At 38.2% G+C, this 45,889-nt stretch carries 39 protein-coding genes (1 of these 39 only partly in view); 12 read left to right on the plus strand and 27 right to left on the minus strand.

What is annotated here, in order from left to right; all coding sequences use genetic code 11:
- Window positions 1-890 carry the 5' portion of a metalloprotease PmbA gene (gene pmbA, locus AACV33_RS20570; RefSeq protein ID WP_012549304.1) on the minus strand. The gene continues 454 nt to the left of window position 1, outside the view, so 890 of the gene's 1,344 nt are visible here — the first part of the coding sequence; its start codon is at window positions 888-890; its stop codon lies beyond the left edge, outside the window.
- A 118-nt stretch (window positions 891-1,008) separates the two neighbouring features.
- On the opposite strand from pmbA, the gene yjgA reads away from it, so the two are divergent.
- Window positions 1,009-1,539, plus strand: a complete 531-nt coding sequence (yjgA, locus tag AACV33_RS20575; protein WP_023604070.1) for a ribosome biogenesis factor YjgA — start codon at window positions 1,009-1,011, stop codon at window positions 1,537-1,539.
- 97 nt (window positions 1,540-1,636) lie between these two features.
- Here yjgA and tldD read toward each other — a convergent pair whose 3' ends face one another.
- The 25 genes from tldD to csrD all read right to left on the minus strand — a co-directional run bounded on the left by tldD (window position 1,637) and on the right by csrD (window position 32,164).
- Window positions 1,637-3,082: a metalloprotease TldD gene (tldD, locus tag AACV33_RS20580; protein ID WP_182699592.1), complete on the minus strand. Its 1,446-nt coding sequence runs from the start codon at window positions 3,080-3,082 to the stop codon at window positions 1,637-1,639.
- A gap of 111 nt (window positions 3,083-3,193) precedes the next feature.
- Entirely contained in the window at window positions 3,194-4,012 is an 819-nt protein-coding gene (locus tag AACV33_RS20585) for a carbon-nitrogen hydrolase family protein (protein WP_023604069.1), read from the minus strand.
- Between the two features lie 36 nt (window positions 4,013-4,048).
- A complete protein-coding gene (locus AACV33_RS20590) occupies window positions 4,049-7,912 on the minus strand; it encodes a YhdP family protein (protein ID WP_182699593.1) in 3,864 nt (1,287 codons plus the stop codon).
- A gap of 11 nt (window positions 7,913-7,923) precedes the next feature.
- Window positions 7,924-9,393, minus strand: coding sequence for a ribonuclease G (gene rng, locus AACV33_RS20595; RefSeq protein WP_012549299.1), 1,470 nt, complete (start codon window positions 9,391-9,393; stop codon window positions 7,924-7,926).
- A gap of 19 nt (window positions 9,394-9,412) precedes the next feature.
- On the minus strand, window positions 9,413-9,988 hold the full coding sequence (locus tag AACV33_RS20600; RefSeq protein ID WP_012549298.1) for a Maf family protein: 576 nt from the start codon (window positions 9,986-9,988) through the stop codon (window positions 9,413-9,415).
- A 9-nt stretch (window positions 9,989-9,997) separates the two neighbouring features.
- Entirely contained in the window at window positions 9,998-10,489 is a 492-nt protein-coding gene (gene mreD, locus AACV33_RS20605; protein ID WP_017022377.1) for a rod shape-determining protein MreD, read from the minus strand.
- Window positions 10,479-11,336 (minus strand): rod shape-determining protein MreC, encoded by an 858-nt coding sequence (mreC, locus tag AACV33_RS20610; RefSeq protein WP_017022376.1) that lies wholly within the window; start codon window positions 11,334-11,336, stop codon window positions 10,479-10,481. The genes mreD and mreC overlap by 11 nt, the downstream gene beginning before the upstream one ends.
- Before the next feature lie 22 nt (window positions 11,337-11,358).
- On the minus strand, window positions 11,359-12,402 hold the full coding sequence (locus AACV33_RS20615) for a rod shape-determining protein (protein WP_017022375.1): 1,044 nt from the start codon (window positions 12,400-12,402) through the stop codon (window positions 11,359-11,361).
- 122 nt (window positions 12,403-12,524) lie between these two features.
- A complete protein-coding gene (locus tag AACV33_RS20620) occupies window positions 12,525-16,826 on the minus strand; it encodes a DUF6701 domain-containing protein (protein ID WP_182699594.1) in 4,302 nt (1,433 codons plus the stop codon).
- A complete protein-coding gene (locus AACV33_RS20625) occupies window positions 16,826-17,260 on the minus strand; it encodes a hypothetical protein (protein WP_023604066.1) in 435 nt (144 codons plus the stop codon). Before AACV33_RS20625 ends, AACV33_RS20620 begins: the two co-directional genes overlap by 1 nt.
- The gene (locus AACV33_RS20630; protein WP_182699595.1) at window positions 17,250-18,005 is read right to left on the minus strand and encodes a PilW family protein; all 756 of its coding nucleotides are present in this window, start codon (window positions 18,003-18,005) and stop codon (window positions 17,250-17,252) included. The genes AACV33_RS20625 and AACV33_RS20630 overlap by 11 nt, the downstream gene beginning before the upstream one ends.
- Window positions 18,005-18,598 carry a type IV pilus modification PilV family protein gene (locus AACV33_RS20635; protein WP_182699596.1) on the minus strand — a complete coding sequence of 198 codons (594 nt, stop codon included), beginning with the start codon at window positions 18,596-18,598 and terminating at the stop codon, window positions 18,005-18,007. The genes AACV33_RS20630 and AACV33_RS20635 overlap by 1 nt, the downstream gene beginning before the upstream one ends.
- Entirely contained in the window at window positions 18,595-19,209 is a 615-nt protein-coding gene (locus AACV33_RS20640; protein WP_017022371.1) for a type II secretion system protein, read from the minus strand. The genes AACV33_RS20635 and AACV33_RS20640 overlap by 4 nt, the downstream gene beginning before the upstream one ends.
- 127 nt (window positions 19,210-19,336) lie before the next feature.
- Entirely contained in the window at window positions 19,337-19,831 is a 495-nt protein-coding gene (locus AACV33_RS20645) for a prepilin-type N-terminal cleavage/methylation domain-containing protein (RefSeq protein ID WP_023604062.1), read from the minus strand.
- Window positions 19,832-19,983: 152 nt separating this feature from the next.
- Entirely contained in the window at window positions 19,984-20,547 is a 564-nt protein-coding gene (locus AACV33_RS20650) for a prepilin-type N-terminal cleavage/methylation domain-containing protein (RefSeq protein ID WP_096325322.1), read from the minus strand.
- A gap of 87 nt (window positions 20,548-20,634) precedes the next feature.
- On the minus strand, window positions 20,635-21,087 hold the full coding sequence (locus AACV33_RS20655; RefSeq protein ID WP_035470621.1) for a hypothetical protein: 453 nt from the start codon (window positions 21,085-21,087) through the stop codon (window positions 20,635-20,637).
- A complete protein-coding gene (locus AACV33_RS20660; RefSeq protein ID WP_017022367.1) occupies window positions 21,087-22,313 on the minus strand; it encodes a type II secretion system F family protein in 1,227 nt (408 codons plus the stop codon). The genes AACV33_RS20655 and AACV33_RS20660 overlap by 1 nt, the downstream gene beginning before the upstream one ends.
- 10 nt (window positions 22,314-22,323) lie before the next feature.
- A complete protein-coding gene (locus AACV33_RS20665; protein ID WP_017022366.1) occupies window positions 22,324-24,048 on the minus strand; it encodes a GspE/PulE family protein in 1,725 nt (574 codons plus the stop codon).
- Window positions 24,038-25,111 (minus strand): tetratricopeptide repeat protein, encoded by a 1,074-nt coding sequence (locus AACV33_RS20670; protein ID WP_182699597.1) that lies wholly within the window; start codon window positions 25,109-25,111, stop codon window positions 24,038-24,040. The genes AACV33_RS20665 and AACV33_RS20670 overlap by 11 nt, the downstream gene beginning before the upstream one ends.
- The gene (locus AACV33_RS20675; RefSeq protein WP_012549284.1) at window positions 25,108-25,956 is read right to left on the minus strand and encodes an ExeA family protein; all 849 of its coding nucleotides are present in this window, start codon (window positions 25,954-25,956) and stop codon (window positions 25,108-25,110) included. Before AACV33_RS20675 ends, AACV33_RS20670 begins: the two co-directional genes overlap by 4 nt.
- 10 nt (window positions 25,957-25,966) lie before the next feature.
- The gene (mshL, locus tag AACV33_RS20680; protein WP_182699598.1) at window positions 25,967-27,604 is read right to left on the minus strand and encodes a pilus (MSHA type) biogenesis protein MshL; all 1,638 of its coding nucleotides are present in this window, start codon (window positions 27,602-27,604) and stop codon (window positions 25,967-25,969) included.
- A 12-nt stretch (window positions 27,605-27,616) separates the two neighbouring features.
- Complete coding sequence (locus AACV33_RS20685; RefSeq protein ID WP_017022362.1) at window positions 27,617-27,958, minus strand: hypothetical protein; 342 nt, start codon at window positions 27,956-27,958, stop codon at window positions 27,617-27,619.
- Window position 27,959: 1 nt separating this feature from the next.
- Window positions 27,960-28,598 (minus strand): type 4a pilus biogenesis protein PilO, encoded by a 639-nt coding sequence (gene pilO, locus AACV33_RS20690; RefSeq protein ID WP_023604056.1) that lies wholly within the window; start codon window positions 28,596-28,598, stop codon window positions 27,960-27,962.
- Window positions 28,591-30,054, minus strand: a complete 1,464-nt coding sequence (locus AACV33_RS20695; RefSeq protein WP_182699599.1) for an MSHA biogenesis protein MshI — start codon at window positions 30,052-30,054, stop codon at window positions 28,591-28,593. The genes pilO and AACV33_RS20695 overlap by 8 nt, the downstream gene beginning before the upstream one ends.
- Before the next feature lie 124 nt (window positions 30,055-30,178).
- Window positions 30,179-32,164, minus strand: coding sequence for an RNase E specificity factor CsrD (gene csrD / locus AACV33_RS20700; protein WP_023604054.1), 1,986 nt, complete (start codon window positions 32,162-32,164; stop codon window positions 30,179-30,181).
- Between the two features lie 192 nt (window positions 32,165-32,356).
- Between csrD and AACV33_RS20705 the strand changes: the two genes are divergently transcribed.
- Window positions 32,357-33,046 (plus strand): hypothetical protein, encoded by a 690-nt coding sequence (locus tag AACV33_RS20705; RefSeq protein ID WP_065611616.1) that lies wholly within the window; start codon window positions 32,357-32,359, stop codon window positions 33,044-33,046.
- A 72-nt stretch (window positions 33,047-33,118) separates the two neighbouring features.
- On the opposite strand, the gene AACV33_RS20710 is transcribed toward AACV33_RS20705, so the two are convergent.
- Complete coding sequence (locus AACV33_RS20710; protein WP_182699600.1) at window positions 33,119-33,670, minus strand: single-stranded DNA-binding protein; 552 nt, start codon at window positions 33,668-33,670, stop codon at window positions 33,119-33,121.
- 321 nt (window positions 33,671-33,991) lie between these two features.
- Here AACV33_RS20710 and AACV33_RS20715 point away from each other — a divergent pair, with 321 nt between their 5' ends.
- Genes AACV33_RS20715 through AACV33_RS20760 form a run of 10 tightly spaced genes read left to right on the plus strand, consistent with a single transcriptional unit; the run spans window position 33,992 to window position 45,780 of the window.
- On the plus strand, window positions 33,992-35,404 hold the full coding sequence (locus tag AACV33_RS20715; protein WP_182699601.1) for an undecaprenyl-phosphate glucose phosphotransferase: 1,413 nt from the start codon (window positions 33,992-33,994) through the stop codon (window positions 35,402-35,404).
- Entirely contained in the window at window positions 35,388-36,698 is a 1,311-nt protein-coding gene (locus AACV33_RS20720; RefSeq protein WP_339379730.1) for an outer membrane beta-barrel protein, read from the plus strand. The genes AACV33_RS20715 and AACV33_RS20720 overlap by 17 nt, the downstream gene beginning before the upstream one ends.
- On the plus strand, window positions 36,699-37,280 hold the full coding sequence (locus AACV33_RS20725; protein WP_017022354.1) for a polysaccharide biosynthesis/export family protein: 582 nt from the start codon (window positions 36,699-36,701) through the stop codon (window positions 37,278-37,280).
- 3 nt (window positions 37,281-37,283) lie between these two features.
- Window positions 37,284-39,461, plus strand: a complete 2,178-nt coding sequence (locus tag AACV33_RS20730; RefSeq protein WP_182699603.1) for an exopolysaccharide transport family protein — start codon at window positions 37,284-37,286, stop codon at window positions 39,459-39,461.
- Between the two features lie 7 nt (window positions 39,462-39,468).
- A complete protein-coding gene (locus tag AACV33_RS20735; protein ID WP_182699604.1) occupies window positions 39,469-40,674 on the plus strand; it encodes a lipopolysaccharide biosynthesis protein in 1,206 nt (401 codons plus the stop codon).
- Window positions 40,675-40,676: 2 nt separating this feature from the next.
- Window positions 40,677-42,056 (plus strand): capsular biosynthesis protein, encoded by a 1,380-nt coding sequence (locus tag AACV33_RS20740; protein ID WP_182699607.1) that lies wholly within the window; start codon window positions 40,677-40,679, stop codon window positions 42,054-42,056.
- Window positions 42,049-43,047: a glycosyltransferase gene (locus tag AACV33_RS20745; RefSeq protein WP_182699605.1), complete on the plus strand. Its 999-nt coding sequence runs from the start codon at window positions 42,049-42,051 to the stop codon at window positions 43,045-43,047. The genes AACV33_RS20740 and AACV33_RS20745 overlap by 8 nt, the downstream gene beginning before the upstream one ends.
- A complete protein-coding gene (locus AACV33_RS20750; RefSeq protein WP_017022349.1) occupies window positions 43,044-44,249 on the plus strand; it encodes a glycosyltransferase family 4 protein in 1,206 nt (401 codons plus the stop codon). Before AACV33_RS20745 ends, AACV33_RS20750 begins: the two co-directional genes overlap by 4 nt.
- A 3-nt stretch (window positions 44,250-44,252) precedes the next feature.
- Window positions 44,253-45,383, plus strand: coding sequence for a glycosyltransferase family 4 protein (locus AACV33_RS20755; protein WP_023604046.1), 1,131 nt, complete (start codon window positions 44,253-44,255; stop codon window positions 45,381-45,383).
- Entirely contained in the window at window positions 45,373-45,780 is a 408-nt protein-coding gene (locus tag AACV33_RS20760) for a hypothetical protein (protein ID WP_026469772.1), read from the plus strand. The genes AACV33_RS20755 and AACV33_RS20760 overlap by 11 nt, the downstream gene beginning before the upstream one ends.
- The last annotated feature ends 109 nt before the right edge of the window (window positions 45,781-45,889 follow it).

Consider the following 45,889-nt stretch of genomic DNA (forward strand, 5'->3'; position numbering starts at 1 on the left):
CCTTTCAATATATGTGGGCGTTCACTCACGTTAAACCAATCTGGTAAGATTTTTTCATTTAACTTATCAAGCATAAACGTTGATTTACGATAAAGGTTTGCTCCGCTAATCGCCATCACAAGATGCCCAATTAAGCCTGTTGCAACATCAGCCGAAAACATGACCGGTACTTTCATCGTATTCAATTTTTGAGCATCTAAACGGCTGACAGTTCGTTCAGCAGCGTCTAAGCCTACTTTTTTCGCATCCCATAAATCATCACGATGACGAGCAACGGTGTAGCTGTAATCTCGCTCCATGTTGCCATTTTTATCAACACCAATGACACTGCAGCTAATACTGTGGCGACTTGATGGATAGCTCGCTAACATGCCATGACTATTACCATAAACCTTAATACCATAATGGCTATCGTAGCTCGCTCCATCACTTTGCTTAATGGATGAATGATAAGCTAAAGCGGCTTCTTCAGCTTCAATTGCCTTTTGTGCGGCATAGTCTGGCTCTGGATCATCAGGATGAAACAAATCTAAATCAGGAATATTTTGCGCCATTAATTCTTTTGGTGCCGGACCTGAAAATGGGTCTTCTGACGTATAATTTGCGATATCAAGCGCAGCTGCTACCGTCTCTTGAATGGCTTTGTCACTTAAATCAGATGTCGATGCGCTGCCTTTTCTATGGCCACGGTAAACCGTAATACCTAATGCGCCATCACGATTAAACTCAACGTTTTCAACCTCTCCCATCAAAGTTGACACACTGATTCCTGTCGTTTTTGTAATCGCAACTTCTGCAGCACTTGCATGCTTAGTTGCCATTTCTAAAGCCTTCGCTACTGCTGCTTCAAGTTCTATTTTTTGATTCATCATTTGGGCTTTTGCATCCATAACATCTGACTGAACATATACATTTTTACTAGAATAACACTCTATGTGATAAATTTGCGCCCAATTATCTATTTATCTTGCTAAAATAGAGAGAATCACCCATTAAAGAATGAAGATCATGGCACGTAAAAATCAAAAAGCTCCTTGGGAAGAAGAAGAAGAGATCATCTGGGTAAGTAGAACCGAGATGAAAAATGACATGGAAGCCATACAAAAATTAGGCGAAGAGCTTGTTGGTTTAAAACCTGCGGTTCTTGCTAAATTTCCATTATCAGAGCTCCTACAAATAGCGATCTTTGATGCACAACGTTTTAGAAACGAAGCAAAACGTCGCCAATTACAATACATTGGCAAACTAATGCGATTAGAAGATCCTGAAGCAATTCAAGCGGCTTTAGATAAAGTGCGTAACAAGCACTCGCAAACAACTATCGCTCTTCAGAAGTTAGAAATCCTACGTGATCGTATGATTGAAACGCCTGATGCAGTGATTGAAGATCTCATGGTGAAATACCCAGAAGCTGATCGCCAACGCTTCCGTCAACTTGCTCGCCAAGCAAAAAAAGAAAAAGAATCGAATAAGCCACCAAAAGCATACCGTGAAATTTTCCAAGTATTAAAAGATTTATATTTAGCAAAAGATCTATAATTCTTCTGATATAAAGAGACAAATAAAAAAGAGCCAAGCATTATTAATGCTTGGCTCTTTTTATATATTTGGATAAACGTAAATTAGCGCACAGAGATTACTCTGTACCACCTACCGTTAATGCATCTAATTTTAGGGTTGGCTGACCAACACCAACGGGAACACTTTGCCCTGCTTTACCACAAACACCAACACCACGATCTAATGATAAATCATTACCGACCATTGATATTTGTTGCATTGCTTCAATACCAGAACCGATTAAAGTTGCCCCTTTCACTGGACGTGTAATCTTACCATCTTCAATTAAGTACGCCTCTGATGCTGAGAATACAAACTTACCAGAGGTAATATCAACCTGACCACCACCGAAATTTGGTGCATAAATGCCTTTTTTAACCGTAGAGATGATCTCTTCTGGTGTATGTTCACCAGACAGCATATACGTGTTTGTCATACGTGGCATCGGCAGATGAGCATATGACTCACGACGGCCATTCCCTGTAGGTGCTACGCCCATTAAACGAGCATTTAACTTATCTTGCATGTAGCCTTTCAATACGCCATTTTCAATCAATGTATTATATTGACCTGGAACCCCTTCATCATCGACATTCAATGAACCTCGGCGATCAAGCATTGTGCCATCATCAACAATCGTACATACCGAAGACGTCACTTTATCACCCAACTTACCAGAAAAGACAGATGAGCCTTTACGGTTAAAATCACCTTCTAAGCCATGGCCAACCGCTTCATGCAATAAAACACCAGGCCAACCTGAACCTAAAACGACAGGCATCATACCAGCAGGAGCCGCTTCTGCATCAAGATTAACAAGTGCTTGACGAATTGCTTCATCTGCAAATTCAAGAGCGATAGATTTACCATCGACTTCAGTAAGGAAATAATCATAGCCATAACGACCACCACCACCAGCACTACCACGTTCACGCTTATCACCACGTTGAACAAGCACACTGATTGATAGGCGAACAAGAGGGCGGATATCAGCCGCGTAAGTACCATCAAGTGCAGCGACAAGCATTTGCTCATATACACCACTAATACTTACAGAGACTTCTTGAATCAACGGTTCTTTTGCTCGGATATAAACATCCACTTCTTGAAGCAATGCGATTTTCTGTTGCTTATCAAGACTATTAAGAGGATTCATTGGAGCATAAAACTGAGGTATAGATTGAGCCGTAAAGGCATTAACTTTACCGCTGCCACCTTGTTGCACAATGCCACGAGCGGCTTTTGCACTTTGTTTCAAGGCGTCTAAATTAATTTGGTCTGAGTACGCAAACCCTGTTTTCTCGCCTGCAACCGCACGAATACCGACACCACGGTCAATATTAAACGAACCATCTTTAATGATACTGTCTTCAAGAACTAAAGATTCATGCCAACATGACTGAAAATAAATATCAGCGTAATCAACATCTCTTTTAGCAATGCTACTTAACGTTTGAGACAGTTCTTGTTGACCGATCCCAGCTTGATTCAATAAAGATTGTTCTACTTCTTGCAAACTCATTCGGTGTACTCTTTTTTAGAATTTATCATCTAAAAGTAATTATGAATAAAAAAGAGCGTGTTTTATAGTTAAACCGCTCTTTTACTCAATAAAACTCTTAATCAATTAGCTTCATTGAATGTTACAAGCTAATCTTGCGTGTTGTGCTACTGGCATTTTTTTTCGTATTGCAGTCGTTTGATTTTTATCTATTTCAGCAGCAATAACTCCCGTCCCCTCTCGTTGAGTGACGACTTTATTGCCCCATGGATCAACTACCATAGAGTGCCCCCAAGTCTCTCGACCTGAACCATGACTTCCCCACTGTCCAGCGGCCAATAACCAACATTGGTTCTCAATGGCTCGCGAACGTAGCAGTATATCCCAATGCGCATAGCCTGTAACTTTTGTGAAAGCCGCAGGAACAATCAGTATTTCCGCACCTTGTTGACGTAATTCACTGTAAAGTTGTGGAAACCTTACGTCATAGCAAATAGACAAACCAATCTTTCCAATGGGCGTATCAACCACTTTAATCTCACTGCCCGCGGTAAAAGTATCGGATTCTCTGTAACTTTGATGCCCATCTTCTACATCGACATCAAACATATGCAATTTATGGTAATGCTCAACAAGATCCCCATCATGATTAAAAACAAGGCAAGTGCTTGATAACGATCCATCAGCATTTCGAATAGGAAATGATCCGATAATCAACCATAAGTGATAATGCTTTGCTAATTTGGCCAACTTCTCTTGCAGAGGTCCCTTCCCTAGCGGCTCTGCGTGCTTTTCATAATCTTCTTTTTGACCAAAGACAAGGGTATTTTCAGGCGTTAGCGCAAGCTTAGCCCCTTGTTGATGTAACCCTTTTAGATTGAGTTTCAGTTGCTTCATATTTGCTTCAGGATCCGCACCTGAATTCATTTGAATAATACCGACTTTACTCATCGTTAACGTCCTTATTTTTGGCTCTATTTACATTAATTATTGATTTGACTCAGGAAGCTTATATTCACCTTGGCTTCGAGATAATTCTTTAACCGTAGGGGCATCTAAAGGCCCTTCCACTTTATAGTTCACTTGAGTAATAACATCAATAACCGGTGAAATAGCGGTGGCGACCGCAAGTACAATAATAGCCGTTTGTGGCGCAACCGCAAATGCCGTGATAATAGGAATACCCGAGGTTAGATCCGGCGTAAAGTTAACTTCTGCATCAACTAAACGAGTATTCAAATCCGCTTTGCCTTTTATCTTCATTTCACCAGCAACCGCATCCATCACTAAATTATTACTAACAAAGACGCCTTTACGCATTTCTCCACTGCCAGTTATCGAGTTAAATGCCATCCCATCATCAAAAACATCTCTAAAATCGAGTTTCATTTTACGAATAATAGAATCCATACTAAATAAACCAAGAAAACGAGCAGCCCCCTTCACATCGGTAATAACACCTTCATCCAAGGTAGACGCAAGATCACCCGCTAAAGTATTTGTCTTAATTCGCCAAGGCGCACCATCCCAATTCAGGTTAGCCGACATTGTATAGGTCGCGTTTTGAATGCCAGTACTGATACCAAAGCGTGCTAATAATTCAGAGTTATCATCACCCGAGGCGTTTGCTGAAAAAGACGATTTACTGCTCTCTTTATTTAATTTCCAATCACCAGTCATTGAAAACTTATTCTTTCCACTGACAATTTTTAGCGTATCTAAATAAAAAGTATCGTTCTTTTTATGCAGCTTTGTTTCAACTTTACCCAGTTTATACCCTTGAACCCAAGTATCTTTAATTGTTAACTCTAAGTTGGGCATTAATTTAAAGAATTCACGATCAAAAGAAGAGATCAATGGATCTTTTGCTTTTGCGTAATTAAGCCCTCCTTCGCTATCAACATCATCTAAGCTGGGAATGAAAACATGTAGATTATCGAGTTGCACAGCCAGTGCTTCGTTATTCTTCCATGTTGCTTTACCATCAACTTCTTGGCTTTCAACCTGAAAATACCAACCTTGTGATTTTTTACGAATATCAGCATTTACATCATTCCAATCTATACTCACCAAACGCAACGATTTAATATCGGTATCAATCCGTGTTGGCATTGGAATAACAGGAAAACTACTCGCTTTACTTTTTGAACCAGAGCTTGGTTTTTCTTTACTTTGAATAGGCTCTTCAATCCAAGCATCCGCATCTAAGTTCTTCGTATTTAATGACGCAGAGTGACCGACAATTGGACTGACTTTAAAGTTTCCACGCCCAACAATAAGATGACTCGCATCAATCACTGGCGTTTCTTTATCAATGCTAATCTCAGCTTGGTACTTTGCATCAGGAAAGATTAAGCGTCCAGATAACCGTTCAGCATTACCCGAGACCTGTAATACCGCTTTATCCGTTGACCCTTTCTCTAATGCAAGAGGGTATGGAAGCGTTGATTGAATATCGTTAAGAGCCGCATCCATCCCGATTTGATAAGTAAACCCAACATCCGCCATCTGTAAATTGATAGAGGTATCCCAGACTGATGTACCTTTAACTTTATCGATTAACGGCGAATCAATGTATTCCCTTAAAGGATCAATATTCCATTTTCCTTTAACATCAATGTTCACCCCATAAAAATCGGATTGAGCTTCACCATTAAATGACAATGAGATCGGTTGACCGAGTAAAGAAGCTTTGATCCCCTTTGCTTTAACGACATCATTATCAAATTCAATACGACCTTTTGCATTCGTAAGTTCGATATTAGGCGATTGCAATTCAATATGATTATTCGCTAAATCGGCATAGCCCCACGCTCTAACATCTTCACTATTAAATGGGATATCTAACCGTAATAATGCATCCACTCTATTATCAATTTGAATGCTATTAAGTGCCGCCCCCACAGAATCAACCAGTGGCGTTGCAGTCATGTATTCACGAACCGCTTTACCAGAGCCATTAGCTCTTGCTCTAATCGTTAACTTACCGTCCTCTGCTAAGTTAGCAATCTGTCCCGTCACTCGGGTTGCATGCACATCCATTAGGTCTGCAGAATGTGAACTTAAGAACATCGATGCATTTTGAAACATCAAATCCAATTGCAAATTAGTTAATGGAGGCCAAGCAGTATCAAACGAAAACTTAGCGTCTTTAAGACCTACTTTAATTTGAAAAATACCGTCATATTTTGTATATGGAAAATCACCTAACTCCCCATACCATAGTAATTGTACCGTCTTAGCACTTCCTCCTTGAACAGCAGAGGAAAGGTAATCGGTAAGGTCTTGACCTAATGCGAGTGTTGGTAGATAACGCCAAGTTTGATCTGCATTAAACGCATCAGCTTCTGCATAAAAAGACAACACTGAAGGCTTATCTTTAGGGAAGTCTAATCGGAACTCACCTTTGGCTTGAAGGTCAGGAGTTGATACATCAATATAATCAGACCATAAACGCCAGCCTTCATCATTAACCTTCCAATAAGCGGTTACCTTTGCGTTTTCAATATTCAAAGGTGCTTGAAATACATCACCATAAGGCAGCGTATCGTCAACCAAAGAAAGCTCGGCTTTGCCTTTTGTTTCATCGCCCGCAACAAGAATATCTAATTTATGAAAACCAGGCAGTAATTCCCACTGATTCATTCCGGCAGCATGTATGGATGCCGAATAATTGAGTCCCGTTGTCGCATCGTACTCAACTCGAATATCATCGATATCCCCTTTAGGGTTAAGAGTACCAAGTAAATTCGTGATTTCATCTTGAGATGCTGGCAATAATGTTTTGAGTCCAAGCGCATTTTCAAGATCAATATGACCTAAATTAAGTATCCATTTAGACGGTTGCCAAACAAAATTCCCAGTAAGCTCTGGCCATTCATCGTCTTCATGTTTAATTTGAATACCTGATGAAATGACTTTCCAACCTTCTTTTTCTGGTTGAAGCTCAAACACTCCACTTTCGATACTCAATTTATGAATCGTTTTGTCTTCTTCCCAGTTAATATAAGAAGGAGCCGCTTCAACTAACGCATCAATGGGCTGTCCATTTTTAAACGATAGCCAAGCATTAACGGATACCTCACCTTCAGTAACCCCATATTCTTGCTGAATATTGTCTTTTATCCATGGCGTAATTTGGATATTTTGGGCTTCAACATAAAAATCACCATCTAAACTTTTGAAAGTCCCTTTCTCTTTAAAGTTTGCGATCACTTTCAATTGGTTAATTTCACTGCCTAAAACACTCACAACACCTTCAGCAAGGTGTTTTCTGCTTTCATTCCGCCATTGTAACGAATCAATTAAGATCGTTTTTTCATTGCCATTTAATGCAGTGAACGTAACGTGAGAATTTTTTATCGAGAAATGGTTCAACCGGACTAAAAAGAGATCTTCTAAACGTTTAGAAAGTGAGTCTTCTGTATTTTTATCGTCAACTTCTAATTTTTTTTCTTCTGATTTATCCTTACCTAATGAGGTCAAATCTGCGGTTAATTTATCGATTCGAAGATCAGCAAATTGAGGCTGTTGGGCCCAAAGAGAGGAAAGAATATTCAGTTGAATTTCAACAGAACCAACAGAGATGATTTCATCCCCAGTATTTGGATCGGTTGCTGTTAATTTAGTCAGATTTAAGGATGGATTAGTATTTCGCCAGCGCCCTTTTACTTCACCAATTGAGATTGAGAAACCAGTAGATTGAGAAAGTAACTGTTCAATTTCTGGTTGGTATTTATTTAAGGTAGGTAATAAAAGGCGTAGGCTTGTTATGACTAATGCTGCCAGTAAAAATACCAGCAGCAATAATCCCATCAAGCAACGTTCAGTACGAATTAACTTAGTGGTCACTTATCATTCTCTTACATCATAACAACATCAAATTGCTCTTGAATATAAAGTGGTTCAGCTTGGATTTTCACTTGCTTACCAATAAATAATTCAAGCTCTGCCAATGCATGAGATTCTTCACCTTGAAGTGCATCAGCAACAGCAACAGCAGCATATACGACAAATTTATCAGAATCGTACGCTCTATTTACTCGAGTAATTTCACGTAAAATCTCGTAACAAACGCTCTCAACCGTTTTAACTGCACCGCGGCCTTCACACGTAGGACATTGACCACATAAAACATGCTCAATACTTTCACGCGTACGTTTACGAGTCATCTCAACTAAACCCAATTGGGTAAAACCATTAATGTTCGTTTTAACTCGGTCTTTATCTAACGCAGCGCCTAATACTTGCAGCACTCGGCGACGATGTTCTTCACTCATCATATCGATAAAATCAATGATGATGATCCCACCAAGATTACGTAAACGAAGCTGTCGAGCAATGGCTTGAGTTGCTTCAATATTCGTGTTGAAAATCGTTTCTTCTAAATTACGACGCCCAACAAAGGCCCCCGTATTTATATCAACCGTTGTCATCGCTTCTGTTTGATCTATGATCAAATAGCCGCCAGATTTCAACTCGACCTTACGATCTAAAGCGCGTTGAATTTCGTTCTCTGTTTCATACATATCAAAAATCGGTTTATCACCAGAGTAATATTCCAATTTTTTCGTTAATTCAGGAACAAATTCAGTTGTAAATTCTTTTAATTTTTCAAAGGCTTGCTTTGAATCGACACGAATTAAATCTAACTCGGTACCGACAAAATCACGTAAGATACGTTGATCTAATCCAAGCTCACCATAAAGCATTGATTTTGTTTTGCTCTTTTTACGACGCTCAATGACCTTATGCCACAAACGTTTTAAAAAAGCAGCATCTTGGGAAATCTCCGCTTCTTTCGCGCCTTCTGCCGCAGTACGAATAATAAAACCGCCAAACTCATCGCAGTAATCAGAAACCGTATTCTTTAAACGATTACGTTCTTTTTCACTTTCAATTCGTTGAGAGACACCAACATGACTCGCTCCTGGCATAAAGACCAAGTAACGCGAAGGAAGAGTAATATCCGTAGTTAGACGAGCACCTTTTGTTCCAAGTGGATCTTTTACCACTTGAACCACTAAATCTTGACCTTGATGTACTAACTGAGAAATATCTCGTACCTGAAACTGACGCTTTTCATTCTCAGAAACGCATTCAGTATGAGGCACAATGTCTGAAGCATGCAAAAATGCCGCTTTATCCAAGCCAATATCAATAAACGCTGCTTGCATCCCCGGTAATACTCGGCTTACTCTGCCTTTGTATATATTACCCACAATACCGCGTCTTGCTTCTCTTTCTACATGTATCTCTTGAAGCACACCGGCTTCAATCATCGCAACTCGAGTTTCACTCGGGGTTACGTTTATTAACAACTCTGTACTCATTGGAGCACCTCACTAATTTTTACAAAAATTGGTGTAAGAGCTGATCGGTTTCCATCAATGGCAATCCCATGACAGCGTGATAGCTGCCATCAATACGTGAGACAAATCGCCCACCACTACCTTGAATGCCATACGAACCTGCTTTATCACAAGGCTCTCCACTCTCCCAATACGTTTTAATTTCTTGTTCTGAGAGTGTTTTAAACCACACCTGAGTAATTACTGTTTTGGTTCTTGTTTTTTCAGGAGTCATAAGGGTGACAGCAGTCATAACTTGATGTTGACGACCAGACAGTGCCAAGAGCATTCTCTTAGCATCTTCAAAATCTGTTGGTTTTTCTAAAATAACACCATCGATTACAACAATAGTATCAGAGCCCAATACTGGGACAATTGTATTTTTATTTTGTTCGACTACACGCAAACCCGCTTGAGCTTTATCTTTAGATAATCGTTCAACATATTCTAAAGGGGATTCATGAGACTGATGCTGTTCTTCAACGTCAACGGTAACTATCTCAAATTGATACCCTAACTGTTGCAGCAATTCCTTTCTACGTGGAGAACCCGATGCTAAAAATAATTGATTCGACATTTTACTTCCTTATCGAATAGACCAATGACGGCGAACTCTACGCATCAATAAAAATAACCAAGGCCACAAAATAAAGTTTAACACGCCCGCCCATAAAAAATGTGCGTTGAATGACACATCATGAACTAAAAATTCGCCTAAAAATTCTAAGAGTTTACCCAGTAACGTTAATGCAGAGAAGATTGCAGCTTGTTGCCAAAGAGCAAGGTTTCTCAACAACTTAAAATTCGCAGCAACCAGATAGACTAAAATCGCCATCGTCATTCCACGGATACCAAGCGTTGTGCCAAGTAATAGATCCCATAAGATCCCAAGTATCATGGCTGTACCAACATTAACCCGATGAGGCAATGCTAATACCCAATAGAAAGTCACTAATATGATCCAAGAAGGTCGTAATACTTCTAATGTTCCAGGCCAAGGTGCCGCCTGTAATATTAATGCGATCAAAAAAGAGAGCCAAATAATGACTCTTCCACGCATAAGATGACTACTCGTCATTAGTCACTTCCTTTATCTTACCTTCAATTTCTGTAGGCCATACGAGTAATAAATATCTTAATTTATCAAATTCAACCGCAGTTTCTAATTCTATCGATGCAAAAGGGCGTTTATTATCATTATCTATACTAGAAATGTAACCGACAGGATACCCTTCAGGATATCGCCCACCTAAACCAGAACTCACCAATAAATCACCAATTTCAATATCAGTATTTGTTGGTATATGCTCAAGTTGCATTAAATTTAAATTGCCTTTTCCTGATGCAATAACACGAATATCATTTCGAACTACTTGTACAGGAATCGCATTATTAGGATCGGTTAACAACAGCACGCGACTATTATGTGCACCTACGTAGTTAATTTGCCCAACAATACCTTTATCACTAATAACTGGCTGCCCTTCGTAGACACCGTCAACTTGGCCTTTATCTATCATTACTTGGTGGGTATAGGGTGCAGAATCCACAGCCATTACCTCTGTCACCAACTTTTTTTCATCACGAATAAAAGGGGAACCAAGTAAATCACGTAATCGACTATTTTCTTGCTTTAATTGCTCCAACAACAATAAATTGCTGTTTTGTATAAACATATCTTGTTTGAGTTTCTGATTTTCAAACATGAGTGCATTACGGCTATTGAAACGCTCATACATGCCATCAAACATAGTACGAGGCAGATTCGCCGCATAATGAATTGGAGAAACAAAACTATTTAATAGGTAACGTATGTCAGAAAAGGCATTTAAACGACTATCGGCTAACATAAGGCTAGCCGATACCATTACAGCAATAAACAGGCGAAGCTGTAGAGAGGGACCTCTACCAAAGATTGGAGTCATATCCACTCACCCGTTATTATTATTACTCTTCACTAAAGAGATCGCCACCGTGCATGTCGATCATTTCTAATGCTTTACCGCCGCCAAGAGCAACACATGTTAATGGGTTCTCTGCAACAACCACTGGGATCCCAGTTTCTTCAGTCAAAAGACGGTCTAAATCACGAAGTAGTGCACCACCACCCGTTAATACCATACCGTGTTCTGAAACATCAGATGCTAGTTCTGGTGGACACTGTTCTAGTGCAACCATTACTGCTGAAACGATACCAGAAAGAGGCTCTTGAAGCGCTTCTAAAATTTCGTTTGAATTTAGTGTAAAGCTGCGAGGAACACCTTCTGCAAGGTTACGACCACGAACTTCAATTTCAAGGACATCATCACCAGGGTATGCAGAACCGATCTCGTGCTTAATGCGCTCAGCAGTCGCTTCACCAATAAGGCTACCGTAGTTACGACGTACGTAGTTAATGATCGCTTCATCAAAACGGTCACCACCAATACGAACAGACGATGAGTAAACCACACCGTTCAGTGAGATAACGGCAACTTCTGTTGTACCACCACCTATATCAACCACCATAGAACCGGTCGCTTCAGATACCGGTAAGCCAGCGCCGATAGCAGCAGCCATAGGCTCATCAATTAGGAAGACTTCACGGGCACCAGCGCCTTGAGCTGATTCACGGATAGCACGGCGTTCAACTTGCGTAGAACCACAAGGAACACAAACAAGAACGCGTGGGCTTGGACGTAAGAAGCTGTTGTCGTGCACTTGTTTAATGAAGTGTTGCAACATTTTTTCGGTTACGTAAAAGTCAGCGATAACGCCATCTTTCATTGGACGAATAGCAGAAATATTACCAGGAGTACGACCTAGCATTCGTTTTGCTTCGTGACCAACAGCCGCTACGCTTTTCGCTGAACCATTACGGTCTTGACGAATAGCAACAACAGAAGGTTCATCAAGAACGATGCCTTGACCTTTTACATAAATAAGTGTGTTGGCAGTACCTAGATCGATTGAAAGATCGTTTGAAAACATGCCACGAAGTTTCTTAAACATAATCTTCGTATTTCCTGAAAGCGTGATAATAAGATAAATATAACTAAATGTACCAATGCCTAGCCTAATCAGCAAGGCATTGCTACAGAATCCTGAAGCAAATCAGGATTTTTATTCATTTTTTAGTTAGAAGTACCAATAATGTTACTTTCACCGCGAAATATGATGCGGTCATTCCCACGGTAAATACCAAACGTCACCACGGTTGATGGATCTTCATCACCTTTGCCTCGCCAGTTATATTGAAGCCAAGGTTGATAATTTGCAGGTGACCCTGAAGAACTATTCAAAGAAGCTTCACCATTCGTTAATTTTAGCCAAAAGCGCACCTGCTCACGCAAAGTCGCATTATTGGTATCAGCGATGGCTTTTAAATTGCGTCTATCAATGCCGGAATCAATACCACTGAAGTTAGAACCAGATAAGGCAGAGTTACTTGATGGACTCGGATCTGGCCAAATCGTTTGTTTGTAATAATTAGCGCCATTAAATGTTGTCGCATTATCACTATCGCTAATCACAAAGCCAGTACCATTCCAATACTCAACACGTAATGGAATCATCACACTCTGGCCTATCGCTGCTCCAACACTGTCTAATACCATTCGCCCATAGCGAACGTCTGGTTGTGATAATAACTCTTGATCTACTACTGTTTGGTTTTTATCAAAAGAAACGGGATCTACTCCACTTATTGCTAAGTTCAACCCAGTAGTTATCGAATTAACGCCCTCATTAAATGGACCATCAGCAGTTGTTGTTACATTACTCACTAACATTGATGCATTTTTTCTTGACCAAATGACACTATTTGAAAGATCTGGCGTTTCCCAAGTGGCATTACTCCAATGGGTATTATCTAAGTCAGAAGGTGCAATATTCAATCGCTCATGATAATCACCAGTGAGTTCGAAACTCGCTTTTAAGTTTGTATCAAACAAGCCATAGTTAGTCGCTGTTGAACCATGAGCAGAATAGGCCGTCACTTCAAAAGTTACATCCTCAAAAGGCTGGTCCATATAGGCATAAGTTCCCTCTGAAGAACCTTGCCTTTTAGGGTAATCCCATAAAGTATCTGTGATGGTGAAATAAGCAGGATAGAAACGACCGATAGAAAGCTCACCAAATTCAATCCCTCCTTGAATCCCATCATAAAAAATAGGACTTAAAGCTTCAGATTTAAATAAAAGACTTCCAACTTCTGAATAGGTCATATTATTAAATTCGTAATAGCTATCTCTACCGACATCGACATAAACATCATTATTAAGAGGAGCTAATGGAGCTAAAGTACCTTTAACTCCAGCAGTTGGAGTACTTAACTCGTATGATGGCGATATAGATGAAAAAGGAGCGGATGATTTAAAGAAATTTTGAGTCACTGGTAGCTGACATAAATCAGTTGCGGTACCAAATCTCACTGGTTTCACCTTTACAGAGAACCTTTCACCCGCAGCAACTAACGCAGGACCACCAGAGCTATCTCCATCGACAGATATATCACTACAAACAGCAAGCTTCCAAGGGCGAGATTCAACATTTACGACTGTTGATAATAAACCAGAATCAACAGGATAATCAGGATAATCAGGATAATCATCACAATCAAAACCAACAGGACAGGTAAAACTTGGATCACTCAAGGTAAAATAGACAGAACCTGCTTCCTGATAGGTTAGGCTTGTTGTGGCTACGCCTTGATTGAAAGTCAGGTCTATTTCGCTTGGGTTTATATTACCGGCTAATTCTAAATCCGTTAGGATACCTTCATTTGAGTTAGGTGCATCTAAGATATACGGTGATACATCTAATACTTTGTTACCACTATAATCTTGAACAACATCAGGAGAGCCATCATTACAAGCAAGAACTGACACATCAAAAGACTGCGGTTTATTCGCGATTACCTTTACCGTATTAACATTAAATTTAAATGGTACAAATTCAAAATGCTCCTTGGTTGTTTCATTTAAACCATCAGATGACGCAGTTACATCAAAAACATCCAAATCAGAGCTACCTAAGTACAGTATTTTTTTACCATTTACGAATGTTGAGCCTGTTATTGAACAATCAGCAGCAACTGATTTATTCTCAAATGTAGACCAACATGCAGCACCATTATCTTTAGCATTAATTACTGCAGAAAAAGGCTTATTGAACCCAGAAACTGGGCCGTTATCATCTTCAACGGTGAAAGTCACAGGAATACGTTCACAAGTTAAACTGTAATCAATTTGTGGAGTAACTTTTAATGTGTAGTTTTTAGGTGGATCAAAGCATTGATTAGATCCAATGATTTGAGTATTTGGATGAAGATTAATAATAGAGGCCGTAACTGCTCCTGTTAAAGTAGCATTATTACTAATCTCTACATTTTTCTCACTATACAATAACCCCTTAAAATTAGAGTTATTGGCTAAATCGACCCAATCATGAATAGTGTTAACATTATAAGAGTATGATAAGTCGTGAACCACAACCACTAATTGACCTTGGTCTATACCTCCAAAAAAGGAATTATGACTCAATGCAAACCCTTTGGTATGAATAATAACCTCGTTCCCACTAGGAATTTCAATTTTACCTAGAATATTTATACTATCAATCCAGTACGTACCGGTTTTAAAAATAGCTTTACCATTATTATTAATAGTTAAAGAGCCCATTAATTCGTTTGATTGATAGATTTCAGTTTCACCACTTTGAATAATAATCCTTTCAAACCCAGCGGTTGGCTTCCTAAAAGACTCCAATACTAACTGATTAATCATTAACCCTGGTTCAGAAAAGCATTCACTGCCGTCACAAGCTATTTTATTATTATCGTCATTAATATCCTGAGCTAAAAAACCAACAAAACGGTTTCCAGAAACCAACGGCGCCCCTAAAATTTCAGCTCTATTAGCGATCATTAAGCTCGCTTGACTATTGCCTTTCCACGTTTGAACTGGGCTTGGGAATAAATCACACACAGGGGATACTCTAGGCTCTTCGAACATAAAAAAACCTGCTTTTTCTGCAGCATGAGCCCTTTCTGAATCTTTATCCATATCCTCTTCAACGATAAAAGAAACCTTATCTTTCTGAAGATCACAACGGCGAAGCCATCCTCCATTCCCCCCATTTCGAGAGTTTTTCGTTGCGACTAAGATTGGAGGACTATCAAAATTACCTTCAGATATATCAGTATAAGCAGATGTACACCCTTTAATTACCGGGTTAACAATTTTATCAGTTTCTCCTTTAATCGTATTTTTAGTTTCCGCCTGCCCAAGCCAAAACTTTTTACCATTAACAAAACCCGCCCCTTCTCCTGCAACGAAAGCTACTTTTTCATTGTTACTTATTACATTATGATTTCTTACTTCAGATCTTTCCAAAGCTAAACGAAATTGATCCACCCCAACATCACCAGCATAACCAGTTACCCACGCCATTGAGTTATTTTCAGTTTGAGGTTCAACTAATACCCCCGGCAACTCAGTAAAATTTGATGACAATCCATATTGTGTAAAATTAATAACATCTCCAGTATTACCTTCGCTATCACCTTGAGAGATTGTCGTTGAGGTAAACAATGAATTCGCAACAATTTTTGAACCATTAGTCAGTTCTAATACACCCGGCTCAATAACAAAATAATCAATTTCAGTCATTGGAGCAGGCTTAAAAGTAACCCTTTTAGATTTTTTATTATTTGGAGCGATTACTTGCGTTATTTTCACATTTTCATGGGTAACATCGGTCACCTTAAGCGATGATGGCAACTCTGTAATCGAACTTGATTTTTCGCTATTTTCTAAATCAATAGTAGGCATAACAAAAACAAGAGGGAGTGGTTTATTCGGATCATATTCATTTTTAAATGTAAGCGTACAATTAACGTTACCATTATCATCAATTGGGCATTCAGAAGGGCTCAATCGTCCAAATTCAAACTGTGGATTATAATTAATATCAGGAATTGGATTAAAAGAAGAATTAGAGCAAGACAATGAGATTATATCCTCATCCTCCTCCGCAAATATTTTCATATTCAGTCCCAATTTAGCATGAAAATTCACCTCTTTTTTTTCAAATTCATACCAATTAATATTATCTCTACTTTTGTAATAAGTAACTATACTAGGAGCCTCTGTGTTACCGGAATATTCATAATCCAAAGCTAAATAGTAGGTTTCATCTTCTTTAATTAAGTGATCATAAATTATAGAACCTTGATGTTCCGCTGACCACAAACGCTCGACATGTCGATGACGAGCATTCTTTACATAAAGATCATCCCCATTATCATTAATGGTAAACTTAACCGAAAAATCATGTTCACTCGATACGTTACAAGAAATATAAGAATCAGCCCAAGCTGTATTTGCTATAAAAATTGAAACAATAAAAAACAAGTATTTCATACTAGTTTTCATCAATTTATCTCCTTCGCCCAAACTTCTTGAATTCGTGCTACTTGGTTTATTCCCGAGCCACAAACAGCCGTACTCGTGATTTTAAAATACGTAATCACTTTACCTAAATGGTTCACAGGCGTGGCAACACAAACCACTTCAGGTTCACTTGAACAACCACTGTTATTTAATGCCATATTAGGTCTATGTATCTCTTCATCACATAGACTAGAATCCGCACCTGAAACGCCAATAGGGAACAGTTGAACTAATCCCCACTCAGCTCCTGAATATGCTAAAAACCACGCTTGCGTTCCTAACACTTCTTTAGAAACCGCATCGTGATTACTCGTTTCGACCTTCAACAAATTTAACGAAAGAAAACCAACAACAACCATAATAATCACTGATAATATCAATATATTACCACTCTGCTTTGCGTAGTTATGGAACATTCATCACCTGCACATCATGTTGATATTGAGTTACTTCATCGAGACCATTAGTAAAAGCTAACACCATCCGAACGGTACTGTTTCGATGCATTGAGGCACTTTCAAACTCAAATTTACCGCTACTTACCTGATTGGCAAGTTGAACCTTTGAAACACGAGCACCAGATGCGTTAATACGTGAGCGATACACGCCATTATCCTGAATACAATATTCAATCACTTCAGGCTGATAAAAAAATGCCCGCTCAGACGTTGAATTAGAGATAAAAGCAGGATTATTATTTGATGAAAAATTGATGGTTGATACACCAGAAGACATCGCGACAGAGTTAACAGAAACATACCTTAAACTGCTCGCCTCAATAAGATCCTTTTGTGTACTCGGGTTTATAGTTAATCTTGTATTATCAAGATCCAAAAAATTCGTCGACATGATGACGGTGTCAATACTGTCTTCTCCCACAAGAGGAAGAGACAGATAAAACGCACTCGCCTCTATAGAAACAAAGCTAACGCATTCGCCCCCATTTGATGCATCTATACTATTGGGCACAGCATGGCGTAATTCTCGACTGAATTTTTCAATCACAAATTTAGCCTGCATTTGAGTATCCTGACGATCGATACTGGTGCTGTAGCTTTGAAATCCAAGTAATAAGGTATTGCTTGCCGCCATAGCGACAATAGCCACTACCACGACGGTAAGTATCAGTTCAATTAAAGTAAAACCACGTTGCCGGTTCATCAATAATTACCTCTATAGGCACTAAAGGTATATCTGGCATGCTGACTCGCATAAAGGGTGATATCTATTTTTTTATATGGTAGCGAGACAGAAGATCTACCATCTACATTTGCATAATTAACCTGTATTTCAACAGTGAAATTTTTATATTCGTTAGCACTATCCGTCGCTATAAGCTTATCAAAATCATAGTTAATTAACCCATTTGAGCTGCATAACTCAGCCTTTCCCCAGCAACCAATAAAATCATCGACATCATTAAAGACACTGGCATTCACAGAGACATTCTGCTCATCGCCATCACGACCTAACGTCACTGAGCATGGAATAAGAATATTGCTTTCATTTTTTTCACCACAACGATATAGCCCACCATTAGGATCACTATGTTGATCAAACTGACGACTTAATATATCCGTCATAATTGAATGCCCTAATGCCGCCGCTTGAGCTTCATATGTGGCCTTATGTGATTTCTCTGATGAAGAAAAAACACCAGACACTAAGATAGAAAGAGCAAAACCAAGAATCACAATGCCAACGACAGATTCAATTAACGTTAACCCTTGTTGATTGTATTTATAGCCTTTCATAATCCACAGCCTTCATCCAGAATTGAGCGATAAATAAAGCCTTCACCATTAATACATACAGAACGACTTTCATTAGACGAAGAGGTTGTTATCGTTATTCGGCAATCCTCTCCCGAGCACAAAGAAGAGGTCGCAGAAGAAAGTGGCATAATAGGTCGTCCTAATAAATCAAATGACAATTGAGATATCGAAATAGCACCATCACTATTAGTAAACTCATAACTTAATTTAATTAATTCGAGTTGTTGTTGATTTGTCTCTTTTGAATAATCAGACAACACCGCACTGTTCATATTTTGATTTTGACATGCTTGCGATACGCCAAATTTATCGGAAGCGAGATGTAGAATTCGACAGTCATCTACCCCATCTTTATTGGTCTCATTTATCGGGATATTGGTTTGCATTGAAGCGACTTGGATCTGACGTAAAATAGACATGACTTGTTCTTGTGCAGCGGCCGATGAAAAACGGCTCACTCCCATGTATTTACTCGATGCATAAACGGCAATAATCGCTAATAGTACGATCACGACTATTAATTCAATTAATGTAAATCCATTGATTTTTATTCGTTTTATTTGTTGTAATTTAATACGTGGAGCTTTCATTACCCGTTACCTTATTCCCACCCGTTACTAGGATAATTGAATTAAGAAAGATAGCGAGTAAATGTTAGTTTTAGATACAAAAAAGCCAGCGGAGATCGCTGGCTTTAGATTAACTAGAAATGACTAATTAACACTTATTATCAACAACTGTTGAAGTAGCAGAAGATGTTGCGCTTTCTGCTTTAGTGTAACTAACAAAACATCCAGCATTATCGCTTGCTGCTGGTGAAGTCCACTTCCAGCTACTATCAACCGTTTGACCTTTAAATGTATAAGAAATACTATTTGTAGTGCTTACATTTGCACCTGAAACTACGAGCCAATCATCAGACAAACCAACAACAACAGAACCAATTCCCGCAGTATCAGCAGTTGGGTAACCAAATGCGATTGTCGTGCCATCTTTCAATGCTGTTCCTGACTGCTCAACACCCTCAATTGCCGCTTTGCCATAAACGATACCTGAAGCCCCAGCCATTGCGCCTTTTAATCCTTGTAGAGATGACTTACGTGCATCACCTTGAAGGTTTAAAAATTTAGGTGCCGCCGTTACTGCAAGAATACCTAGAATAACGATAACAACTACTAACTCAATAAGGGTGAAACCACCTTGTCTTTTCATATTACTACTACTCTCTATTTATTATAAATTTGATGGAACTTAAAAGCTGCCACCATTATTGTGAAATCGAATATATATTGATATATTTAAAACTTATTTACTTACCAACGCACGATCAACAAATAACCCTGCATTGGTATTTAAATTAATTATTATTGTAAGGTAACAACAACTCGGCCACTCTCTGGCTCATAAGTAAAGAAGTGTCCTTCATTCTCTTGTTGAGTATATTTACATTGCTTACGGCTATTATCTGTAATAATTTCCGCTAAATATTTCGCTTTTTCATCCTTAGCATCATCGGTTACATAAGGGGCATTTTGTAATAACATTTCCATTAATAAAATACATTCTTTCGATGTTAATTCTGAAGGATAACCGCCGGTTGTTGCCCCATCTAAATCTTCTCTTGGTGCCATCGGGTAACCCGGACGAAAATCAGACTGATTTGCTTGAGAAGGATCCGTTAGCCAGAACTCGGTTCCGTCATAACTCACTGCATTATAATCATCAATTTTAGGTCTCGCTTCTGCTTCCCACTGCGCTCTTGCGGAGAGTACAGCAGTTGCATAACCACCTGCAACCCCTTCAACACTCGCTTTTTTCGCTTCGAGACTGACATCTAAAAATCGTGGTAACGCCACTGTCGCCAACAAACCGATAACAACAATAACGATCACTAGCTCAACCAGTGAGAAACCTTTTTGACGCTTCATAATCATGCTTCTCTCTATCTTATTTTCTTCGTGAATTGTAAGGGATTATACAAAAAAAAACACAGCGTTCGTCAAAAATCATTAACTTTATTTCGTTTCAGAAAAAATAACGTTAACTTTAAAGATGCCATTAATTAACATAACCGAAATCATTTTACCATCCGCTATACCATAGTTACAACGGTTGTAATTACTTTCTTTTATTTCATGAGTTATTGTTATGCTATCTGTGTAAATCGTTTTCTTCTCAGGTAATAACAGAGTTAACCAAGCTCGGCAATCAAGCTTCCCATCATTAAAAACAATCGGCCACCCTAATGCAGAGAATTGAACATTAATTCCTTCTTTCTGAATTGATGTTGGTTCTCCACTCACTACCCAATAATTTCTATATTCATTTGCCGATGACAATATATCTCGACTTGTCATAATCAAGGCTGCATTTTCAACTTCGGGTTCCATTTTATTCCATTGCCACATAATCGTAGCTAATAGAATAACGAATATTGTCCCCCATATAATTCGGGACGATGACACCATTATGAACCCTTCACTACATCCAACATATTCCACATTGGTAAGAAAATACCCAACGCTAAAATTAAGACCATTCCGGCCACAACAACCAAAAGTAAAGGCTCAATTCTAGCGGTTAATGTTCTTAAATCGTAATCGACTTCTCTGTCATAGAAATCGGAGACTTCCAGTAAGAGATCATCTATTTGTCCCGTTTCTTCACCAACCGCAATCATCTGTTGAACAAGCGGAGTGAAAATACCGCTTTGCGCCGCAGTTGCCGACATACTGGTGCCTGATTCAATGCCGTTTTTCATTTCTAATAAACGATTTTCTAAATACTTATTTCCTAGTGCTTCGGCAGAAAGCGCTAACGATTGATTCAATGGAACGCCCGACTTAAGCATCAATGCAAAGGTACGAGAAAAACGCGACATTTGTGCCCGAGTGACAATATCTCCCACAATTGGCACCTTTAAACGAAACTTATCCCACTTTTCTCTTCCGTCATCTCGACTAATCCAAGCTTGAAAAGCACAAAATGCCCCCGCCATTGCGGCGATTAGCACATGCCAATAATTAACAAAGAAACTGGATGTCGCCATTAATATTCGAGTAGGTAAAGGCAGTTCAACCCCAAAGCGAGCAAACATACTCGTAAACTGTGGAATCACTTTAACGTTCAATACAAACATCGCCAGCAAGATAAAACTCAGAACAAAAATAGGATAACGCATGGCAGATTTGATTCGCTTACGTGTTTCCATTTCTTGTTCGTAGTAGCTCGCTAACTGCATCAGAGCCTGATCTAAACGACCCGTATTCTCTCCTACATGAATCATAGAGACAAAAAGTGAACTAAAAACATGAGGATGTTGCTGCATAGACACAGACAAACTGCGGCCATTAGTTAAGTCACTGGTTACTTCGTCCAATGCTTTTTTTAATATCTTATTGCTGCTGTTTTGTGATAATCCATTCATCGCACGTAATAGCGGCACACCCGCCTTGGTTAAGCTGTACATTTGACGACAAAAAATCACTAATACATCTAAAGGAATATTAGGTTGAAACCATTTCTTCCAATCTAACGTATTTGATGAAGAGCCAAACTTACTCGCAACAATGGAGGTTGGGATAATCCCTTCATTCATCAATTGCTCAGCAGCCGCTTCTTGAGAAACCGATTCAACACGACCAGATACTTGTATGCCACGTGCATTTCGACCACTGTATTTAAACATCGCCATTATTAACGCCTTACATCAATATTGGCTGATGAGAGGCGGCATTGTCCCCTTCACCAAGGATCATAACTTCATCAAGACTGATGATGCCATTCATTGCTAACTCCATCGCAGAAGCGAGCAATGGCTTATATTCTTTATTTTCTCTGGCCTTATGTGAGAAACCAACGGCATCATTAGCGCGTAACGCATCCATCATTGGCTGATCTAATTCTAATAATTCAAATACACCAATACGGCCACGATAACCGGTTAAATTGCAATTCTGACAACCATGCCCACGTCTAAATGGCACTGAGGCTTGATTTGGGAATCGAGCTTCTAACCATAATTTACGAGGTTCATCTACTGCATCTTCACCTGAACATTCAGTACAGATCTTTTTAACTAATCGCTGTGCCAATACCGCACGAACAGCACTGGCAACTAAGTACCCTGGCGCTCCCATGTCCATCATTCGCAATGCACTGTCCACCGCATCATTCGTATGCAAGGTAGATAATACTAAGTGACCTGTTAATGCAGCTCGTAACCCGATCTCTACCGTCTCTTGATCACGCATTTCACCAATCAGAATGATATCAGGATCTTGACGTAGGAAGGTTCTTAAAATCTTCGCAAAGGTTAAATCGATTTTAGGATTAACCTGAACTTGGTTTATCCTAGGTAAGCGGTACTCGACTGGATCTTCCGCTGTAATTATTTTCTTACTTGGTTGATTTAACTCGTTTAATGCGCCATACAACGTCGTTGTTTTACCAGAACCAGTCGGTCCGGTAACCAAAATCATGCCGTGCGGACGACGAAGTTGTTTACGTAATCGAACCAAGAGATGATCAGGTAACCCTGAATATTCTAATTCACGAATACCTGTCGTTTGGTTCAATAAACGCATCACGACTGATTCACCATATTGAACTGGCATGGTTGATAAACGAATATCAACGGATTGACCACGCGTCTTGATATTAAAACGACCATCTTGAGGTAATCGCTTTTCAGAAATATCCAAATTCGCCATTAACTTCAAACGTAAAACCAGTGCAGAGGCAATATTAACTTCGTTTAATAATGTTTCGTGCAGCACACCATCAATACGTTGACGTAAACGAAGGACTTTATCATCCGGTTCAATATGAATATCCGACGCACCAACTTGAATCGCATCTTCAAATAAAGAATTGATCAGTTTTACAACGGTAACTTCGTCGTTGTCGTTATCTGAGATACCAAAATTAAAATCGTCATTTTCTTTATGTTCAGATTGAAGTTGCTCAGCAAAAGAGGCGATTTCCTTGGTTCGACGATAAAAGCGATCAAAGCTATCAACCAGTTGCCTTTCTGATGCGATAACCATTTCGATATTGTATTGCTGAAGCTGTGAAAAAAGTGCTTCTTGAGCAAATAAATCTGCGGGATCACTCATTGCAACACGGATAGTGTTACCCTGCTGACTTACCACTAACGCTCGTAATCGACGAGCATGAACTTCTGGTAATAAATGTACGGCCGCGGCATCAATATCGGCACGATTTAAATCAATTAATGGCACATCTAACTGCTGAGATAAAAACGTCAGCATTTGTTTCTCAGTTAAAAAACCAAGTTGGATTAATGTTCCGCCAAGTTTACGTCCCGTTTTTTTCTGCGCAGCCAGCGCTTGTTCTATCTGTGCTTCTGAGACAATGTTTTCTTCGACTAATAGATCACCAAGTCTTTTTCTTAACTTAAGACGCATTATTCACTTCCTTCATTGTCTCTAATAACTTAATTCGGTCTCGAACAAACACTTGAGATGAGCGGGATAAGCCCGGCTTGATCAATGCTGATTGATAAGTATCATAAGCTTTATCAACCTCTGCTTCTCTCTCATAAACAATGGCAAGACCTAACCACCAACGACCATTATCAGGGTCTTTATTGACAAGCATTTGATAGCTTTCTTTTGCTAAATCGATAAATTTTAATTGTTGAGCTAACCCACCACGCGTGGCTAAATAATCAATAGAGGCTTCTAAAGGAATGTATTCGACAACAGATAAAGCCGCTTCTGGTTGCTCTTCTCTTTGTAATAAACTTGCCAACGCTAAACGCAAAGTCACGCTGTCATTATCTAGCTTTATTCCCTGCTGCAAGACCGCCGCCGCTTCTTTCACTTGATGCTTACCATAGAGTAATGCAGCTAACTTCTTACGTGAATCGTCATCTCTTGGCTGATATTTAAGTACGGTATAGTACTCAAGAATGGCTTGTTTAAAATCCGATTCATCAAGTGCTTTTCTCGCTGCGGATCTACTTTTCTCTGCTAATTCAGAAGGTAACAACTCAACTTCTTCGACATAAAACGCATCACTTTCAGACTTAACGTTCTGCTTAGTAGAAATGACTGGTACCGTATTTTCATTCTTTACTGTTGGTTTTTCTGCTGTTGATGCCGCCTTAATAATTGCAGTCGGCACTGGAGTCGTTATTTTTGCTGCCTGCTTTTCCGTTTTATGACGGCTTTCAGATAAATAAATCGAACTGACGGATTCAGGTGTGCTGTTTTTTGTCGGAGAATTGGAGGCTAACTCAACGACCGCTGCATCATTAGCGATGGGAGTCGTAACCGGTGTTGGCTCGTTATTTAACGTAGCCCAACCGAGAACTGAAATTGAACTTAATAAACCAATAGCAAAAAAGAAAGGCGCTTTAAATCTTGATTCCATATTTGGCACTATCGCAGGCGAAATCGTCGATGTATTCTCAACATCTGATTTTGCTTTAGTGATATTCAATAGAGCTTTATTGGTGACACTCACGCTTTTCTCCAACCCCAAAACTTAGGGAAATAATAGGTAGGTTTCATTGTGTCTGTTGTATCTTTAATGGCACTAAAAACAGAACGAGAAGATACGATAATTAACTGCTCAGAAAACGAAATTAACAATGATTTATGGCATACCTGATTAATCAACCGCGGAACCCCTGTTGTCGCTCGCCAAATAGCTTTCATTTGAGTCAATGAAAAAGGATTCACTTCACACCCAGACTCTGTCATTCGGAAACGAATATAAGCCACCGTTTCACTCATAGTTAATGGTCTTAATGTGGCTGAAAACGTAATTCGTTGACGAAGTTGTCTTAAATGGTATTGCTGTAATCTTTCATCTAATTCGGGCTGACCAAACAACACTATCTGTAATAATTTTTTATAGTCGGTTTCTAAATTGCCAAACAATCGTAAGGTTTCTAATGCTTCATCACTTAATGCCTGAGCTTCATCAAGAAAAACAACGGCTGTTTTTCCTAGTGCTTGTAACTCTATAATTTTCTCATGAATACGATCCGTTAAAGCGATATCGTCTCCATGCTGTTCAATCCTTAACTCTTTTGCTAACGCTTGACGTAATTCATGTCCATTCATCACAGGATTAGGCAAATAAAGTAACTCAACATTACTCGGCAGCTGATTCATTAGCATTCTGCACACTAGTGTTTTTCCAGTGCCAATTTCGCCCGTTACTTTGATGACTCCCTCTCCCATTGATATCGCAGATAACACGGTTTGAATTGCTTCATAATGAGGCAACAATCCATGGAAAAGCGATGTGTTTGGCGTAAGCGTAAATGGAAGCTGCTTCAGCCCAAAATGGGATTCATACATAATCTATCGATTACTCGTCAGGAAACCATTCTTGCAAAAGATCACGTGAGCGTTCTAGCTCTTCTTGCCATGTATCAACCCCAACAACCGTTGGCTTAAGCAAGATAACTAACTCTGTTTTAGTCGTTAATTGACTGACATTTCGGAATAAATGCCCCAGAACAGGAATATCACCAAGGAACGGAACTTTTGATACTTGATCAACCGTTTGTGATTTCATCAATCCACCAATAACAACGACATCTCCGCTTTTTGCTCGGATAACAGAATCAGATTCACGGATAGAGCTTTTGGCCAGCGGTAGCTCAAGAACCCCTCCAACATCACCTAAATCGATGATCTTTGTTTCTGTTTCAACATCGATAACGGATGGGTGAACGTGAAGCATCACATTCCCTTTATCATCAATTTGGGGCGTAACATCCAATGAAATACCAGAGAAAAATGGCGTTAATGTCACTTCTGGTGATGCATTCGAATTATCACCATTGCCAGTTACACTAGAGACTTCAGTGACGAAGTATTCATCACGACCCACTTTGATCACGGCTTTCTGGTTGTTGGCAGCCGTCACTCTCGGGCTTGAAAGCACATTCAAATCCCCTTGAGTATCCATAAAACTTAATACAGCTGAAAAATTACCATCAGATACCGTAATATTGGTTTGTCCGCCCAATAATGATCCAATAGCATCCATACCAGGCAGAACTCCGGCGGCTGTTCCTGGGACTTGTCCAAAAACAATATCAGTGCCTCCAACCGCAGCCGTTAAGTTAGACCAATTAATACCTTGTTGGTAACCATCACTGAGTGTCACTTCTAATAATTTAGCTTCTAGGATTACTTGACGCTGTAAGCGCTTATGTGAAATACCTAAGAACTGTTTCACTTTACGCAATTCATCAGGAGAGGCCGTAATAGTGATCACACTTGCTTGAGGTGATACAACGACACTTCGCCCAGAACCATTACCTATCATGACTGAAACGGCTTTTTCTAGTTCTTTCCAAAAATCACTTTCACTCGTTGTTTCTATCTCAGTGCCACCGGTAGCAGAAGAAGATGACGAAGACGATGAGTTATTCGAATTAGAACTATCATTACTATTCGATGAGTTACTGTCTGAATTTGTAATCGACCCTGTAGTGATTGTCGTTAAAGAACGACCCTTACGTGTTAATTGTAAATAATCAACGGGGATAGTTTCGGTGCGGATCGTCGCAGGATAAACTTGCAATACCTTGCCTGATTTTATGATTTCATAACCATAAAGATCTTCAACAGAGCGAAGTACTTCATCCAACGTCACTTCATTTACGTTCATCGTAATTCGACCGCTGACATCAGGATGCAATATCACACTGTATTCTGTGCCTTTTACTAAGCTTGTAAAAAAGGCTTTTGCACTCACGCCATTCGCTTTGATTCTAAATCGTTTTACGGGCTCATCAATTGACACCGTTGATGAGTTTAAATCAGGCATTAAATCGGCTTGTATTGAAGCAGGTAGATCATCCAATAATTGACCGCCATTATCATTAATAGATTGATCTAAGGTTTGTTTGATCTCCGTTGGATCTCGATGGCCCATTGAACAGCCAGCTAAAGAAGCGACCATTAACCCAACGATGATTTTACATGCTTTCATTTACTACAAACCTTAATGTTTAATGTCTTGTGAAAATAGAGAAAGTTCCCACCGCTTACCAGCGCGGCCAATAAATACGTTATCGTCATTAATTGATAACAGCGTATAGCCAGAGATCTTTTCACCTTGCTTCATGGATTTATCATCTAACACAGCGTAACAATCGGCATTCCCACTGCCATTACAATTAATTGCCTGTAATGATGGGAAATATTGACGTTTTTTCACTATTTTTTTCTGCTGCGGCTCAGGCTTCAACCAACTTAATGGCTCTGTAGGATCGTGTCCCGCAATAATTTCTGATGCATTAATCGACGATGCTAATAATACAAATAATAAAAGGAAATATTTCACATTAACCTCCAATGAACCCTTTACTTGAACCAAGGGTGTATACCTCAATACTTAACTCAGCATTTGGGTATGTATTCACTTTATATTGAAAGTTTCTCCAATAATATTTCACGGGCAATGCTTCTAAATTTGAAAGGTATTCTTCAAAATCAAAATAACTCCCCGAAAGCACAAGCTTAATCGGGTGAATGTAATAGCCAGCGTTACTGTTCTCATCTAATAATCGCTCAGACGGTAATGTACTCATCGAACTCAATCTTAATTTTGAAGATTTTTGTAATACGGTTTCAAGTAACGGTGCCATTTGACTTGGCGAAACTAAAGCAGCAACCCGTTTAGATAAAATATCCGCTAAATCTTGGCTTTGTAACGTTAGCTCTTTATATTCTTTATTAATTTCAAGGTTTGGATCTTTTTGCAATCGAAATTGAGCTAATTCAATTTGTTGTTTTAATGATGAAATAGAATTCGTCACTCGAGACAGTTGTTGTTCCGCTTTTTGAGTTTTCGCCATTTGAGGTTCTATGACTAGCGTTAAAGAAATAAAAATAACCGCAACCCAACCCACAATAACAATGAGCATTTTTTCTCTTTGTGATAACGCTAAGAAAGCGTCTTTTGCTTTAATCCAATTATTCATTACTTTCCTTTGACACGGTTGTATTTAAAGTAAATGACACAACCCCTTTTTCATCTGTTTTTATGTCTAATTGAGCAAAAGTTCGACCGACTAAATGCAATTCACTTTCAAAGCTCTGTATCCAACTAGGTACAACATCTGGCGTTCGTGCAAAACCAGTAAAATTAACGTCATTACCAGAAATATAAATTTTTGTTAGGGAGATATTCCCTTTACCAATTTGAGTAAGGCTACTCATAAGACCGGAGTACCCCACTTGCATCCCTTCATCAAAATTATCGATCATTTTCAATGATGCTTTCTTGGCGTTAATATCGTCTTTTAATCGCTTTATTGCCGCCAATTTAGCGGCCGATGGTTTATGTCCAGCCAACTTTTTATTTACTTCAATCAGCTCTTGGTTGTAGATACTTTCTTGAGATGATGCCAGTGCGACTTTATTTTCAACGCCATAAAGTTGCCATTGATAGTAACCTGCAATAATACCTACAAGAACCATACCAACTCCCCAACTAATCAATACATTGGGTAATGTTAAATAATCTGTTTTCGGTTTTAAGGTATCATTATATAAATTAATATTTGGCTTATTAAATAACCCTAGCCAACTCAGCACTTCCCCTGCTCTAAAGACTCTTGGTTCATCCACAATCAGTGAGGCTACCTTAACCCCTAAACGATTTTGTAGCTCAGTGGATAACGTTGAATCATCTTCATCATCACAGCGAAAATAAAGATGATTAATATTGACACCTTGCGAGTGAGCACTTAAATAATCTAATGATCGTTGTAATTCTAAAGCTAAATTATCGAGTTGAAAGTGACTAGACTCATCGCCGGTTAAAGGCGCTTTAATTCCGCGCAAAGAACGATTTAAATGTAAGCGCCCTTCATTAAACGCCAATAATTTAAAGTCTGCTGATTTACTGTGGCAAAGTAGCATAAAACCATCTTGCTCTGGTTTTGCATTTGCCCACGTTAATTCATCAGGCGTAATATTAATTACTTGAATAGAGAAAGATTGTAAAAGGTCAACAATAGACTTTATCGTGGCAATCTGAGAAATATATACCTGCAATTTACCATTACTGGTTTCAATGCCATCAGCAACAATATCAGATACGCGATCCGTAATAAGATCTTTAACAAGAAAAGGAAGCGCACCAATTAGCTCTTCTTTAGGAATATTCGGTTTTTCAATTTGAAATGACTGATAAAGATGAGAGCCTACAATTATATTGGCTCCACAGTCTGAAACACCAGCTTGTTGGCAAGCACTAACTAACGCTTCTTTCCAAGCTTGCGGATGGTTAATTTCAGTATAATGACTTTCTTTAAGTTGGTTATCATCATCGCTTTTCGCGATATATATACCACCTTGTAATAGAACAATTGATGTAGTTGTTTTAATAGAACGAGAAAGTGTCAGTTTCTTGAATGCATCCATCATATTCATTAATTACGTTATCTCTATATTGCTTTCATTACACTGAACACCCGTCTTTTTTCCGCGACGGGTTAGTCATGAATGATACAACATTCTATTCTTAAGACATATGGGAATTATCTGAAAAATGAGATCAATAACGTTTTTCCCAACGATTCCTTCGTTTAGGGATCGCGATTTTCTTTTGTTGATGAAAAAGACTGGTTTCAACCTCAAAAATACGACCTTGACCGCCTTTAACACCCAACTCTTTTAATCGTTTTAATTCTTTGTCTTTCTCTATACCCACCGCAATAACCTGAGCCCCTGTCGTTTCACAAGCCCCTAATAAGCTTCGTACAAACAGTTGATTTTCATATCGTTGATGGATGTCTTTAATCAAACTTCGATGTAATTTCACGTAATCAACATGCAAATCTTTAATATAGTGAGTACTTACAATAGTGCGGCCTGCCTGCTCTACAACCAGCTTACAACCAAAACTTTTTAACATTTTTGCAATTGGTCGTACTGAATCTAAATGCGTCACAACTTGCCCTTCAGCTAATTCAAAACTTAATCGTTGTAATTCTTCTCTTGGGGTTTGTAATAATCGATCTCTTAACTGGCGAATAAATACACTATTTTGTAAACTTTTTATATGTAAATGGACAGAAAATGAATGTTGAGACATTTCAGTATCATTTAATAATGGAAATGTTTGTTTTAAGACCGCACTATCAAGCTTTATTTGATAACCCACTTGCTCTATCGCAGGTAAAAAGCGAGACGCTTTTATTTGAATTCCATTTTCATCTTTAATTCTTGAAAATAACTCCAAGTGAAGTGGGATTATATTATTCCCTTCAAATAAAAAGGTAGTTTGCTTATAAAGCACGAGTTGCTCTTGTTCAAAAATAGCATCAAACAATGTACGCCAACGGACGCTCCCCAAACTCTCGGTTAGCTGTTGCTGTTTTTTAAATAATGACCAACTATTGTTGTTTTGTAATAGTGCACTACGATGAGCCATATCTAACTCATTCATCAGTCGCCCACGTTGCTCACCACTGACATACATGCTCACACCAATATGACACCAATTATCAGCATCTAAACTTGTTGGAGGTATAATTTTCTCTACCATTTTTAAGCATTGAGAAGACAGTAATTTCGCTTCTTTTAATGACTGTTGGGGAATAAGAAGGGCAAATTCAGATGTGTAATAACGTGAAAGTACACTATCACTATAACGTTGAATCAAATTATTTAACTGCTTCCCTAATTCGACAATTAACTCATCACCCGCTCGCTTTCCTTGTTCTTCAATCAGATCTTCCCATCCATTAATTCTCAACAGAAGTAAAACACCCTGACTTTCAGATTCTTGCAATGTGGATTCTAATTTACTGTCAAACAAGACTCTATTTGCAGAGCCCGTCAATTGATCTAAAAAGGTATGAGTTCGAATAAATGTATCAAATCGACTGCGCTCTTTACGTGCATCTTTTAATTCAGCGATCACATTATCTAACGCCAAACTTGCGGTTGCGGGCCACTCTTCTTCACTACCCACTTCATAACTATCGACCTTTCCGGCCAAAAGCATTCTCCCCCTTTCTTCTAAGAGCTCCGAGCCATAAAGTTGCTTTCTTAACCACACCACTCCCCAAAGTAGAGAAACAACAATAATGGCAATGGCTGCAGTGATAGAAAACAAAGCACCTAACGAATAAGTAAACGCACTATAAGGAGGTAAAGATTTAAAGGTAATCGAATACCCTTTATTAAGCTCGAGGGGATACGTTTTTTGATAAAGTAAATTATCATCGGGAAGGATGGCTAACGATTGAAAAGCATAAATAGGACCTGATTCTGATGACAATTCCATGCTCATTACGCTACTGGCTTTCAATAATTTTGGTAACCATTTCGCCATTGATGTCGCTTCTTCTGGTTCAAGAAGCTCTTCATCAACCACATTAACGACACCAACCAAATAATGATCTAAGTATTCGGTTCCAATTTGTTTAAAGGATATTGCTCCGCCCACGAATAAAACAAAAATAGCAGCAGAAACCATTAAAGTAACAAAGGAAATAAGGCGGTTACTTAATCGTAAATTAGGGGTTTTTCTCATTGAACTCTTCTTCCCTGAAGGTATATACCAAAATATGATGCCCTTAGTTTCAATAGGTACATCTAAACATGTATTACATATAATACAAATATTTCACTTATATCTCTATACAATGCTCACTGTTAATAACAGATACTAAATGTATTAGCCGACGATACCAAGAGAACTCCCATAATAATATAAGGCGTACGCGTGAATATTGAGCTTAACTCAAAAAAAATATTAACCTTCTTTCTTTCTTTAATTGTCATATTGGTTATTGCAAATTGCTTTGCGGTTATCTCCAAGCAATACCTAAACTACTCTCATATGGAAACTATCATTCGTTTATTTGATCTAGACAGAGAGATGAATGTTCCAACCCTTTACTCGTCATGTGCCATGATCGTTGCAAGTATTCTTCTTGGATTAATCGCTTATATCCATAAACAGAAAAAAGAACGTCACTTAGCCTGGGCTGGTCTAAGTGGAATTTTCTTATTCCTTGCTCTTGATGAAATGACTGAACTGCATGAAATGTTAGTTGGTCCTGTTCGTAACTCACTACACACAACAGGTGTACTCTACTTTGCTTGGGTTATTCCTTATGCAATTTTACTTATTATTTTTGCTTTAACTTATTTTAAATTTTTATTTCGGCTACCAAAAACAACCCGTAACTTATTAGTTATTTCAGGTATTGTTTATGTTTCGGGCGCATTAGTGATGGAGTTAATTGGTGGTGCTATTTCTCAACAACATGGTACTGACTCTCTAATTTATTCAATAAGTTACAGTATAGAAGAAACATTGGAAATGTTAGGTATTGCTTTCTTAATATACACAGCCACAACCTATATTAGTGCTCAATTCCCTAATTTAACCATGACAATTAAGGAATAATTACGTCTTCCGCCTACAAAAAAAGCCTCAATGATTGAGGCTTTTTTTTATGAAACGATTAAAGATATATTCCTAGAACGGAATATCATCATCAAAGTCCATTGGTGGCTCATTATATTGAGGCTGAGCTGCCTGCGGTGCTTGTTGTTGAGGTGCTTGTTGCTGTTGTTGTGGAGCAAAGTTATTTTGCTGCGCAGGTTGTTGAGGTTGACCCCAATTGCCTTGCTGCTGCTGTTGTTGCTGTCCACCAGCTGGAGCGCCTTGACCTTGACCACGACCACCAAGCATCTGCATTACACCGTTAAAACCTTGAACTACAACTTCTGTAGTAAAACGATCTTGACCGCTCTGATCTTGCCATTTACGTGTTTGTAATTGACCTTCAACATAAACTTGAGAGCCTTTACGTAAATACTCACCAGCAACTTCCGCTAATTTACCAAACAGAGCAACACGGTGCCATTCTGTTTTTTCACGTTGTTCGCCAGTTGCTTTATCACGCCATGATTCCGACGTTGCAATTGTAATGTTTGCTACCGCACCGCCACTTGGCATGTAACGGATTTCAGGATCTTGCCCTAAGTTACCAACAAGGATAACTTTATTAATACCACGGCTGGCCATAGTTTGCTCCAGATAAATTAGAAAGGATGAAAACTGTTCACCCGGTTATATATACAGTAGTTCGCAGTTTAACACGTTCATCACTATTTCTGATACCCCTAAACAGAGAATCCGTTCGCTCAAAAATAAAAATAGGGACGAAGTTCGAACAAAATATAAACATGGTTAGAAAAGAAAAATAATAAATGTTAGAAATTCTAGTTACTTAATAAAATAAACGATATTATTGGGATGTCATTTTTTTGACGCGACGTTAACTTAACACCTGTAATTATCGACTATACTGCTCTAATTACGTAAATCAATGCGACAAGAGGCTATATGAAACAACAAAATATAAAAATGATCACAAATAGCTATCGTAATATTAACAAAGCATTTGATTTTATACTGATAAATCTCACATTAGTTTTTTTACTTTCGCTTCAGGGCTTTTCAGAAACAGCCGTAGACTTAGCTGTAGGTTTACTGTTTTCTGTGATTTTTTTATTAATCAGCGAATATCTCAATATTTACGATATAAACAGTAAATTTGAGCTACCAAAATATCTTTCAAGGCTATTTCTTGCACTTCTGCTTTCAGGAGTAACATTACATGTTTTAAAACTCCGATTAAAAGGCATGGAAGGGGCTAGTATTAGCCATTTTAATAATCAGTTATATATGATTTGGTACTTAACGGTTTTTGTCGGACTCTCAGTACCACGTATAAGCTGTAATCTTTGTTATCGATATTTAGTGTTACCAAATACAAAAATAAAACACATTGCAATAGTCGGGTTAACCCCTGCAGGACTAGCCATTGAAAAAGCGTTATTAAAAAAATACAAACAACAAAAAATACACATTAGCTTTTATGATGATCGTTCAAATGACCGCTTTAGCTATATGGCAAAAAGTAGTCATGATGGAAAAATATGCGATCTCATTGATAAAGTAAAAAGCAATGATATTAGTGATGTTTACATCGCTTTGCCAATGGTGGCAAGAGACCGAATAAAAGACACTATACATCAGTTATCAAACTCGACAGTAGATGCTTTTATTGTTCCTGACTTATACACTTATAAATTAAATGTCTCTCAAATTACACGTATCGGAAATGTACACACGTTTAGTATTTTTAGCTCACCTTTTGAGGGATTTGGAGCGGTAATAAAACGTATTGAAGATCTTATAATCGGCTTTTTAATCACTTTATTAATTTTACCTGTTTTATGTATTGTTGCTCTTGGTGTGAAGTTAAGCTCTCCCGGCCCTATATTATTTAAACAAGATCGCTATGGCTTAGGCGGTAGGAAAATAAAAGTATGGAAATTTCGCTCAATGAAAGTTATGGAAAACTCAGGAACCGTCACTCAAGCAACAAAAAATGACCCACGAGTAACTCGTTTTGGTAACTTTATTCGCAGAACATCATTGGATGAATTACCACAATTTATCAATGTATTACAAGGTAGTATGTCTATTGTTGGTCCAAGACCTCATGCTGTAGCACACAATGAAGAATATAGAGTATTGGTCGACAACTACATGGTACGCCACAAAATAAAACCGGGTATTACCGGCCTAGCACAAATTAGTGGCTATCGTGGTGAAACAGACACACTCGATAAAATGGAAAAACGTATTGAGTATGATATTAAATATTTACAAAACTGGTCACTTTCAATGGATATAAAAATCATTTTTCTAACCGTATTTAAAGGTTTTGTCAGTGATACCGCCTATTAAGCTTGCTTGCACTCAACGGGTTTTATTGCTCATGTTTTATATGATGAGCAGCTTTTGCTATGCCGCATTAACCCCAAAACCACATATAGGGCCAGCTGGAATAGAATTTCAAAGTAACGTAGATCTTGATTATGGATATGACGACAACGTTAATTTTCAATCGGAAAAAGCCCCTCATGTAACGTCAGATTTTTTTGATCTAAAGCCTTTTTTAAAATTAGAAGGTAAACGTAACGCGGACACTTACACAGTTGAGTATCTCGGTGATTATCGTCAATATCAAAACGACGCGACTTCGGATGATTATGATGACCACACAATAAGGTTCATTGGAGCCTGGGAAAAGGGCCTTAATAATGACCTCCTATTTACGATCGAAAATGTCTTAGCTCACGAAAATAGAGGAGAAGGACTTACTGATGGTTTATCTGCTGAACAGTTTAAACAATACGGTATAGATGATGTTTTGAAAACGAATATGCTGAACACTGAACTTCGCTACAGCATTGATAAGCAAGACAGCATTGGTAAACTCAGTTTTGCGGCCCAATATAAAGAATTTAGCTATGACGACAGAGAGTCCAGTGATGTCCATAAAAATAATTTCAACCAATATATTAAAGACCAAAATTGGAACCAGACTACATTTACCATAGAGTTATTTGACCAAGCGTCAAGCCGTACTCGATTTCGATATTCGATAATCAGCAACCTAAGAGACTATGAAGAAGATAACAAAAAAAATACAAATGAAACCTTTTTGGTCGCCGGAATAAAAAGCCAACAAACAGGAAAAACCACGATAGATGCCAATATTGCATGGTTGTATAAAACCTTTCCAAACCAACCTGATTCTCAAGGCTTTAGCGGATTAAACTGGGATGTTGATATAGCTTGGAGCCCTGTGAGATATTCAACCTTTCATTTGTTTACGGATCAACGGGTAGAAGATCCAACAGAAGTTGGAGGATATGTTTTAAATACCAAATATGGTACACGTTGGGAGCATTTTTGGTGGTCTAATAGATTTTCTAGTGAATTAGGGTTTAATTATGAAACCAGTGCCGATCAACATAAAAACGATGGTAAAACAACCACAACCACAGACGCTATGGCAAAATTAACATATAAATTTAGACCATCAATTATACTAGAGCTAAGCTATCAACAAATGATTAATACTTCAGACAAAGAGTTTGATGACTTCACTATCAATAACTCGGCAGAAACCATTATCCAGACATTAGGTTATGACAAATCCATTATAATGTTTACAACTAAGGTGCAAATTTAGATGAAATCCTTCTTTATATCTTTTTGCTTATTCATCTCTGTGCTCTCTCACGCTTATGCATCAGAGACTTCACCAGTAAAGAATACAGAAATACAAAAATCAGACACAACGGTTCAGAAAGATGACCTAGGTTATGTATTAGGGGCTGGTGATAGTATTCAGATATCGGTATTTAAAGAGCCCGATATGACCTTACGTTTGAAAATTCACCGCGGTGGATTTGTTAATTTCCCTTACCTTGGTGATGTGCAGTTATTGGGAAGAACTCCAGCACAAATAGAAAAAGACATAGAAACTAAATTGGCTGACGGGTACATCGTCCAGCCAATGGTAACCGTCAGTATTGAGTCCTTTAGAAAGTTCTTTATCAGTGGTGAAGTTGCAAACCCTAATGGGTACGAATTTCAACCAGGATTAACCGTTGAACAAGCGATTGCGATGGCTGGTGGTTTTACTGATCGGTCAGATAGAGATGGCATTAACGTCCGTCTAGCCGCGACAAATGAATTAATTGAAGATGTGGGTCCAACCTATCCAGTAGGTCCGGGCGATGTAGTTATTATTGAACAGAGTTTTTTCTAAATTATGGCACTATCAATTATAGAAAATGGAAAAAAGCTAGAAAGTACAATCGATTTTTCTAATTTCCTAAAAGAATTTAAAAAATATCGTCTACGAATTCTGCTGACAGTTATGGGGGTAACCTTAATTTCATTCCCGTTAATTTACTCGATGACACCTCAATATTCTGCAACTGCAACGATGATATTAAAGGCACAATCAGATAACTCGACACCGATAGATCAAGTCGAAGATTTTGACGCAACTCAAGCAGAGTATTACCCAACTCAAGCCGAAGTTTTACAATCAAAAAAAGTCATTGAGACTGTCGTTCGTCAACTAAATTTACAAAACAACCCACTATTTAAGCTAAAAAAAACCGATAAACTAATTTCAGAAAATGAACATATTTATCAAATAGTAAAAGCGATCAATAAAAAGCTTTCTATTTCACCTGTGCGCTTTAGCCAATTAATTAAAATCTCTTATGAATCGACATCTCCAGAGATGTCCGCAACCATCACTAACGCCGTTGTTGAGGCTTATATTCACTTAGAAGAGCAACGAAAAATAGAAAAAACCAAACAAGCTCAAGAATGGAATAATGCTCGAATGACCGAGCTAAAAGAGAAGATTTTACAACAAAAAGAAAATATAGATAAATACCTCACAGAAAATGGTTTGCTAACTTATCAAGGTATTGATGGTTTTGAAACAGAGCAACTTGCACTCGTTAATGATCGTTTAGCAACCGCAAAAGAAAAACGAATCACAGCGAAGGCTAGCTATAACACAATCAGCGAAGCACTTGGCTATCCATTAGAAGATGTGGCTACCCTACCGTCGATTTCTAATCATGCACAATTACAAGATTTACGTATTGCTCTTATTCAAGAAAAACGTACATTATTTGATCTTAAAGAAAAGTATGGCCCAAAAAACCCATTGATTTTGGAAGCTAATGCTCAAATTAATGCCATTAAACTACAAACGACCTCTTTATTAAAAGAGCTTAAAACCGGGTTATACAAAGAGTATCAAGCCTCAATTGAACGCGAAAATAAATATAAGTCCTTACTTAATGCACAAAAAAAGAACTTCACACAACTTGCTGCAAAAAGAGATGTTTATAATACGATGAAAGCGGATTTAGATAAGACGCAAGAGTTGTACGAAAAAATCTTCACTCGTAGCAAAGAGCAAGAATTAACGATGTTATATCGTGAGCCAGCGGCAACAATACTCGATCCCGCAATGCCACCAAGTAAACCAAGTAAACCCAATAAAGCTTTATTTATCATTATGATTTTCATCATGACATTTATCTTAAGTTTACTGTTTATCATCATTAAATCTGCCTTAAATAAATCAATTAATAATGTAACTCAAGTGAAAACCCGCTTAGGCCTAAAAGCCATTGGGGAGCTTCGCCCATTCAATTACATTGAAGAACTTACTGTATTTTCAAACGTTTTTTTTGCTAATCCCTATTCAGGGGACACCGTTCACGCAATTAGAACGAGTCTCCTTTTAGATAGTAAACCCTGGCCAATTATTGGTTTAGTATCCACGGATTCTAGCGAACAAAATGAATTAAGCAGTTATCTTCTTGCTCATTCTTTATCACAAGATCGTTCGACATTATTAATAGATTTAGATTTCAGAAAGGAAATCTCTATAACTGAAGAGATATTGATGACGCAACCTGTAGAGGAAGCCTCAAGCGTATCTAAAACAGAAAATAGTACCTCTGATGTTTTTCCTACATTAACAGTAATGGGGATGGCTGAAATTCTTGAAAAAAATCATCCTATTAACGATTGCATAACTCAATTAGACAAAAATTTATTTTTCTTAGCTCGTGGGACACTAACATCAACACCACTCCTAACATTATCTCTGGAAACCCTCGAGCCAACACTTCAAGAGATGAGTAAGCAATTTGAACAAATTATCGTTCACTTGCCAGCATTATCTGAGAATAAAGACGCTCAGCTTATTGCTCGTTATCTATCTGGGGTTATTTATACTGTTCAAGCCGGTACATTAAGTGCAAACAACATCCTGTCAAACATGGAAAAAATAACTCAACTGCAAATCCCTATTATTGGTGCCATACTTAATAATGTGGTTGATGAAGAATTAGAAACAGAAGAAACACAGCAACAACTGTTCCATCAAAACGATGATTTATTAAGTTAGGTTTCTGATGAGCTTACTAAAAAGTGTCTCAACAATTGCGGGTGCATCGGTTATTTCCCAAATTATCGGTGCCGTTTCCATTTGGCTTATTTCTCACAAATACGATATGGCACAAGTTGGCGTTTATGCTCTAGTGTATAGCGTAGTATTAATTGGAGCTCAAATTTGTACTTTTGCTTCTCAATTGTTATTACCAAAACAAAGTGATGCACAAGTCACTCAGAACATTATATTTTCACTGCTTCAAAGTGTCATAATTGCGCTTCCTTATACGGTCATAATTATCCAGTTTTTTGATCTTAATGGCTATTTACTTTACCTACTAACCCTTTGTCATGCATGGGTTTTAATATCAGAAAACTTACTGCTTAGAATTGAAAATATTCGTCTATTAGCATTTCAGCGTATTTCAATTTCATTATTAGTTATTGGTGCCGTTGCTCTCACACAAACCACTGAATTATTTTATGTCTGTTGGGCCATTGGGTTGTTTATTCTTGTTTCCATTTGGATTTGTCATTCTGTTTCTTTTTCAAAGATTAGATTTTCTCATTTTTCATTATCGAATAATGTGCAATTTATGAAAGAAAATCGGGCTCATCTTTCTGGAATAGGCAGTGCCGAAGTTTTAGCGATGGCAAATAATAATCTACCCACACTGCTAATTAATTTTTGGTTCTCCCCATTAATCGCGGGTTATTTTGCTGTTGTGAATCGTTTCTGCTTAGCACCCGTTACCATTGTTGGTAATGCCGTTCGTAATTCTATCTTTTCTAAGTGGTCGATTGATTTTCGTAATAACAAATTTAATTATCAAGAATTTAAAAAAGTTCGCTTAATGTTGTTAATTCTGGGGCTTATTGCGACGGCTGGTGTCTTGCTCTTTTATCCGTTAATCATGCAACTTGGTTTTAATGATGAATGGCTTAGCTCTGTACCTACATCCCGTTATATGCTGCCTTATTTACTTCCTGCTCTTGCTGTCTGTCCCCTCACAGTAATTGAATTAGTATTTGGTTCACCAAAATATTTTCTACGTATTCAAATCGAGCAATTGTTAGTTATCACTATTGCTTTCATTATATTTCCATACTTTTACCATAACTATGCTTATTCTGTTCTTTTGTTTTCGGTTCTGTCGTTTGTTCGTTACAGCTTTATCTATTTAAAAGTAAATAAACGAGCACACCTATTAGCTCAGGAAAATAAGTAATGATGCCGTTAAATACTGGTTTTTTCCTACAAATCTATGCCGTTATCAGTCTCGTATTATGTGGCTTAACACAATATTTCACTGGTATTTCTGCCATTTTATGGCTGCCATTTTTATTAGCTTTTACGATGACAGGCTTACTCTTTTTACAGAATCGATATACGCCGCTCGATCTCGATCATAAAGAAATTATTATACTCGTTTTGTTCATTGGTTTTTTCGTTCAAGCAGTACTCAGTACCTTTTTGCAAAATGGTGTCACCACCACTATTGTTGGCTTAAAAAATGAGCTAGCACTCTCCTTAATTCTATTTTGTTTATTGTTGCGATTTTGTCGGGAATCACAAATATACCGAGTGACAAAAACACTTTATTGGATTTTTTATGCTCAATTCCCCGTCATTCTATTCCAAATTTTTGTCATTCTTCCCAAACGAGTAGCCGCTCACGGTGAGTATGAAAAATGGGATTCGGTCGTAGGTACTTTTGGGGGCGATCCCATGGGAGGGGGGAATACGGCTGCGATGGGGCTTTTTTGCTTACTGATTATGCTGTTAAAACTCTCGGAGTATAAACATGGTCTATGCTCAATAAAATCAACTATCCTACACATTGGTGCGGCATTCACTCTATGTATTTTAGGTGAAGTGAAATTTGTTATTTTATTGTCACCCATTTTACTGGCTTATGTATGGCTAGCTCCTAGCTACATAAAAGGCATGAAAAGCTACGATATTAAGATTATTCTCGCGATTATTGGTGGAATGTTGCTATTAATGAGTATCGCTATCTTATTATTATCATTATCTTATTCATCTGCTTTTGGCAGTGACCCAAGTAAAGGGCCATTAGACATTTTCATTGGTTCTTTAGAATATATATTTGATCCTAACTATATTATGCCGACTGGTGAATTAGGAAGAATGACAACCATTTTTTTCTGGTTAGATAATAATGACTTTTATGGGCTTCCAAATGCTTTATTTGGTTATGGATTAAATACAACAAATCACGGAAGTGCGGTTTCCCCTGGTTTTTTAAATGTTCTTTTTAATGTCATTCTTGATACGACAGCACTCAGTGTTCTTTTATGGGAATTGGGGATCATTGGAACATTATTTTTCATTTCAATGACACTCTATATTCTTCGAGTCTGTAAACCTACTCCTCTATTTAATCGAGATGACGTGACACAAGAAGATATTAGATTAATGAGCTATCCTCCTGCATTTAATGCCTTTGCTATTGCTTGTTTATTAAGTCTCCCATACAGCCAAATATTGATGTTGGTCCCTATGCTTCAATTTATTTTTTACTTATCACTAGGGTCAAACTTAGTGATCCGAAAGTCCTTAATTACGGCGGCAGCGAATCATGACTAGTTCTCCTTTTATTTCAGTCATTATCAAAACCTATAATGAAGAATCTGGCATCGCGAATACGATAACAAGCATTCAAGAGCACATGGGTAAATATCCCCATAAAATTATTGTCGCGGATAGCTTATCAACAGATAAAACTCAAAAAATAGCAACCCAAATGGGTGTTACGGTTGTATCTCTAACAAATGAAGAAGATCGTTGCTGTGGGGTTGGCCATCAATTAGGTTATCTTCATAGCGAAGGTGATTTTTTACTTTTACTTGATGGCGATATGAAGTTAGAGGCGGGCTTTATTGATCATGGTATTTCATTTCTATTAAAACACCCTGAATATGCTGCGGTGGCGGGTGCAGTAGAAATGGATGATGTTGATAACTATGAGTTTAAGGCACGTAAACAACGCATACACCAAATTTACCCTATTGGTGATTGCAGTCATTTAGGTGGCGGGGGGTTATACAGAAAGAGCGTCATTGATGAGATTGGATATTTAACGAATCGTAATTTACATGCTTACGAAGAATCAGAACTCGGTATGCGCTTAGGCTTAGCGGGTTACAAACTTCACCGCTTAGATGTGCCTTATTTTTCTCACACCTCTTATACCATGTCATCTTTCGAGCTAATAAAGCATCGCTGGAAGGGCGGTTATCTGTTTGCTTCTGGTGAGCTTTTAAAAGGCTCTTTTGGTACTCCTTTGTTTAAGAAAGCATTAAGCACAGTGAAAAACGAAGCTATTTTCACTCTTTATTTATTGCTCTTAATAAGTACTCTCTTTACGTTTAACTCTCTCATAGTTATGCTCACAGCATTGCCTTTATTCGCATTTATTACATTAAAAACCATTAAGAATCGCTCGATTAAAGACGCCTTACACAGCGTTATCAACCTCTCCGTTTTTTCTGCTGGTTTACTCCGAGGTTTATTTCTGCCGCTAAAAAGTCCAACTCAGCCACCACAACACAAAATTATTAACGAGGGTAAAAAATGAAAGTTCTATTAGTTAATAAATTTTTCTTTATGAAAGGTGGTGCCGAAACCGTTTACTTTCAAGAGCGGGATATGTTGCTTTCTGAAGGTATCGATATTATTGAATTTTCAATGAATCATGAGAAAAACCTTGAATCAAACTATTCTGACTTCTTCGTTAATAACGTGGATTACTATCAAGAGCAAACACTAAAAAACAAAATAACCACTGCAGTTAATTTTATTCATAACAGCGAAGCTTGCATTAAATTCAAACAATTATTAGAGCAAGAAAAACCAGACTTAGTGCATTTTCATAATATCTACCACCAACTCACCCCTTCAATTATAAAAGTGGCAAAACAATTTGGTTGTAAAACGGTATTAACCGCTCACGATACTAAAATAGCGTGCCCAAGCTATACGATGTATCGCGATGGTCATACATGTGAAGACTGCGTTCATGGTTCGGTCTTTAACGCCACAATACATCGATGCCAAGAAGGTTCATTGATAAAAAGTTTTCTTTTGTCCGCAGAAGCTATCTATCAAAAAGTCAGCGGTAACTACCAGCAGCTTGATGCTATCGTCTCACCGAGCCGCTTTCTTGGACGCTTTATACAACAAAAACTGCCTCATAATCGTGTAGACATTATCGTAAATGGTATTGATGAGCACGTCTCTAATGAGGGCATCAGTGATCAAGGTTACTTTCTGTATCTCGGTAGACTAAGTACAGAAAAAGGCGTTCCTACCCTTGCGAAAGCACATCAATTAATGAAAGAAAACACAGCCTTAAAAATTGTGGGGGATGGACCCGTTTTTAACGAGTTAAAAGAGACGTACCCAAGCGCTGAATTACTCGGTTTTAAAAGCGGAGATGAATTACTCACTCTAATTAAACAAGCAAAAGCCGTAATTGTGCCATCTGAATGCTATGAAAACTGTTCCATGTCGGTTCTCGAAGCCATGTCATACAGCAAACCAGTTATCGCCTCTAGAATCGGTGGATTACCAGAACAAATTCGAGATGGCGTTGATGGCTATTTATTTGAGGCGGGTAATGCTCAAGCACTTGCTGACAAATTAGATGTATTGGCTGCGAGCCTTTCAGCATCCGCAGAAATGGGGAAGAATGCAAGACAACGCTTTTTAAGTAAGTACACACTAACAAAACACAAAACAGATTTACTCAATCTTTATAATGAATTACTAAAGGGATAATACATGACCACTAACATTACCGTCATCGGCACTCGTGGGATCCCTGATGTTTTAGGCGGAGTAGAAACTCACTGTCAGAATTTATACCCTGAAATTAAGACACAATTCGATACTGAGATTTGTGTCATTGCTCGTTCGCCTTATGTCGATTATAAAAAATCCACTTACCGAGGTGTCAATACAAAGGCTATTTGGGCGCCAAAGAAGAAATCATTAGAAGCGATAGTTCATTCGACCTTATCTTCGTTTTCAACCTTATTTGATCGTTCTAACATTGTCCATGTTCACGCGATTGGACCAGGGCTTGTCGTACCTCTATTACGAGTTTTAGGTAAAAAAGTGGTTTTCACTCATCATGGTCCTGATTATGACCGTCAAAAATGGGGGGGATTTGCAAAAAGAATGTTACAATTAGGTGAAAGGTTAGCCGTCACTTACGCAACGGAAGTCATTGTCATTTCAGAAGTAATTAACGACATCATTAAATCAAAATATAATCGCCACGATGCCCATTTAGTTTACAATGGGGTAAACCTACCCACTCCACTCCCTCAAGAAAAAATAGACGCTGTGTTAACTCAATTTACTCTTACTGAAAACAACTACTTGGTTGCGGTTGGGCGTTTAGTCGAAGAAAAAGGATTCCACGATCTTATCAGTGCTTATGAAAAAGCAAACATTGATATACCACTGGTAATTATGGGAGACACCGATCATCCGACGCCCTACAGTGAACAGCTAAAAGCACAAGCAAAACATGTTGATGGTGTAATAATGACGGGATTTTTAAAAGGTGAGCAATTACAATCTATTTTCTCAAAAGCGAAAGCCTTTGTGATGCCCTCTTACCATGAAGGTTTACCGATTGCTCTATTAGAAGCAATGTCTTATTCATTACCCGCCATTGTCAGTAATATTCCAGCAAATCTAGAAGTTAAACTAAGCCCTGAAAGTTATTTTCCCGTTGGCGATATCGATAGCCTAACGACGGCATTGATTAACCATTCAATAGGCTCTGAGAGCAATGTTAATTATAGTCAGTATTTAGCGCATTATGATTGGCATAAAATTGCAGGTAAAACGATGGCCATCTATGACACTATTGAGAAAAAGAGAACTCAACATGATGGATAAAAAACAACAGAGACTCATCGCTAATTTTTATTCAGCATTAGATGAAAACATTTCAAATGAGCTGTCTTTTGAACAAAAAAAATCCATCGAACGAGCCGTAATTGCAACGGGTCTTGGTTCAAATAATAATGTTGATATTCGAAAAAGTGTCTCATTTTTTAATAAACGTTATTTTTTCGTTTTTTTACTCGGTAGAGATTATAGAAATAAGATGAGAAGCGAGTCACCACTTGCATTATTCTTCATGACACTATTAACGTGCTTCGGTGTGGTTGCTCTTTTCGGACTCGCGGTGGTTATTCTTTATCTTATAAAATCAGCGCTCGGTATCGATATATTTCATAATTTTTCATTTGGGATTTGGGATTGGTTTAAAGAAGTCATGCAGATTTCATAATTAAAAATGATACTCCACCATGTTTCAACTTAAAGCGCTTCATTTACCCGTTATTAGTCGTTAAACTGACCATATAACGATGATGCTCAAGTAAGAGCGCTTCCAATTA

It is taken from the genome of Aliivibrio sp. SR45-2, from assembly GCF_963890165.1.
Lineage (GTDB): Bacteria > Pseudomonadota > Gammaproteobacteria > Enterobacterales > Vibrionaceae > Aliivibrio > Aliivibrio salmonicida.

Coding starts and splice junctions, on each gene's coding strand:
- AACV33_RS20615 (WP_017022375.1), bottom strand. CDS start 12,402: ATGTTTAAGAAACTTCGTGGCATGTTTTCAAACGATCTTTCAATCGAT.
- rng (WP_012549299.1), bottom strand. CDS start 9,393: ATGAGTACAGAGTTGTTAATAAACGTAACCCCGAGTGAAACTCGAGTT.
- AACV33_RS20710 (WP_182699600.1), bottom strand. CDS start 33,670: ATGGCCAGCCGTGGTATTAATAAAGTTATCCTTGTTGGTAACTTAGGG.
- tldD (WP_182699592.1), bottom strand. CDS start 3,082: ATGAGTTTGCAAGAAGTAGAACAATCTTTATTGAATCAAGCTGGGATC.
- AACV33_RS20625 (WP_023604066.1), bottom strand. CDS start 17,260: ATGTTCCATAACTACGCAAAGCAGAGTGGTAATATATTGATATTATCA.
- AACV33_RS20635 (WP_182699596.1), bottom strand. CDS start 18,598: ATGAAAGGCTATAAATACAATCAACAAGGGTTAACGTTAATTGAATCT.
- mreD (WP_017022377.1), bottom strand. CDS start 10,489: ATGACGAGTAGTCATCTTATGCGTGGAAGAGTCATTATTTGGCTCTCT.
- AACV33_RS20660 (WP_017022367.1), bottom strand. CDS start 22,313: ATGGCGATGTTTAAATACAGTGGTCGAAATGCACGTGGCATACAAGTA.
- AACV33_RS20730 (WP_182699603.1), top strand. CDS start 37,284: ATGGCACTATCAATTATAGAAAATGGAAAAAAGCTAGAAAGTACAATC.
- AACV33_RS20725 (WP_017022354.1), top strand. CDS start 36,699: ATGAAATCCTTCTTTATATCTTTTTGCTTATTCATCTCTGTGCTCTCT.
- AACV33_RS20600 (WP_012549298.1), bottom strand. CDS start 9,988: ATGTCGAATCAATTATTTTTAGCATCGGGTTCTCCACGTAGAAAGGAA.
- AACV33_RS20760 (WP_026469772.1), top strand. CDS start 45,373: ATGATGGATAAAAAACAACAGAGACTCATCGCTAATTTTTATTCAGCA.
- AACV33_RS20750 (WP_017022349.1), top strand. CDS start 43,044: ATGAAAGTTCTATTAGTTAATAAATTTTTCTTTATGAAAGGTGGTGCC.
- AACV33_RS20650 (WP_096325322.1), bottom strand. CDS start 20,547: ATGAAGCGTCAAAAAGGTTTCTCACTGGTTGAGCTAGTGATCGTTATT.
- AACV33_RS20585 (WP_023604069.1), bottom strand. CDS start 4,012: ATGAGTAAAGTCGGTATTATTCAAATGAATTCAGGTGCGGATCCTGAA.
- yjgA (WP_023604070.1), top strand. CDS start 1,009: ATGGCACGTAAAAATCAAAAAGCTCCTTGGGAAGAAGAAGAAGAGATC.
- pilO (WP_023604056.1), bottom strand. CDS start 28,598: ATGAATAATTGGATTAAAGCAAAAGACGCTTTCTTAGCGTTATCACAA.
- AACV33_RS20695 (WP_182699599.1), bottom strand. CDS start 30,054: ATGAATATGATGGATGCATTCAAGAAACTGACACTTTCTCGTTCTATT.
- AACV33_RS20745 (WP_182699605.1), top strand. CDS start 42,049: ATGACTAGTTCTCCTTTTATTTCAGTCATTATCAAAACCTATAATGAA.
- AACV33_RS20655 (WP_035470621.1), bottom strand. CDS start 21,087: ATGGTGTCATCGTCCCGAATTATATGGGGGACAATATTCGTTATTCTA.
- AACV33_RS20665 (WP_017022366.1), bottom strand. CDS start 24,048: ATGCGTCTTAAGTTAAGAAAAAGACTTGGTGATCTATTAGTCGAAGAA.
- mshL (WP_182699598.1), bottom strand. CDS start 27,604: ATGAAAGCATGTAAAATCATCGTTGGGTTAATGGTCGCTTCTTTAGCT.
- AACV33_RS20620 (WP_182699594.1), bottom strand. CDS start 16,826: ATGAAAACTAGTATGAAATACTTGTTTTTTATTGTTTCAATTTTTATA.
- AACV33_RS20755 (WP_023604046.1), top strand. CDS start 44,253: ATGACCACTAACATTACCGTCATCGGCACTCGTGGGATCCCTGATGTT.
- AACV33_RS20645 (WP_023604062.1), bottom strand. CDS start 19,831: ATGAAAAGACAAGGTGGTTTCACCCTTATTGAGTTAGTAGTTGTTATC.
- AACV33_RS20675 (WP_012549284.1), bottom strand. CDS start 25,956: ATGTATGAATCCCATTTTGGGCTGAAGCAGCTTCCATTTACGCTTACG.
- AACV33_RS20630 (WP_182699595.1), bottom strand. CDS start 18,005: ATGAACCGGCAACGTGGTTTTACTTTAATTGAACTGATACTTACCGTC.
- mreC (WP_017022376.1), bottom strand. CDS start 11,336: ATGACTCCAATCTTTGGTAGAGGTCCCTCTCTACAGCTTCGCCTGTTT.
- AACV33_RS20735 (WP_182699604.1), top strand. CDS start 39,469: ATGAGCTTACTAAAAAGTGTCTCAACAATTGCGGGTGCATCGGTTATT.
- csrD (WP_023604054.1), bottom strand. CDS start 32,164: ATGAGAAAAACCCCTAATTTACGATTAAGTAACCGCCTTATTTCCTTT.
- AACV33_RS20715 (WP_182699601.1), top strand. CDS start 33,992: ATGAAACAACAAAATATAAAAATGATCACAAATAGCTATCGTAATATT.
- AACV33_RS20740 (WP_182699607.1), top strand. CDS start 40,677: ATGCCGTTAAATACTGGTTTTTTCCTACAAATCTATGCCGTTATCAGT.
- AACV33_RS20640 (WP_017022371.1), bottom strand. CDS start 19,209: ATGAAAGCTCCACGTATTAAATTACAACAAATAAAACGAATAAAAATC.